At 62.5% G+C, this 54,707-nt stretch carries 60 protein-coding genes and 2 pseudogenes (2 of these 62 only partly in view); 52 read left to right on the forward strand and 10 right to left on the reverse strand.

The annotated features are described in order from the left end of the window. From KNW02_RS06150 to KNW02_RS06175, 6 genes are all read left to right on the forward strand, one after another. On the forward strand, window positions 1-603 hold the 3' portion of the coding sequence (locus KNW02_RS06150; RefSeq protein WP_216032392.1) for a prohead protease/major capsid protein fusion protein. Its footprint begins 1,428 nt before the window's first position; 603 of the gene's 2,031 nt are visible here — the last part of the coding sequence; the start codon falls outside the window, past its left edge; the stop codon is at window positions 601-603. A gap of 56 nt (window positions 604-659) precedes the next feature. Further along, complete coding sequence (locus KNW02_RS06155) at window positions 660-998, forward strand: DUF2190 family protein (RefSeq protein ID WP_216032393.1); 339 nt, start codon at window positions 660-662, stop codon at window positions 996-998. Beyond that, window positions 998-1,312, forward strand: coding sequence for a head-tail joining protein (locus KNW02_RS06160; protein WP_216032394.1), 315 nt, complete (start codon window positions 998-1,000; stop codon window positions 1,310-1,312). Before KNW02_RS06155 ends, KNW02_RS06160 begins: the two co-directional genes overlap by 1 nt. Further along, window positions 1,309-1,929: a DUF6441 family protein gene (locus tag KNW02_RS06165; protein ID WP_216032395.1), complete on the forward strand. Its 621-nt coding sequence runs from the start codon at window positions 1,309-1,311 to the stop codon at window positions 1,927-1,929. The genes KNW02_RS06160 and KNW02_RS06165 overlap by 4 nt, the downstream gene beginning before the upstream one ends. Further along, entirely contained in the window at window positions 1,926-2,354 is a 429-nt protein-coding gene (locus KNW02_RS06170) for an acyl-CoA transferase (RefSeq protein WP_216032396.1), read from the forward strand. The genes KNW02_RS06165 and KNW02_RS06170 overlap by 4 nt, the downstream gene beginning before the upstream one ends. A 132-nt stretch (window positions 2,355-2,486) precedes the next feature. Next, window positions 2,487-3,218 carry a phage antirepressor KilAC domain-containing protein gene (locus KNW02_RS06175; RefSeq protein ID WP_216032397.1) on the forward strand — a complete coding sequence of 244 codons (732 nt, stop codon included), beginning with the start codon at window positions 2,487-2,489 and terminating at the stop codon, window positions 3,216-3,218. Window positions 3,219-3,231: 13 nt separating this feature from the next. Here KNW02_RS06175 and KNW02_RS06180 read toward each other — a convergent pair whose 3' ends face one another. Then, window positions 3,232-3,645: a thermonuclease family protein gene (locus KNW02_RS06180; RefSeq protein ID WP_216032398.1), complete on the reverse strand. Its 414-nt coding sequence runs from the start codon at window positions 3,643-3,645 to the stop codon at window positions 3,232-3,234. 75 nt (window positions 3,646-3,720) lie between these two features. On the opposite strand from KNW02_RS06180, the gene KNW02_RS06185 reads away from it, so the two are divergent. The 14 genes from KNW02_RS06185 (at window position 3,721) to KNW02_RS06255 (ending at window position 18,065) form a co-directional block, all read left to right on the forward strand. Beyond that, window positions 3,721-4,665 carry a phage tail tube protein gene (locus KNW02_RS06185; protein ID WP_216032399.1) on the forward strand — a complete coding sequence of 315 codons (945 nt, stop codon included), beginning with the start codon at window positions 3,721-3,723 and terminating at the stop codon, window positions 4,663-4,665. 3 nt (window positions 4,666-4,668) lie between these two features. Beyond that, entirely contained in the window at window positions 4,669-5,106 is a 438-nt protein-coding gene (locus KNW02_RS06190) for a hypothetical protein (protein WP_216032400.1), read from the forward strand. 83 nt (window positions 5,107-5,189) lie between these two features. Continuing rightward, the gene (locus tag KNW02_RS06195) at window positions 5,190-5,369 is read left to right on the forward strand and encodes a DUF7697 family protein (RefSeq protein ID WP_431356743.1); all 180 of its coding nucleotides are present in this window, start codon (window positions 5,190-5,192) and stop codon (window positions 5,367-5,369) included. Beyond that, complete coding sequence (locus KNW02_RS06200; protein WP_216032401.1) at window positions 5,332-7,743, forward strand: tape measure protein; 2,412 nt, start codon at window positions 5,332-5,334, stop codon at window positions 7,741-7,743. Before KNW02_RS06195 ends, KNW02_RS06200 begins: the two co-directional genes overlap by 38 nt. Beyond that, a complete protein-coding gene (locus KNW02_RS06205) occupies window positions 7,743-8,369 on the forward strand; it encodes a DUF2460 domain-containing protein (protein ID WP_216032402.1) in 627 nt (208 codons plus the stop codon). The genes KNW02_RS06200 and KNW02_RS06205 overlap by 1 nt, the downstream gene beginning before the upstream one ends. Further along, window positions 8,366-9,250, forward strand: coding sequence for a DUF2163 domain-containing protein (locus KNW02_RS06210; protein ID WP_036700353.1), 885 nt, complete (start codon window positions 8,366-8,368; stop codon window positions 9,248-9,250). The genes KNW02_RS06205 and KNW02_RS06210 overlap by 4 nt, the downstream gene beginning before the upstream one ends. 62 nt (window positions 9,251-9,312) lie before the next feature. Beyond that, window positions 9,313-9,750 carry an NlpC/P60 family protein gene (locus tag KNW02_RS06215; protein WP_100526003.1) on the forward strand — a complete coding sequence of 146 codons (438 nt, stop codon included), beginning with the start codon at window positions 9,313-9,315 and terminating at the stop codon, window positions 9,748-9,750. A 3-nt stretch (window positions 9,751-9,753) separates the two neighbouring features. Beyond that, a complete protein-coding gene (locus tag KNW02_RS20830; protein ID WP_252733490.1) occupies window positions 9,754-14,265 on the forward strand; it encodes a baseplate multidomain protein megatron in 4,512 nt (1,503 codons plus the stop codon). Between the two features lie 14 nt (window positions 14,266-14,279). Next, window positions 14,280-15,023, forward strand: a complete 744-nt coding sequence (locus tag KNW02_RS06230; RefSeq protein ID WP_216032404.1) for a DUF2793 domain-containing protein — start codon at window positions 14,280-14,282, stop codon at window positions 15,021-15,023. A gap of 4 nt (window positions 15,024-15,027) precedes the next feature. After that, a complete protein-coding gene (locus KNW02_RS06235) occupies window positions 15,028-15,282 on the forward strand; it encodes a hypothetical protein (protein WP_216032405.1) in 255 nt (84 codons plus the stop codon). 65 nt (window positions 15,283-15,347) lie between these two features. Then, window positions 15,348-16,007: a lysozyme gene (locus tag KNW02_RS06240; protein ID WP_216032406.1), complete on the forward strand. Its 660-nt coding sequence runs from the start codon at window positions 15,348-15,350 to the stop codon at window positions 16,005-16,007. Then, entirely contained in the window at window positions 16,007-16,225 is a 219-nt protein-coding gene (locus KNW02_RS06245) for a hypothetical protein (protein ID WP_043132454.1), read from the forward strand. The genes KNW02_RS06240 and KNW02_RS06245 overlap by 1 nt, the downstream gene beginning before the upstream one ends. 659 nt (window positions 16,226-16,884) lie before the next feature. After that, window positions 16,885-17,313 carry a hypothetical protein gene (locus KNW02_RS06250; RefSeq protein WP_216032407.1) on the forward strand — a complete coding sequence of 143 codons (429 nt, stop codon included), beginning with the start codon at window positions 16,885-16,887 and terminating at the stop codon, window positions 17,311-17,313. Next, on the forward strand, window positions 17,310-18,065 hold the full coding sequence (locus KNW02_RS06255) for a hypothetical protein (protein WP_216032408.1): 756 nt from the start codon (window positions 17,310-17,312) through the stop codon (window positions 18,063-18,065). The genes KNW02_RS06250 and KNW02_RS06255 overlap by 4 nt, the downstream gene beginning before the upstream one ends. Before the next feature lie 598 nt (window positions 18,066-18,663). Here the strand turns inward: KNW02_RS06255 and KNW02_RS06260 are convergent. From KNW02_RS06260 to KNW02_RS06275, 4 genes are all read right to left on the reverse strand, one after another. Next, window positions 18,664-19,110 carry a hypothetical protein gene (locus tag KNW02_RS06260; protein WP_216032409.1) on the reverse strand — a complete coding sequence of 149 codons (447 nt, stop codon included), beginning with the start codon at window positions 19,108-19,110 and terminating at the stop codon, window positions 18,664-18,666. A 30-nt stretch (window positions 19,111-19,140) separates the two neighbouring features. Then, window positions 19,141-19,875, reverse strand: coding sequence for a hypothetical protein (locus tag KNW02_RS06265; RefSeq protein ID WP_216032410.1), 735 nt, complete (start codon window positions 19,873-19,875; stop codon window positions 19,141-19,143). 99 nt (window positions 19,876-19,974) lie between these two features. After that, window positions 19,975-20,691 (reverse strand): hypothetical protein, encoded by a 717-nt coding sequence (locus tag KNW02_RS06270; protein WP_216032411.1) that lies wholly within the window; start codon window positions 20,689-20,691, stop codon window positions 19,975-19,977. A gap of 41 nt (window positions 20,692-20,732) precedes the next feature. After that, window positions 20,733-21,056, reverse strand: a complete 324-nt coding sequence (locus tag KNW02_RS06275; RefSeq protein WP_216032412.1) for a hypothetical protein — start codon at window positions 21,054-21,056, stop codon at window positions 20,733-20,735. A 191-nt stretch (window positions 21,057-21,247) separates the two neighbouring features. Between KNW02_RS06275 and KNW02_RS06280 the strand changes: the two are divergent. Both KNW02_RS06280 and KNW02_RS06285 read left to right on the forward strand, forming a co-directional pair. Next, a pseudogene (locus KNW02_RS06280) lies at window positions 21,248-21,787 on the forward strand (transposase); the annotation flags it as partial. 403 nt (window positions 21,788-22,190) lie between these two features. After that, a complete protein-coding gene (locus tag KNW02_RS06285; protein WP_216032413.1) occupies window positions 22,191-22,790 on the forward strand; it encodes a hypothetical protein in 600 nt (199 codons plus the stop codon). A 20-nt stretch (window positions 22,791-22,810) separates the two neighbouring features. Here the strand turns inward: KNW02_RS06285 and KNW02_RS06290 are convergent, their stop codons facing one another. Beyond that, window positions 22,811-24,079, reverse strand: coding sequence for a tyrosine-type recombinase/integrase (locus KNW02_RS06290; protein ID WP_216032414.1), 1,269 nt, complete (start codon window positions 24,077-24,079; stop codon window positions 22,811-22,813). Between the two features lie 567 nt (window positions 24,080-24,646). Here KNW02_RS06290 and KNW02_RS06295 point away from each other — a divergent pair. The 14 genes and pseudogenes from KNW02_RS06295 to KNW02_RS06355 all read left to right on the forward strand — a co-directional run bounded on the left by KNW02_RS06295 (window position 24,647) and on the right by KNW02_RS06355 (window position 39,603). Continuing rightward, a complete protein-coding gene (locus tag KNW02_RS06295) occupies window positions 24,647-24,892 on the forward strand; it encodes a helix-turn-helix domain-containing protein (protein WP_216032415.1) in 246 nt (81 codons plus the stop codon). Further along, window positions 24,889-25,155 (forward strand): hypothetical protein, encoded by a 267-nt coding sequence (locus KNW02_RS06300; RefSeq protein WP_216032416.1) that lies wholly within the window; start codon window positions 24,889-24,891, stop codon window positions 25,153-25,155. The genes KNW02_RS06295 and KNW02_RS06300 overlap by 4 nt, the downstream gene beginning before the upstream one ends. Then, entirely contained in the window at window positions 25,152-25,547 is a 396-nt protein-coding gene (locus tag KNW02_RS06305; protein WP_216032417.1) for a VRR-NUC domain-containing protein, read from the forward strand. Before KNW02_RS06300 ends, KNW02_RS06305 begins: the two co-directional genes overlap by 4 nt. Next, a complete protein-coding gene (locus tag KNW02_RS06310) occupies window positions 25,544-26,569 on the forward strand; it encodes a helix-turn-helix domain-containing protein (RefSeq protein WP_216032418.1) in 1,026 nt (341 codons plus the stop codon). Before KNW02_RS06305 ends, KNW02_RS06310 begins: the two co-directional genes overlap by 4 nt. Window positions 26,570-26,640: 71 nt before the next feature. Further along, window positions 26,641-27,033, forward strand: a pseudogene (locus tag KNW02_RS20835) (DNA cytosine methyltransferase); the annotation flags it as partial. A gap of 52 nt (window positions 27,034-27,085) precedes the next feature. Continuing rightward, window positions 27,086-27,649: a DNA methyltransferase gene (locus KNW02_RS20840; protein WP_252733492.1), complete on the forward strand. Its 564-nt coding sequence runs from the start codon at window positions 27,086-27,088 to the stop codon at window positions 27,647-27,649. Then, the gene (locus KNW02_RS06320; protein WP_198917560.1) at window positions 27,646-28,326 is read left to right on the forward strand and encodes a hypothetical protein; all 681 of its coding nucleotides are present in this window, start codon (window positions 27,646-27,648) and stop codon (window positions 28,324-28,326) included. The genes KNW02_RS20840 and KNW02_RS06320 overlap by 4 nt, the downstream gene beginning before the upstream one ends. Before the next feature lie 58 nt (window positions 28,327-28,384). Further along, window positions 28,385-28,594, forward strand: a complete 210-nt coding sequence (mads1, locus tag KNW02_RS06325; protein ID WP_198917561.1) for a methylation-associated defense system helix-turn-helix domain-containing protein MAD1 — start codon at window positions 28,385-28,387, stop codon at window positions 28,592-28,594. Continuing rightward, window positions 28,587-31,652 carry a BPTD_3080 family restriction endonuclease gene (locus tag KNW02_RS06330; protein WP_216032419.1) on the forward strand — a complete coding sequence of 1,022 codons (3,066 nt, stop codon included), beginning with the start codon at window positions 28,587-28,589 and terminating at the stop codon, window positions 31,650-31,652. The genes mads1 and KNW02_RS06330 overlap by 8 nt, the downstream gene beginning before the upstream one ends. A 1-nt stretch (window position 31,653) precedes the next feature. Next, window positions 31,654-32,562 (forward strand): hypothetical protein, encoded by a 909-nt coding sequence (locus KNW02_RS06335; RefSeq protein WP_216032420.1) that lies wholly within the window; start codon window positions 31,654-31,656, stop codon window positions 32,560-32,562. A gap of 3 nt (window positions 32,563-32,565) precedes the next feature. Next, window positions 32,566-35,490 carry a site-specific DNA-methyltransferase gene (locus tag KNW02_RS06340; RefSeq protein WP_216032421.1) on the forward strand — a complete coding sequence of 975 codons (2,925 nt, stop codon included), beginning with the start codon at window positions 32,566-32,568 and terminating at the stop codon, window positions 35,488-35,490. A 4-nt stretch (window positions 35,491-35,494) separates the two neighbouring features. Further along, the gene (locus KNW02_RS06345; RefSeq protein ID WP_198917565.1) at window positions 35,495-35,719 is read left to right on the forward strand and encodes an HTH-like domain-containing protein; all 225 of its coding nucleotides are present in this window, start codon (window positions 35,495-35,497) and stop codon (window positions 35,717-35,719) included. Then, window positions 35,719-37,809, forward strand: coding sequence for a 3'-5' exonuclease (locus tag KNW02_RS06350; RefSeq protein WP_216032422.1), 2,091 nt, complete (start codon window positions 35,719-35,721; stop codon window positions 37,807-37,809). Before KNW02_RS06345 ends, KNW02_RS06350 begins: the two co-directional genes overlap by 1 nt. Before the next feature lie 534 nt (window positions 37,810-38,343). Continuing rightward, the gene (locus KNW02_RS06355) at window positions 38,344-39,603 is read left to right on the forward strand and encodes a site-specific DNA-methyltransferase (RefSeq protein ID WP_216032423.1); all 1,260 of its coding nucleotides are present in this window, start codon (window positions 38,344-38,346) and stop codon (window positions 39,601-39,603) included. Window positions 39,604-39,656: 53 nt separating this feature from the next. On the opposite strand, the gene KNW02_RS06360 is transcribed toward KNW02_RS06355, so the two are convergent. From KNW02_RS06360 to KNW02_RS06370, 3 genes are all read right to left on the reverse strand, one after another. Beyond that, window positions 39,657-40,196 carry a DUF3489 domain-containing protein gene (locus KNW02_RS06360; protein WP_216032424.1) on the reverse strand — a complete coding sequence of 180 codons (540 nt, stop codon included), beginning with the start codon at window positions 40,194-40,196 and terminating at the stop codon, window positions 39,657-39,659. A gap of 97 nt (window positions 40,197-40,293) precedes the next feature. Then, window positions 40,294-40,563 carry a hypothetical protein gene (locus KNW02_RS06365; RefSeq protein WP_216032425.1) on the reverse strand — a complete coding sequence of 90 codons (270 nt, stop codon included), beginning with the start codon at window positions 40,561-40,563 and terminating at the stop codon, window positions 40,294-40,296. Between the two features lie 116 nt (window positions 40,564-40,679). Then, window positions 40,680-40,898, reverse strand: coding sequence for a hypothetical protein (locus KNW02_RS06370; protein WP_216032426.1), 219 nt, complete (start codon window positions 40,896-40,898; stop codon window positions 40,680-40,682). Window positions 40,899-41,022: 124 nt separating this feature from the next. On the opposite strand from KNW02_RS06370, the gene KNW02_RS06375 reads away from it, so the two are divergent. From KNW02_RS06375 to KNW02_RS06410, 8 genes are read left to right on the forward strand one after another with little or no spacing between them, the layout of a single operon-like run. Continuing rightward, window positions 41,023-41,562 (forward strand): hypothetical protein, encoded by a 540-nt coding sequence (locus KNW02_RS06375; RefSeq protein ID WP_216032427.1) that lies wholly within the window; start codon window positions 41,023-41,025, stop codon window positions 41,560-41,562. Beyond that, complete coding sequence (locus KNW02_RS06380) at window positions 41,507-43,561, forward strand: phage terminase large subunit family protein (RefSeq protein WP_252733494.1); 2,055 nt, start codon at window positions 41,507-41,509, stop codon at window positions 43,559-43,561. The genes KNW02_RS06375 and KNW02_RS06380 overlap by 56 nt, the downstream gene beginning before the upstream one ends. Window position 43,562: 1 nt before the next feature. Continuing rightward, a complete protein-coding gene (locus KNW02_RS06385) occupies window positions 43,563-43,778 on the forward strand; it encodes a phage head-tail joining protein (RefSeq protein WP_216032428.1) in 216 nt (71 codons plus the stop codon). Between the two features lie 3 nt (window positions 43,779-43,781). Continuing rightward, on the forward strand, window positions 43,782-45,275 hold the full coding sequence (locus KNW02_RS06390) for a phage portal protein (RefSeq protein WP_216032429.1): 1,494 nt from the start codon (window positions 43,782-43,784) through the stop codon (window positions 45,273-45,275). Then, complete coding sequence (locus KNW02_RS06395) at window positions 45,275-46,633, forward strand: S49 family peptidase (protein ID WP_216032460.1); 1,359 nt, start codon at window positions 45,275-45,277, stop codon at window positions 46,631-46,633. The genes KNW02_RS06390 and KNW02_RS06395 overlap by 1 nt, the downstream gene beginning before the upstream one ends. A gap of 35 nt (window positions 46,634-46,668) precedes the next feature. Then, the gene (locus KNW02_RS06400) at window positions 46,669-47,049 is read left to right on the forward strand and encodes a head decoration protein (RefSeq protein ID WP_216032430.1); all 381 of its coding nucleotides are present in this window, start codon (window positions 46,669-46,671) and stop codon (window positions 47,047-47,049) included. Between the two features lie 33 nt (window positions 47,050-47,082). Beyond that, complete coding sequence (locus KNW02_RS06405; RefSeq protein WP_216032431.1) at window positions 47,083-48,105, forward strand: major capsid protein; 1,023 nt, start codon at window positions 47,083-47,085, stop codon at window positions 48,103-48,105. Between the two features lie 10 nt (window positions 48,106-48,115). Next, entirely contained in the window at window positions 48,116-48,430 is a 315-nt protein-coding gene (locus tag KNW02_RS06410) for a head-tail joining protein (RefSeq protein ID WP_216032432.1), read from the forward strand. A gap of 66 nt (window positions 48,431-48,496) precedes the next feature. Here the strand turns inward: KNW02_RS06410 and KNW02_RS06415 are convergent, their stop codons facing one another. After that, window positions 48,497-48,784: a sll1863 family stress response protein gene (locus KNW02_RS06415; protein WP_216032433.1), complete on the reverse strand. Its 288-nt coding sequence runs from the start codon at window positions 48,782-48,784 to the stop codon at window positions 48,497-48,499. Between the two features lie 69 nt (window positions 48,785-48,853). Between KNW02_RS06415 and KNW02_RS06420 the strand changes: the two genes are divergently transcribed. The 8 genes from KNW02_RS06420 to KNW02_RS06455 all read left to right on the forward strand — a co-directional run. After that, window positions 48,854-49,486, forward strand: a complete 633-nt coding sequence (locus KNW02_RS06420; protein ID WP_216032434.1) for a DUF6441 family protein — start codon at window positions 48,854-48,856, stop codon at window positions 49,484-49,486. Between the two features lie 131 nt (window positions 49,487-49,617). Beyond that, a complete protein-coding gene (locus KNW02_RS06425) occupies window positions 49,618-50,043 on the forward strand; it encodes a Panacea domain-containing protein (RefSeq protein ID WP_216032435.1) in 426 nt (141 codons plus the stop codon). Continuing rightward, window positions 50,027-50,548: a hypothetical protein gene (locus KNW02_RS06430; protein ID WP_216032436.1), complete on the forward strand. Its 522-nt coding sequence runs from the start codon at window positions 50,027-50,029 to the stop codon at window positions 50,546-50,548. The genes KNW02_RS06425 and KNW02_RS06430 overlap by 17 nt, the downstream gene beginning before the upstream one ends. A 256-nt stretch (window positions 50,549-50,804) precedes the next feature. Continuing rightward, a complete protein-coding gene (locus tag KNW02_RS06435; protein ID WP_216032437.1) occupies window positions 50,805-51,227 on the forward strand; it encodes an acyl-CoA transferase in 423 nt (140 codons plus the stop codon). A 25-nt stretch (window positions 51,228-51,252) separates the two neighbouring features. Continuing rightward, window positions 51,253-52,194 (forward strand): phage tail tube protein, encoded by a 942-nt coding sequence (locus KNW02_RS06440; protein ID WP_216032438.1) that lies wholly within the window; start codon window positions 51,253-51,255, stop codon window positions 52,192-52,194. Next, the gene (locus KNW02_RS06445; RefSeq protein ID WP_216032439.1) at window positions 52,194-52,649 is read left to right on the forward strand and encodes a hypothetical protein; all 456 of its coding nucleotides are present in this window, start codon (window positions 52,194-52,196) and stop codon (window positions 52,647-52,649) included. The genes KNW02_RS06440 and KNW02_RS06445 overlap by 1 nt, the downstream gene beginning before the upstream one ends. Window positions 52,650-52,732: 83 nt before the next feature. Beyond that, the gene (locus KNW02_RS21105; protein WP_431356744.1) at window positions 52,733-52,879 is read left to right on the forward strand and encodes a DUF7697 family protein; all 147 of its coding nucleotides are present in this window, start codon (window positions 52,733-52,735) and stop codon (window positions 52,877-52,879) included. Beyond that, window positions 52,872-54,707, forward strand: the 5' portion of a protein-coding gene (locus KNW02_RS06455; protein ID WP_216032440.1) for a phage tail tape measure C-terminal domain-containing protein. 612 nt of this gene lie beyond the right edge of the window; the window shows 1,836 of its 2,448 coding nt (coding positions 1-1,836); the start codon lies at window positions 52,872-52,874; the stop codon falls past the right edge of the window. Before KNW02_RS21105 ends, KNW02_RS06455 begins: the two co-directional genes overlap by 8 nt.

A 54,707-nucleotide genomic window follows, 5' to 3' on the forward strand; every position in this document is an offset into this window, starting at 1 on the left:
CAGATGCTGATCAACGATGATCTGCGCGCCTTCGACCGGGTCGTCCAGTCCTTCGGTGCCTCGGCCGCGAACCTTGAATCGGATATCCTCTACTCGATCCTGCTCTCGAATCCCGCCATGGGTGACGGCACCGCGCTTTTCCATGCCAATCACGGCAACCTCGGAACGGCGGCGGCGATCACCGAGGAGTCCCTGACCGCGATGCTGCGCGCTTTCGCGGTGCAGAAGGATCTGGACGGCCGGGCGATCACGGTTCTGCCGCGCAACATCATCGTTCCGCCCGGAAAGCGCATGGTCGAAATCCACAAGCAACTGGCCGCAACCACGCCGGGCAGCACGGCCGAGGTGAATCCCTATTCAAACCGCTTCTCGGTGGTCGAGGAAATCCGGCTGGTGAATACCGCCGGTCCCGATCCGTGGTTCGCCGCGACCGACCCGGCCTTCGGCGCCGTTGAATACGCCTATCTGGCGGGTCAGGAGGGTCTCTACACCGAGCATCGGGTGGGCTTCGAGGTCGATGGCATCGAGTTCAAGGCCCGTCACGATTTCGGCGCCAAGGCCATCGACTGGCGCGGTCTCTACAAGAATCCCGGCCTCGCGTGATCTGACCCTCGACCCCGCGCGGGTCAGGGCAACAACACTTCATCTGGAGAAAGCCCATGAAAAACTTCATCGCAACGGGCAACACGCTCACAATTACCGCCGAGGCGGATATCGCCTCGGGCGCAGGCGTTCTGATCGGCTCGATCTTGGGCGTTGCCACCGGTCCCATCGCCAATGGCGCGGAAGGCGTGATCAATCTCACCGGCGTCTATGATCTGCCGAAGACCGCGTCCCAGGCGTGGACGGTCGGGGCGAAGGTCTATTGGGACAACACCGCCAAGGCCTGCACGACCACGGTCGGCTCGAACACGCTGATCGGCATTGCGGTGCTCGCGGTCGGAGGCAGCGCTGGGGAAACCACCGGCCGCGTCCGTCTGAACGGGGCGGCCGTCTGATGAGCGCCTTTGCCACCGCTGCGACCCGGATCTTCGCGGACCCGAACATGGCGGTGGACGCGACATGGTTGCCGGGCGGGGTTCCGCCCGGCAGCACCATTCGCGCCATCCGCAAGGCCCCTGACGAGTTGACCAGCTATGGTGGCGCGCGGGTGTGGTCGGAGACCGTGCGCATCGACGTCCTGGCGGCTGCAACGCCATCCATCCAGTCGGGCGACCGCATCGTGATCGGCGGCGAGGCTTTCGAAGTCCAGGGCGAGCCGATCCGCGACCGCGAACGGCTGGTCGTGATCCTCGATCTGAGGCCCATATGAAGCTGCGCGCCGAGATCGCGGATATCGCCAGGCTGATGGCCGATGAGGTCAAGGCCGGCGAGAAGGCGGTGCATTTCGGGATCCGCGATGCCGGGATCGCGCTCAAGGATGCATGGCGGGGGCAGGTCACCAGCGCAGGCCTTGGCCAGCGGCTGGCCCGCACCATCCGCTCGGAGACCTGGCCCAAGGGGCGGCACAGCATGAATGCCGCGTCGATGGTCTGGACCCGCGCCCCGGTGATCGTGAACGCCCATGACACCGGGCCGTTGATCCGGTCGCGCAACGGCTTCTGGCTGGCCATCCCGCTTGAGGCGGCCGGAAAAAGCCGCAGCGGCAAGCGCCCGACACCCGGCGAATGGGAAGCGCGCACCGGGCTGCGGCTGATCTTCGTCTATCGACGCACCGGCCCCAGCCTGTTGATCGCTGAGGCGCGGCTGACGAAGCACGGTCGGGCGGCCGTGTCCCGGTCAAAGACGGGGCGCGGCCTCGCCTCGGTGCCGATCTTCCTGCTGGTGCCGCAGGTCAGGCTGAAGAAGCGGCTGGATCTTGAACGCCCGTCACGCGCCGCCCTCAATGCCCTGCCGGGCGCAATCGTCTCTCGCTGGGAACGCATATGACCACGAAACGCGAAGAAGTCCTGTCGGCCCTGTTCACCCTCCTGCAGGGCATCGGCGGCGGCACCATCGTCCAGCGCAATGAGGCCCTGCCCGAGCGCATCCCCGCCGCCGGGCTGCTGATCCTGCGCGACGGCACGCCGGGCGAGGCGGAGGTGACGCTGTCGCCCCTGCGCTATCACTGGCAGCACCGGGCCGAGGTCGAGGTCTTCGTGCGCGGCTCCTCCGGCCTCGAACTGGCCTTCGACGCGCTGGCTGAACGGATCGGGCACGCGATCGCCGCCGACCGGACGCTGGGCGGGCTTTGCGACTGGATCGAGACCGACGCGCCCGAACCTGCCGATCTGGCGGTCGAGGGCGCCCCGACCATCAGGGCGGCGGTGCTGATCCTCACCCTGCATTACACCAGCAACGATCCGCTGGGCTGAGATGCGAACAAAGCAGGACCGGCGCGGAATCCGGCCTTGCCACGCCGGTCCGCGCCGCGCCGCCGGTCGGGCGGATGTGCCTGTCTGATTCAGGCCGAATCCCCGGTCCGCATCGAACATCAGGAGAAAGAAATGAGCACCATGATCTCGCATCTGCCAGCCGGCCCGCAGGAAGCCAGCCCGCTCACCATGTCCTCGCGCGAAATCGCCGAGCTTCTCGAAAGCCGCCATGACAAAGTAAAGCAATCCATCGAGCGGCTGGCCGCACGCGGTGTCATCGTCCAACCCCCAATGGGGGATGAACAGGATATGGATGCATTGGGCCGTCTGCGCACGACTTCCGTCTACCGGCTCGAGAAACGCGACAGCATCATTGTCGTGGCGCAGCTCTCGCCCGAGTTCACCGCAAGGCTGGTCGACCGCTGGCAGGAACTGGAAGAGCAAGTGGCCCGCGCCCCGGCCACCGACCTCAACGACCCGGCGCAGCTGCGGGCGCTGCTACTCAGCTACAGCGAACAGCATGTGGCCCTGCAAGAGAAAGTGCAGGCGCTGCTGCCCGCACAGGAGAAGCTGGACCGGATCGCGCAGGCGGATGGGTCATTCTGCATCACCAACACCGCCAAGCTTTTGCAGATGCGCCCGAAAGACCTGTTTCTCTGGCTGCAGGAAAATGGCTGGATCTACAAGCGCCCGGGCAGCGCGAGCTTTCTCGGCTACCACAGCAAGACCGCGACCAGCCTGCTCGAGCACAGGATCACCACGGTCTTGCGCGCCGATGGCTCGGAAAAGGTCACCGAACAGGTGCGGGTGACCGCCAAGGGCCTCACCAGGCTGGCCGCGCTGGTCAAGCCGCCATTGCAATAGCAGCGGGCTGCGATCAGCAACTTCCGTAATGGTTGCGCGAGAAACGGCAATATTCGCGGGCGACGCCCATCTGGATCATCTCGGTGGTGATATCGCGGCCATCGGGCAGGAAACACTGCCCGACATAGCGACCATAGCGGTCGATATCGCGGACCTGGCAACGCAGGGTCTTGCCCGAAATAAGCCCGCGCAATGCAGCCGTGGCGTCCGATCCACCGGGGCGATTCCATTCCGGTGCATCCAAACCCCAGACGCGGATGCGCCGCGAATGGCCGCTGAGCGTGAATGTATCGCCATCGATGATCTTGCTGACCCGCGCCTCGAGAATGGCCGGGCGCGTCGCATCGGCGACCAGCGGCGGCGCCAGTGAGACAAACCCGATCAGGGTGGCAATGGCGATGAACAGGAATTGGCGACGCGTACTCATGGCCAGCCCATGCCCCGAGTTGAGGCCTGATGGCAAGTCCGTCGCCAGAAATCAGTTAATAGAGAGGAGTCCATCATGGCACGCGCCCAAGGTGCGCGGTCGCAACTCGCGGTCGCGTTCGAGACGGTTTACGGCACCGCCCCCGTCAGCGGCTTCACCCGCCTGCCCTTCGCATCCTCGACGCTGAGCGCCGAACAGCCGCTGCTCTCGTCCGAGCTGCTGGGCTATGGCCGCGACCCGCTGGCGCCGGTCAAGGACGCGATCACCGCGGATGGCGATCTGACCATCCCCATTGATGCCGAGGGTTTCGGCTTCTGGCTGAAGGCCGCGTTCGGGGCGCCGGTCACGACCGGAACTGCGCCGGGGCCTTACACGCATGAATTCCGCTCCGGCAACTGGACGCTGCCCAGCATGTCGATCGAGACCGGCATGCCCGAGGTGCCGCGCTTCGCCATGTATTCGGGCGTGATGGTCAACCAGCTCAGCTGGACCATGCAGCGTTCCGGCCTGCTGACCGCCAGCGTCCAGCTTGTGGCGCAGGGCGAGACCGTGGCCACCACCTCGCAGGCCGGTACGCCCACCGATCTCGACCTGCTACGCTTCGGGCATTTCAACGGCGCCATCACCCGCAATGGCGCGGCGCTGGGCAATGTGATCTCGGCCCAGATCACCTATGCCAACAATCTCGACCGGATCGAGACCATTCGTGCCGACGGCATGATCGACGGTGCGGACCCGTCCATCGCCGCGCTGACCGGCCAGATAGAGGTCCGCTTCGCCGATATGGTACTGATGAACCAGGCCATCGCGGGCGGGCCGTGCGAATTGGAATTCGCCTACACGCTGGCATCCGGCGAAAGCCTGACCGTCACCGCCCATGCCGTCTATCTGCCCCGCCCACGCGTCGAGATCAGCGGGCCGCAAGGCATTCAGGCCAGCTTCGACTGGCAGGCGGCGCGCGGGTCCAGCCCGGCGCGCATGGCGACCATCACCCTTGTCAACAACACCGAGGAGTATTGAACCATGATCCGACTGAACCTCACGACCGAGCCGCGCTGGATCGACCTCCTCCCCGGCCTGATGATCCGGGTCGCCCCGATCACCACATCCATCATGGCCGCCGCGCGCTCCGATGTCTCCCTCGATACCCTCGACATCGACGCGCCGAAGGAGGTGCTGGCCGTGGCCATGGCGCAGGCCGTCGCCAGAATGGTGATTACCGAATGGTCGGGCGTCGGCGATGCCGAGGGCATCGACCTGCCGGTCACGCCCGAAGGCATCGACGCGCTCTTGAACATCTGGCCGGTGTTCGAGGCGTTCCAGGAGAAGGCCCTTGGTCCGCATCTGGTGCTGGATGCGGAAAAAAACGCCTCCGCGCCCTCGCCGAATGGCACTACGGCGGGGGCGACCGATATTGCGCAGCCTGCCCCGGACGCTGCCTCGCCTGCCCTGCCCGGCTGAATTCACCGCAAAGCCATGAGGGCTGGCAGGTCTGGGATCTGGCAGCCCGCCTCAGCGGCCAGCTGCGGGCGATCCCCGGCGCGGTGCTGGGCTGGGACATGGGCGCGGCGCTGGCAATGGGCCGTGCGCTGGGCATTCCGGCGCTGGCAGTCGTGGAACTGCTGCCGGTGATCGAGGCGGAAATGATCCGCAAGACCAACGAAAAGATCGAGGAAGGCAGAGGCGATGGCCGAGAAGAAAGTCTCCGTTCGTCTCGTCGCTGAGAACGGACGCCAGGTCCGGGCGGAGCTGGAAGGCGTCGGCAACGCCGGCGCCGACAGCTTCAAGCGCATGTCGCGTGAGGTCGACACTGCCGGCGTCATGCTGCAGCGTTTGGCCGGGATCGCGGCCGGCGCGCTCTCGATCCGCCAGGTCGCGCAATATGCCGATACCTGGACCGATCTGCGCTCGCGGGTCGATCTGGCGACCGGGTCGCAGGAGAAGGGCGCCGCCGTCATGGACCGGCTCGCGCAGATGGCGCGGCGCACCTATTCGGGAATCGAGCAGACGACCGAAAGCTGGCTCTCGAACGCCACCGCCCTGCGCGAACTCGGACTTTCCACCGCCGAGAGCCTCGATTTCACCGAGGCGCTGAACAACGCCATGGTGGTCTCGGGCGCAAAGGCCGAGCGCGCGGCCTCGGTCCAGAACGCGCTCTCGAAGGCGATGGCGCTGGGCAGCCTGTCTGGCGATAACCTGAACACGGTGATCCAGACCGGCGGCCGGGTGGCCGAACTGCTGGCTGCGGAACTCGGCACCACAGTTTCCGGCCTGCGGGTGATGGGAACGCAGGGCGCGATCACCGGCGAGGTGATCCGCACCGCGCTGGTCGGCAATCTGGAGCTGCTGCGCGAGGAAGCGGACTCCATGCCGGCCACCATCGGCGACGCGTTCACGCTGATCGGCAATGCGGCGCTGCAACTGGTTGGCAGCTGGGATCAGCTTCTGGGTGCCTCCTCCACCGTCGCCTCTGTGCTGATCCTTGTCGCGGACAATATCGAACGCCTCGCCTCGCTCGCGATTGCCTTCGCCGGCTTCATGGCCGGGCGCTGGGTGGCGGCTTTTGTCGCCGCCCGTGTCGCGACCTTCTCGCTGTCCACGGCGCTGACCGTGCTGCGGGGGGCGCTGATCCGCACCGGCATCGGCGCGCTGATCGTCGCGGCGGGCGAGCTGATCTACCAGTTTTCCTCGCTGGTCAAATCAGTCGGCGGCATCGGCACGGCGTTCAAGCTGCTAGGCGATGTCGCAAAGGAGGTCGGCCAGCGCATCGTCCTGGCCTTCCAGGCATCGTTCGCGCTGCTCAATGCGGCCTGGGATGGCTATCGCGCCTATGTGTTCACGGTGCTCGACCTGATCGTGACCGGGGGCGTCACCGCCGTGGACCGATATGTTGCGGTCTGGCACGGCGGGTTTGAGGCGATCAAGGCGATCTGGGCATTGCTGCCGGATGCCATTGGCGATCTGGCGTTCAAGGCGGCGAACGGGTTAATCGCCGGGGTCGAGGCGATGCTGAACGGCGTCGTCACCCGGATCAACAGTTTCATCTCCGGCATCAACGCCGCCCTCGCCATGCTGCCGGAATGGGCTGTCGGCGAAGGCGGGGCGCAGATCGGCCTTCTGGACCCGTTCAGCATCGGGCGCATCGACAACCCGTTCGAGGGATCGGCATCTGATGCAGGTTCCGCCGCCGCCGAGGCGTTCAGCGCGGCCTGGGACCGGACCTATTTTGAGACGCCCGACCTGTTCGGAGATCTTGCCGATCAGGCCGCCACAGCAGCGTCTGCACATCTCGACGCCGCACAGGCACTGGGCGCGGCGGCGGTCGCGCCGCTGGAAAGCTGGCAGGCGCTGAAGGATGCCGTCACCGCCTCAGGCGAGGATGGCGCGAACGCTCTGGACGATGCGGCTGGCGCGGCCGAGCGGGTTGCGGCGGCACTCGACGGCGCTGGCAGCGCAGCAGGTCGGGCTGGCGCGGCGAGTCGCAAGGCTGGCGACGATGGCAAGACGGGGGCAGAGGCCGCGAGCACTGGTTGGGACGCGGTCAGCGCGTCACTCGCCGACTATGCCCAGAAGGCACGCGATATCGGCAGCGATGTCGGCGACGCGCTGGTCGGGGCCTTCCAGAGTGCCGAGAATGCGCTCGGCGAGTTCGTCAAAACCGGCAAGCTGAACTTCCGCGACCTCGTGACCTCGATGCTGGCCGACATGGCGAAGCTCGGCGCGCGGAGGTTCCTGCTCGGGCCGCTGGCGAATGCTCTCTCCGGGGCGCTGGGCGGCATGGGCGGCGGTGTGCTGGCCAGCGTCCTGCACTCGGGCGGCATGGTCGGCGCGGGCGGCACCAGCCGCATGGCCCCGGCCATGGCCTTTGCCAATGCCCCCCGCATGCATTCCGGCGGCTGGGCGGGTCTGCGCTCGGACGAGGTGCCGGCGATCCTGCAGCGCGGCGAGCGGGTGCTCTCGCGCCGGGAGGTCGCCAGCGGCGCAGGTGGGGTCACCATCAACATCAACGCCCGCGATGCCGAAAGCTTCCGGCAATCGCGGGCGCAGATCAGCGCGGACATTGCCCGCGCCGTCGCGATGGGAAGGAGGGGGATGTAATGGCGTTTCACGAGGTCCGCTTCCCGGACAATATCAGCCGGGGCGCGCGCGGCGGCCCGGAACGGCGCACCCAGATCGTGGAACTGGCCTCGGGCGACGAGGAAAGGAACGCCAGCTGGGCCAACTCGCGCCGCCGCTATGACATCTCCTATGGCATCCGCCGTGCCGATGATCTGGCGGCGGTGGTGGCCTTCTTCGAGGCGCGCAACGGCCGGCTGCACGGGTTCCGCTTCAAGGACTGGTCGGATTACAAGTCCTGCACCCCGTCCGCGGTGCCGGCGCACCAGGATCAGTTGATCGGGACCGGCAACGGAATCGCGACTGCGTTCCAGCTGGTGAAGCGATATGCCTCCGGGGCGCAGTCCTGGACTCGCTCGATCACCAGGCCGGTCGCGGACAGCGTCAGTCTGGCGCTGGGAAGCGTCGAGCAGCTTTCGGGTTGGTCCGTCGATCCGGCGACCGGCGTCATCACCTTCGCCACAGCGCCCGCCGCCGGCGTGGCCGTGCGCGCCGGCTTCGAATTCGATGTGCCGGTGCGATTCGACAGTGACGCGCTCGACGTCACCCTCGATATCGAGCGGCTCGGCTCGATCACCTCCATCCCGCTCGTGGAAATCCGCCGATGAAATCCCTCTCCCCTGCCCTGCAGGCGCATCTGGACGATGGCACCACCACCTTGGCGTGGTGCTGGAAGATCACCCGCGCCGATGGCCAGAGCTTCGGTTTTACCGATCATGATTGCCCGCTTGCCTTCGGCGGTACAGACTATGAGCCGGAAAGCGGCCTGTCGGCATCGGAAATCCGGTCCGGTTCGGATCTGGCCGTGGATTCGCAGGATGCCGAAGGAGCGCTGACCTCCGACCGGATCACCGAGACCGACATTCTGGACGGGCGCTGGGACAACGCACTGGTCGAGGTCTGGCGGGTGAACTGGGCCGCCCCCGGCCAGCGGGTTCTGATCCGGCGCGGTGCCATCGGCGAGTTGCGCCGCGGGCGCATGTCCTTCGTCGCCGAGGTGCGCAGCATGGCGCATGTGCTGGGTCAGACGGTCGGCCGGGTCTATCAGGGCACCTGCGATGCGGCACTGGGCGACAGCCGCTGCGGGGTGAACATTGCCGCCGCCGCTTATCGCGGCACCGGCGCGGTGGTCGATCCGATCCGCGACGGCGCCTTCACCGCCTCCGGCCTCGGTGGCTTCGCCAGCGGCTGGTTCAGCTTCGGTCATCTGGAATGGACGAGCGGCCCGAACAGCGGTCGGCTGGCCGAAGTGATGCTGCACGAGATCGCCTCCGGCGTGGTCACCATCACGCTGCTGGAAGCGCCTGTGCGCGCGGTCGCGGGCGGCAATGCGTTCACCATCCGCGCCGGCTGCGACAAGCGCAGCGCGACCTGCGCGGCCAAGTTCAGCAACATCGCCAACTTCCGCGGCTTCCCGCATATCCCCGGCCAGGACGCGGTTGTCCGCTACGCCACGGCGGATGGCGGGCACGAGGGGGCGGTGCTGTGAGAGGCGCGGCAGTTGCTTCACCGCATGCAGCATCTGATGCCCGGCCCGCCGATCCCCGATCCGTGATCGCCGCCGCGCGCGGCTGGCTCGGCACGCCCTATCACGATCAGGCCAGCGTCAAGGGCGTCGGCTGCGACTGCCTCGGGCTGGCGCGCGGCATCTGGCGCGAAGTGGTCGGAAGCGAGACGCTGCCGGTGCCGCCCTACAGCCGCGACTGGGGCGAGATCGGCAGCCGCGAGGTGCTGGCCGAGAATGCCGGCCGGGTGATGATCCGCATCGACCCGGCCGAGGCCGGGCCGGGCGCGGTGGTGCTGTTCCGCATGCGCGCGGGCGCCATCGTCAAGCATGTCGGGATCCTGACCGGCGAGGGCACATTCGTCCATTCCTATGAGCGGCTCGGGGTGATCGAAGAACCGCTCACCATCGCATGGCGGCGGCGCATTGCCTTCGCCTTCCTGTTCCCGCGCCCGGCGCCCGGCCTGCACAAGAAGAAGACCTGACTCATGGCAACCATCCTTCTCGGCGCGGTCGGCACCGCCATCGGCGGCGGCTTCGGCGGCACGATCCTCGGCCTCTCCGGCGCTGCCATCGGCGGCATGATCGGCTCCGGCATCGGCTCGATGGTCGACAGCTGGATCGTCTCGTCGCTGTTGCCCCGCCAGCGCATCGAGGGCCAGCGCATGGACAGCCTGCGCATAACCTCGGCGACCGAGGGCGTGGTGATCCCGCGCCTCTATGGCCGCATGCGCATCGGCGGCAATATCATCTGGGCGACCGACTTCCGCGAGGAAACCAATGTTCACCGCCAGGGGGGCGGCAAAGGCGGCGGGCAGAAGGTCACCACGACCGAGTACCTCTACTATGCCAGTTTCGCGGTCGCGCTCTGCGAAGGCACGATCACCGGCATTGGCCGCATCTGGGCTGATGGCGAGATCGTGGACCTCAGTGAGGCGACGTGGCGCTGTTATCCGGGCAGCGAGGCACAGGCCCCCGACCCCTTCATCGCGGCGAAGATGGGGGTGGGGAACACGCCTGCCTATCGCGGCACCGCCTATGTGGTGTTCGAGGAACTGCCGCTTGCGCGCTTCGGCAACCGCCTGCCGCAACTGTCCTTCGAGGTCTTCCGGCCTCTGGACGATGCCGACACCGCCGAGGGGCTGGTGCCCGCGGTCACCATTATCCCGGCGTCGGGCGAATGGTCCTACGCAACCCAGATCGTGCGCAAGGCCGAGGGCGGCGACAGCGCGGCCGAGAATGTCAACGCCATGGCCGGGACCACCGACATGGTGGTTTCGCTGGACCGGCTGGAAGCCATGGTGCCAAGGGTCGAAAGCGCCTCGCTGGTGGTGTCCTTGTTCGGCGACGATCTGCGCGCCGGAAGCTGCACGATCCGCCCGAAGGTCGAAATGGCGCAGAAGAACACCACGCCTGCCTGGAGCGTCAACGGCGTGAGCCGCGGCGATGCGCTGGTGGTCAGCCAGGACGATCAGGGGCGGCCGATCTATGGTGGCACGCCAGCGGATTTCTCGGTGCTGCAGGCCATCCGCGAGATGAAGGCGCGCGGGCTCAAGGTGACCTTCTATCCGTTCCTGATGATGGATGTCCCGGCCGGCAACACCCTGCCGGATCCCTGGTCCGACTATGCCGCAACCATCGGCCAGTCGGTGCTGCCGTGGCGCGGGCGGATCACCTGCTCACCTGCCGCCGGTTTCGCCGGAACCGTGGACAAGACCGCCGCCGCCGCGGCGCAGGTCGATGCCTTCTTCGGCAATGCCCAGCCCTCGGATTTCGCAGTCAACGGCGACAGCGTGACGTGGACCGGCGGCACGGATTGGGGCTTCCGGCGCATGATCCTGCATTACGCCCACCTCTGCGCGGCGGCGGGCGGGGTTGCTGCCTTCCTGATCGGATCCGAGATGCGCGGGCTGACCTCGATCAGATCCGGGGCATCGACCTATCCGGCGGTTGCCGCGTTGCAATCTCTGGCCGCTGCCGTCCGCTCGATCCTCGGGCCGGGCACTAAGATCAGCTATGCCGCCGATTGGTCGGAGTATTTCGGGCACCACCCGGGCGATGGCTCGGGCGACGTGTTCTTCCACCTCGACCCGCTCTGGGCGGATGCCAATGTCGATTTCATCGGTATCGACAATTACATGCCGCTTTCCGACTGGCGCGATGGCTGGGAGCATCTCGATGCGCTGGCATGGCCGTCGATCTACGACCGCGCCTATCTGCAATCGAACATTGCCGGCGGCGAGGGCTTCGACTGGTACTATGCCAGCGAGGGCGACCGGATCGCGCAGAACCGCACGCCAATCGAGGACAGCATCACACCGGGCGCCGGCGGCAAGGTCATCACCGCGATGCCTGTTGCAGCACCCGGCATCAGCCAAAGTCCCGGCACCAGCTTCACCACCACGGTGCCATATCGGAGTGCCAGCATCACCCTATCCTGCCGGGTTCAGTTCCCGGCCCTGATCGCGGACGGCATTGTTTTCGAGATCGGCAACCAGAGCAGCGGCATGTTCTTTGGCCTGGCCGGCGGGCAGTTGATCCTGCACGAGATCTTCTCGGCCATCGGACAGACCAGGACAGCCGCGATCCCTGCCGCCTCACTTGCTGGCAGGACCGCCGATCTGGTCGCATGGTTCGACATGGCAAGCGGCGAGATCGGCTTTGCAGTCGACGGGAATGTCTCTGCCACGGCAAGCTTCGGCGGGTCCGTATCCGGCACATGGGCCGCCAACAACGGCGCAGGATATGGCCTTGCCAACGGCCCGGTGTCGGGGTCCAGCACCGTCACGACAGCACTCCCCTGGCCGGGAGCGCTGGTCAGCAATCTCAGCATATGGTCGGGCGCGGTCCCGAGTTTCGCGACCTTGCCCGCGGTGGTGCCCGAGCCGTGGATCTTCCGCTACAAGGACATCCGCGGCTGGTGGTCAAACCCGCATCGCAACCGTCCAGGCGGGATCCCCGCAGCGTCCCCGACCGCATGGCTGCCGCAGTCGAAGCCGATCCGGTTTACCGAACTCGGTTGCCCGGCCGTGGATCGCGGCCCCAACCAGCCGAACGTGTTTCATGACCCGAAATCCTCGGAATCCTTCGTGCCCTGGTTCTCGCGCGGCTGGCGCGACGATGCCGTCCAGCGAGCCTATCTGGAAGCGACCTACCTGTTCTGGGGTGACGCCGCAAACAACCCGGTCTCCACCGAATATGGCGGGCGCATGGTCGATATCGCGGGCAGCGCCGCATGGACCTGGGATGCCCGACCCTATCCGTTCTTCCCCGAGCTTTCCGATGTGTGGTCGGACGGCGGCAACTGGCGCCTCGGGCACTGGCTGACCGGGCGGCTGGGCGCGGTGTCGCTGGCGGCGCTGGTGCGCCACCTCTGCTTGAGCGCCGGCACGCCCTCGGCGTGGATCGATGTCTCGGGCCTGACCGGCGCTGTCGACGGCTATGTGATCTCGGCGCTGGAATCGCCCCGCACCTCGATCACCATGCTCGCGCGTCACTTCGGCTTCGATGCGGTCGAGAGCGAGGGGCGCATTCGCTTCGTCATGCGCGGGCGCGCCCCTGTGGCGGCCGTCGCCCCGGACGACATGGCAGCGGGCCAGAGCGACGTGATGGAACTGTCGCGCGGGCAGGAGACGGAACTGCCGCAGGCCCTGAAATGGCAAGTGGCGCGCGCCGACGAGGATTATGACGGCATCACCGTCGAGGCGCGGCGCATTGCCGTGAGCGCCAGCCGGGTATCCTCGGACAGCTTTCCGATGGCGGTGCCGCCCGAGGAAGCCGACCGGCGCTGCCGCCGGGCGCTGATGGAGGCATGGATCGGCCGCGAGACCGGAGCCTTCAGCCTGCCGCCCTCGATGCTGGCGCTGGATCCCGGCGATGTCATCGCGCTGGATCACGACGGACGGCTGGCCGAGATGCGCATCCTCACGGTCTCCGATGCCGAGGCCCGCAGCATCGAGACCATCCGCCAGGACCGGGATGCCTATGACCTGCCGCCCGGAAGCCCTCGCCCGGCTGCGCTTGCCCGGCCGGTCGTGTTCGGTGCGCCGCTGGTCGAGCTTCTTAACCTGCCGCAACTGCGCGAGGATCTCGCGCCGCATCACCCGCTGATCGCCGCCCATGCCCGACCATGGCCCGGCCAGATGGCGGTGTTCCGCAGCCCGGACACGTCGGGCTTCGATCTGCTGGCCACCTTCTCGGGTCGGGCGCGCATGGGAGTGCTGACCTCGGCCCTTCATTCCGGCCCGGTCTCGCGCTTCGATTATGGCAATTCGGTCTATCTGGAGGTGCTGACCGGCACGCTGGAAAGTGTGACCGATCTGCGCCTGTTCGGCGGCGAGAACACGATCGCCATCGAGCAGCCCGGCGGCGGCTGGGAGATCCTGCAATTCTCGCAGGCCGAACTGATCGCGCCCGGCCGCTATCGGCTCTCCCGCCTGCTGCGCGGTCAGCGCGGCACGGATGTCGACATGGCACCGATGGTGTCCGAGGGCGCGCGGGTGGTGGTGCTGGATACGGCGCTGGCAGAGCTTCCTGTCGCCGAGGCCGATCTGGGCCTGCCGTGGAACTGGCGCATCGGCCCGGCAAGCCGTCCGGTCAGCGATGACAGCTTCGCCGCACTGGCCTTCTCCCCGCGCGGCATCGGGCTGCGGCCCTTCGCGCCCGTGCATGTCGAGCAGCCCTGGCGGCGCGCGCGCAGCCCCGGCGATCTGACCATAAGCTGGGTGAGGCGTGACCGTTCGCTGGCGGCCGATAGCTGGAACGCCGCCGAGATCCCCATGTCGGAGGCCGGCGAGTCCTGGCAGGTCGAGATCCTCGACGGGGCAACCGTCAAGAGATCCTTGACCACTGCCACCAGCAGCGCGCTCTACACCGCCGCCCAGCAGATCGCCGATTGGGGCGCCCCGCTCGGGCCGGGCGCGTCGCTCACCATCCGCATTGCCCAGATCGGGCAGGCCTATGGGGCGGGCGCCGGCGCCATCACCACCCTCTGGTTCTGATCAGGAGACCACCCATGTCCGAGACCACAGCGCATCTGGCGCTGCCTTTCATCATGGCAGCGCAGGCGCAAAAGCACGTCACCATGAACGAGGCGCTGCGCATGCTCGACGGCATCGTGCAGCTGGCGATCCTTGATCGCGACCTGACCACGCCACCGGCCAGTCCGGCCGAAGGCGACCGCTATATCGCAGCCAGTGGCGCGACGGGCGCGTGGGCTGGCTGGGACCGCAGCATCGCCTACTGGATCGACGGCGCCTGGATGCGGATCCTGCCGAGCGCCGGCTGGATGGCCTGGATCGAGGACGAGGCGCAGGCGATCGTCTGGACCGGATCGGCGTGGATCCCGGTTGTGGATGCCATGGGCTTCATCGCGCAGGCAGCCTCGGTCGCCGTGGCGCGGGAGGCAAATGGCGCGACCACCGGCATGGCGGTGCGGGAAGAAACCCTCTCCGGCCTTTCCGGGGCCAGCCGGGACTCGACCATCGTGATCCCCAACCGTGCCATCGTTCTCGGTGTATCCGTGCGGACCGTGACCGCGGTGTTGGGGGCCAGCTCCTTCGACTGCGGCATCAACGGCGAGCCCTCGAAATTCGGCGGTTCGCTCGGTGTGGCCGTGGGCAGCAGCAATATCGGCGTCATCGGCCCGACGGCGTTCTATGCCGACACGCCCGTGCGCCTCACCGCCAATGGCGGCAGCTTTGCCGGAGGCGCGGTGCGCATTGCCATCCATTACCTGACCTGCGCCGCGCCGGACTGAACCCATGGAAGAGAACCTCATGGACAGCATCCGCGAATGGTGGGGCGCGATCATGGCGGCAACCGGCCTTGGCATCTGGCTCGTGCGGCTTGAGGGCAGCAGCAAAACCGCGCTGCGCGAGGTCGCAAGGCTGGAAAAGCAGCTCGACGCCGACCGCCAGGCGATCTCGGAAACCCGCAAGGAACAGAACGAGATGCTGCGCGAGATGCGCGCCGACATCAAACGCCTGCTGGAACGCAGCGGGCCCGCCCGCGACTGACCGACGCCCAACCCGACCATCCACCCACCCCGCCAGCGCGCGGGGTTTTTGCATTGGAGAACAGCATGTCTGTGGCGAAAGAAACCATCGAACACGTCAAGCGCTGGGAGGGCCTGCGGCTGGAGGCCTATCCCGATCCCGGCAGCAAGGACGGCACCCCTTGGAGCATCGGTTACGGGCATATCTCGGACCGCTTCATGACAGTCCACAAGGGCCTGAAGATCACCGAGGCACAGGCCGAGGCCGCGCTGGAGCACGATCTGGGCGAGGCCGAGGATATCCTGCGCCGGCTGGTCAAGGTGCCGCTCACCGATGGGCAAAGGGCGGCGCTGACCAGCTTCGTCTTCAACATCGGCGAGAGGCAGTTCGCCGGTTCCACCCTGCTCAGAAAGCTGAATGCCGGCGATCATGATGCCGTGCCCGATCAGCTTGCGCGTTGGGTCTATAATGACGGCAAGAAGATGACCGGGCTGGTCAACCGCCGCGCGGCCGAGATCGGCCTGTGGTCGAAGGGCAGTTTTGTCTCGTCGCGCACAGTCGAGGCAGCAGTCCCGCCCCTGGTCGAAAAGCTGGTCACGCCGGAAGTGCTGACAGCGGCGGGCGGCGCGCTGGCCGGGCTGACCGGGACGCTGCAGGGCGACGGGCCGGTCTCCTTCGCGCTGGCAGCGCTGATCGTCATGGCCGGGGCCTGGGTGCTGTTCCGGCTGATCAGGCGGGCCTCGTGATGCTGGCCCGCTTCAAGTCCTGGCTGGCCATCGCCGCCGCCGCCATCCTGTTCATCCTCGGCGCGCGGCGCAGCGGCGAGAAGGCCGGGCGCGCCAACGAACGCCTCGAAAATCTAGAAAGGACCAATGATGCGCGTCAAAGGATGCTCGATGCCGCCAGCCGCCGCCCTCATGATCGCGATGCTCTGGCTGAGCGGCTGCGCGACGGCAAGTTCTGACAGCGCCCCCTGCCCGCCCGTGGTGGTCTACAGCACCGCCGAGCAAACCCGCGCGGCGGGCGAGGTCGAGGCCATGCCCGAAGGCGCGGTGCTGATGCGAATGATGAGCGATTACGCCGTACTGCGTGATCAGGCACGGTCCTGCAGGTGATAGCCGGGCCGGGCAAAGCCCCGCGGGAAGCGCCAGACGCCTCGACCGCAGCGCCATGCCCGGCCCGGTTCACGGATTCATGGTTTCAAAAAGTGGCAGGGATTCGCTGCGCTGGAATGGTGGCACGGATGCTCCGCCCTGTCCCCTGCCGAGAGGGGCACAATTGCGCACCTTAGAAGAACGGCGCTAGTCGCCAGGACGGAGCGTCCTCGTAAACGTGACAATCCTGTCGAGCGGTTGCGCGAGGGCGGTTTCTGACCACCAGGCTTGCCCGCCAGTGGCCGAGTATCCCGCCGGGCTCCAGCAGAGCCCAGTAATAGAAGTTGATGTACTGCCGCCGAAATCCGTTATCTAGGGCATCCTCGTTGACTGCCAAATCATGCAGCAGCAAGCGCTGGCGTGTCGCTAAGTTCTCATAGTTCAGTGAAAGTAGAGGCGATGAGTCAAACGTTTATGGCTCGTCAAGACTTGACATGTAAGATAGAATCGGTCTGAACCGGAGGACGCTATGGACCGAGACGACATCCTGTTGGCTGCCCTTGCGGCTGGCGGTGCAGGCGCAACCTTCTCACCAGTGCAGGTGCAGAAGCTGTTTTTCTTGATTGACCGCGAAGCTCATCACCTTGTGGGTGGGCCGCACTTCAACTTCCGTGCCTATGATTATGGCCCGTTCGATAAGGCCGTCTATGATGGGTTGGACGCACTTGCCTGTCAGGGCTTTACGCGTGTTCAGAGCTCCGGAAAGTATCGAAATTACAGCCTTACTCCTGAGGGCTTAACGCGCGGCCAAGCCAGCCTTGCGGAAATGCCAAAAAACGCGCGCACCTTCATTAGTGAAATTTCAACATGGGTGCGCACGCTATCTTTTGAACAGCTCGTAGCTTCGATCTATAAGGCTTACCCGGACATGAAGGTTAATAGCGTTTTTCGGGGATGACGGTTGTCGTAGCCTTTCATTGCACAGATGGCGTCGTAATTGCCGCTGACAGCATGATCACTCCAAGTATGGGCGGCATGCCGGTGGGCCATCATCATGGGCAGAAGCTGTCCGTACTCGATGGGCCACAACTCTTCGCGTTTGCTGGTGATCAGGGGCAGGCTGATCGCTTCAAAACAATGACGAATGGCTCGCACGGGCTCATCGCACAAGTTCAGCACCCGCTCGATTATGCGGTGACGCTATCCGGAAGCATCATTCAACAGCTTCAGCAAACAGGCATTGGAATGGGCCAAATCGGTGCCAATGCGATTGTTTCATTCCAAATGCATGGCACTCACCACTGCTGCGTATTTGAAGGCCCCCTACAGCCACGATTTCTTGACCAGCATCATTTCTATGTGGCTCTCGGCTCCGGCAAGCTATCAGCTGATCCCTTTTTACGTTTCCTCGCAGACACATTTTGCGCGAACAACGCACAACCGACGACCCGAGAAGGCGTGTTCATGGCAACTTGGGTTGTTCAGCACGTCATCGATACAAACCCAGGCGGAGTCGCTGGGCCGATCCGTGTTGCCACATACACGTTTGATGCTGGCGTAGCAGTAGCCAGGCACCTACCAGATGCAGAAATCTCTGAGCACCAACAAGCGATCGAGAGTGCGCGGGCGGCGCTAAAGAGTTGGCGGGACGAGCTACTTTCTGGGGCCGCAGCTGGCGACGCCCCTGCACTTCCGCGGCTTAGCGTCTAAGCGCCTTATCGCATCAGACCCCTCGGAATACCGTACCAGATGCTGGAAAACCCATGGGGCCAGCACCCGTGGCCCTTGGGCCCTTGCCCCGCTCCGCGCGTCTCACCGACGGGTGTTTTGTTGAGTTGGTGTTGAGTCGTCGTGGGAACGCAAAAAGCCCCGCTTGGTGGCGGGGCGTAACATGTTGATATTACGCGATTTTCTGGTTGCGGGGGTAGGATTTGAACCTACGACCTTCAGGTTATGAGCCGAAACCCTAGCGATTCCAATAGCTTAGGAAAACCAATGACTTAGGCGACAAGCCTTTGATTTCACGCATTTCCCGTTCCGGCACCGTCCGTCATTGACCGGCTTTCAACATCCCAAACCGTGCCAAACAGGCGCATGCGGGTTGACGTCGCGTTGACATGAATTGCCCGATCATCAATCGCGCCGCGGAACAGCGTGGCGGAAATCAGCTTCGGAAAGGGCTATCCACATGATAAATCGAGTGGATTGCTTAGGTGTCCATTTTCTATGGCGGGGCAGTGCTGGGCTTGTGGTTGGACGATATTGAATAAAGAAGGGATCCAGAGCGCATAAAACATGCACAATTAGTTCACTCCCAAGGCGGAGGCGTTTCAACAACCCAATCTGGAACAACACCTCTTACCGCAATTGGAATCTTCGTTGTCTCCGTGACTTCTGGTAAGGACGCGGCATCATTAAAATCTGCGTTATTTCCCTCAGCTATAGTGGAGCAATTGAAACCACCTTTTCTTACTAAGTTATTTTGAACCCCCTGGAGCTTTGCAATACAGATACCGGTTGTGGACTTTGCCCACCCAATTAACTGAACGCCCCCCTCCTTGAAATATAATGCATTACATGGCAGCCCATTTTTCGAATAGAAACGCGCCTCTAGTCTTCGAGCGGCAAGCGAAGGATGCGTGCAATTCGTAATTACATATGAGTACAGCGATGCATTTTCATCTACTTCGCCAAACGCTTCCACCGAAAATGCTAAAAAAAACGAACCAACAAGTATTTCGAGTAAGTTCCTCATGGCCTAGCCTCCAAGTCTGGCAAGTTTCTCTCAACATAAGGACCCACAGGGGTTGTTAAAAACGCTGTTGTCCCCGCCTAGCGGCTTTTTAATGAAGTCATCAACGGCGTCCTTTACCTTATTTGCTTCAGAGTTCTCACCTCCGAGCGGGTTGTTCCATGCATCTTTGATGCTTATTCCTGTTGTGATGCGTAGGACCTTAGCTCCAATGCCGCTTTCGCGTTTAGCCCCTTCAAAATTGCCAACCACTATTTCGCCGGGCGCTTTAGCACCTTCAATTACTTTTGCGACAACCGTCTCCGAAAATCGAACGATCTGGCTTCCAACATCCTCCTTACAAGTGTTGGACAGCTCTTGTTGACGTCTGCGTAGTTCTTCCGCGAGTTCACTATCAACTTTCGCACGCTCTTCTAGAAATATTCTCTCAAAGCTTTTCTCCATAGACGCTTTGAGACCCTCCGGACCACCATACTGCGTTAGCCCATAGTCATTCCACCATGTAAGGAAGCCTTTCGATACGTCGCCGCCAGATTGGGTTATCTGGTCTCCCCAATTACGGTCAAAGGTAAGATACAAATTTGAGAATGTCCGACGCCACCACGCATGACCGAACTCCGATGACGGACCCTCGTCAAGACCAGCTTTAGAAGCTGCTGCGGCTTCTGTGCGCATAATGTGACTGTCTTGGTTGAAATCACGTCTGGCATCTATGCAATAATCCAAATCATCTAGAAGTCCTTTAGCTGAGACGGCACGCGTCTCCATGAATATGAACAGCACTATAAAGCAGCACGCTAAAGCAAGGTACGTAGCTCTCATCTGCATTACCCCCGATAGGCCATAGGTCCAGAAATTAAGTTGCCGTTAACAGAGAGAACCAAACAATTTTCTAAACTCACTGTTAGGACCACCACAAAGTCCATATTTTTCAATGTCCCTCCAACTAATTCCTGTAGTTGCGCGAATGATTTTCGCCAGCTCTCCCGACTCTCGCTTGGCGCCCTCCCAATTCCCTTCAATAATATTTATTGGCGCCATAGCCATCGTCATAGCGCCCCTGAGTGTCTGGTTCAAAACATCCTCTTTGCATTCCCCGTACAACTGCTCCTTCTGTTTTTCAAATTCGGCTTCTGTCAAATTCTTCTTTCGATCAAGCTCAAGCTGTGTCATCTTTTGGAAATCGGAATCGATTACAGCGTCGATCTTCTCCACACCTCCCGCTGCTTCAATTTGCTCTGCCAGCCAAAGAACAAATGCTTTATCGAGGGAACCACCGGAAGCCTTAATAATTGAGGCAAACTGCGATTTGTCGAAATACTCCCTCATTTGCTTTCTCTTTTCCTCCCACCAGAGGTCTCTATATTCTTCTGTGGGCTTTGCCGTACTTGCGGCATCCATTTTCGCCTGGATGATCGCACGCATTTGGTTGCGACCTTCGTTGAATCCATCTTTAGCTGCAATACAACGGTCCAGATCATCGAAGAACCCTTGCGCATGAGCTGGCGACAATGCTGGTACAGTTCCGAGAGCAACAAGGGCAACAACAATCGCTCTTGCAAGAAAGGGGGACCGGTTTCGCATTTGCATACCTTCTTTGATCGCTCTTCAATGAAAATTTGGGTTTATTCAGCCTTTCCTCCGCAAGCGCTGTCCCCAAGAATTTTTCTCAACTCACTGTTAGGCCCTCCGCAGATACCAAACCGTTCAATATCGAGAACACTGATTCCTGTTAACGCCCGAACAAGTTTGGCCAATTCCCCGCTTTCACGCTCAGCGGCACTAATGTTGCCCTCAATATTATCAGCTAGACTTTCTAAAAGAAGTTGGAGGACTACCGGATCAATTGCAGAAGATTCTGAGCTGTCTTCTGTCTCCTGCGCATTTGTAAGAGTGCTCATTATGACAAGAGATCCAGTAAAAATTGCTATCGCCAGGTATTTCGTCATAGAATTAGTCCTTTCGATTTTATTGAGCAGTCTAGCGGCCATGCTTCGAAAAATTATGCTGACACCAGAGAGCAGAAGCCGTGGTTATGTGTGCGGACGTCGGCCGTTACTGACGTCATGTTAGCAATAAAAATTATAAATTTCACCAAAAAATTGTATCCGACCTAGTGCGGCCAACCGTAAGCAATTACCGCGAACTGGTCGCAGGCGCGCGCCTGGCGGCAGGACGCGAGGTGCAGCCAACTGCAGGAGTGATCTACAGTCAAAGCGTGGAAACATCTGAAAATACGTGACTTTCTGGTCGTGATCCGGGTAAGCGAATCAGAGGACGCAAGGGTCACATTATTAATGACACCTGCGGAAACCTGATCGCGTGCGAGCTTCATACGGCCAACATTTAGGATCGTGACGATGCGCCCGGGGTCTTCATCAAGCTCCGCCGCGAAGCGCTGAAACTGCGCCACATATTCGCGGATGGCGGCTATGCCGGACCGAAGTTGCGGGGCGCACTCGTGAGCCTCGGGCGTTGGACGCTACAGATCGTCAAGCGCTCCGACACCGCAAGGGGCTTCGAGGTGCTGCCACGCAGATGGGTCTTGGAACGCGCCTTCGCATGGCTCGGTCGTTTTCTTAGTTTGGCGAAGGAATGGGAGAATTCCGTCAAGAGCGCAGCGGCTTGGTTAATGATCGCCCATATCAGACGCGTGACCCGTCTCCTTGCAACAGACTGAAATCATTCGATCCATTTTGAATCGGACACTAAGAAGGGCTCTATTCCAACCATTCGCCGCGCCTTGCGTCGAGGTGCGGTAGACCAGCTTGGGGTCAGTTCATTACATGAAGATCAAGTTTACCTGACGTTCCACACCGACGGCCATTCCTGCCGCCGCGTTACCCACAGATTCCTGCTCTGCCCCTATTGCTCCCGTTTCTGTCGAATGCGAAATACACGTATGAGGTGAGCAGGCCTCGATCAGAATCACGACAGGACGACCCATTTCGCGCAGAAGTGTTGAAGAAGGCGATCGCACGCCCTGACCTTTTGCGCCCGGATTTTCCTGTCTTGCCATAAAAACATGGTCAGCAGGGCACAGGCATGGTCTCTCCTCTGGCCCAATTGAGGAGGGGGTCGCCGTGGCATTACCACCGCGCGTGTTTTTTTCGCTTTATGAAGTCTCATTTCGCTGGGAGTGCTCCGTCGCAGACATCGCGGGATGGGCGTCCCAGGGCAAGCTGAAGATCATGACGGGGATTGGCCTTGTCCGTTGTGGCGATGCCATGGTGGCGGGCCCGGTGACCCTGTCACCGATGGACCTGCTGCCCCTGTTTCGCCGCAGCGGACCCAGCCCGACCGAAGGTGCCATGCAACGCATCCTGCCACCCGATGCCTCGAACTGGCTGATCATCACAGACCCGCCGGATGGCGTGCCGGTGGCGGTGGCGGATATGCTCATCCGCGCTGAGGAGGTTTTCGGCTTCGAGGACGAGCACGACCTGGTTCGCAAGGCGACTGCGGGTGCGAATGGCGGACAGCCCTATGATTGGGCGGGCATGAACATCGCCCTGATCCGGCGCATCCACGATCAGGGCCTGCCCGCCACACAGGCCGAACTCATCGCGGAGATGCAGGACTGGTTCGCCGACCAGACCGGTGGTGCGAGGATCCCCGACAGCCGCAGCATCCGCAGGCGGATCACCCCGATCTGGCATGAGCTGCGCCGTGAAGACGCCTGACCGGCACGAGGCGGTGCGGGTCAAGCGGACTTTTCATCTTCGAGTACGGCATCGGCATCATGCACGATCTTCGGGCGGGGCCGGAGCATGCTGGCCACGGCATCGACACCGGCGCGCAGGGGCGAATCCATCAGGTGCGCATAGCGCTGGGTCGTCTGCATCTGGCTGTGGCCCAGCAATTTGCCGATCATCTCCAGCGAGGAACCACCGCTGACCAGCAAGGACGCGAAGGTGTGGCGCAGGTCGTGGATCCGCACACCGGGAAGCCCGGCCTCTTTCTGCATGTGGATCCAGAAGCGGCGGATTTCCTTGACCGGCTGGCCGAGCACATCGCCCGGAAACACCCACGGGTTGCCCCTTGGCACCACCAACTGGCGCTGACGCACAATCGCGGCCACCTCGGCCGAAATCGGGATGCGGTGGATCTTGCGCTGCTTGGTGGTGGTGGCGGGCTTTGACCAGCTGCCCAGCTCCAGATTGAACTGTTCAAACCGCGCCTGCCGCACCTCGCCCACCCGGCTGCCGGTCAGCAGGCACATCCGGATGATCCCTGCGGCACGCTGATCCTCGGCCGCGTCCAGTGCCTCGGCCAGCCGCGCGATCTCGTCCTGCGACAGGAACCGCTCGCGGGCGTTCTCTACTCTTTTCCTGAAGCCCGACGCCGGATTGTCCGTGCGCCAGCCCCAGCTGATGGCAAGCGTGAACATCTTGCGCAGCACCTCACCCGTCCGGTTGGCGCGGATCGGGGTCGGTTTTGACCCTTGCAGCTTGCGCGCCCGGTTGTTGGGTTTGTCCTTGCAGGGCCGCGCCCGGCCCTTGGCGATGATGTTCAGCAGTTTCGCCACATCATGCGGCGTGATCTCACTGACCAGCTTGTTGCCCCAGTGAGGTGCCACGAGTTTTGTCAACATCGATCGCTGGTCGGATGCGTTGGTCTTGGCCAGATGCGGCACATGCTCGGCCAGATAGCGATCTATCATGTCGTTGATCCTTGGGGCCTCGCGCAATTCACCCCGCGCGCCAAGGGGATCGTGGCCCTCGTCAATCTCGCGGCGCAATTCCTTTGCGCGTTCACGCGCGGCTGTCACCGTCCATTCCGGCCAGCGCCCGATGGCCATGCGGCGCTGAGCCCCGGCATAGCGATAATCGAGTGCAAACGACCGGTTGCCCGACCGCAGGATGCGGATCGAGAACCCCCGCACCTCGGTGTCGAAGATCTGGTAGTCACGCCCTTTGGCGGGCACCGCCTCCCGCACAGATTTATCGTTCAATCGCAATCTGTTGACCAACTCAGCACGTCCTTTCACCTGTGACACAGGCGTAGATTCGCCCGACAATCAAGCCAAGCACACACACCAGGGTGGCGGGGAGGCGCAGGGTGGCACCGGATCGCCGCACCCGTGCCACCCCTTGTTTTGTTAGGTTTTGCGAAAAATCTGGCAAGCGCGGCCCACGCGGTGGTGGCGTGCAACGGGTCGCGCAGCGCGCATTGCCATCAGATTCACCAGCGCGTTTTGTAAATTTCCAATGAAATCAGGGGGTGGCGCGGTTCTGGCAGAGCGATGCCACCCTGCCACCCACCTGAAACCCCGCCTGTGCCGCCGAACGTCGCCCGATGCGGGCCTGTGCGGTGTGAACGGGCACAACCACCCCCGGCGCGGCGCTGGCGGGCACACCTGTCCGTCCTGCGCATGAGCTCTCCGACATCGCGCCAGACGCGCAAAGCCCAATGAAACAAGGGGTGGCGCGCAATGCCAATTCCAGTGCCACCCTGCGCCTTCCCGCCACCCCTTTGCGTCTGCGTCTTTTGGATCCGGAAATCGGCCCGCTTCGGGCGATCAACGGGAGACTAGAACATGCGAGATACCGGAACCTCTGAGCGATCCGCGCCAGGTGGCGTGTTGACCGGCTGGATCAGCCGCCTCGACCTGGCGCTTGAGCTGGATCTGACGGTGGACACGCTGCGCCGCTGGGAGGCGCGACGCTTCGGGCCGCCCTGCGTGCGCGCGGGCCGCAAGGTCTATTACCGCCGTGACGCGGTGCAGGACTGGCTGCAACAGCAGGAACTGCCCAGCCCTCGGCGCGGGGGAGGTCGGCGATGAAGCCGCACCTTTCCATTTCCAAGAACTATGCGCGGGACGCGGCGCGCACGGACTGGATCGACGAGCGGCGGCGCGAGGCCCGCGCCGTCCTGGCTGATGTGGTCCACCATTCCGATCATCTGATCAGGCTGGCCTGCACTGTGCTCGTTCAACATGGCGAGACGATTGAGGAACACGAGGACGCCCGCATCCTGCTGGTGGTGGTCGATGCAAGGCACCCCACGCGGGGCAACCACCGGCCGGATCCGGAGGTGGGATCATGAAGCGGCGCGGCACCCCCGAAGCTGATCTGCAACGCGCGGTGGTGCAGACGCTGCGCGTTGCCCTGCCGCGCACGGCCATTATCCATCACTGCGCCAACGAGGTGACCGAGGCTGGCCCCCGCGGCGCAAAGCGCCAGGCGATCCTGGTCGGCATGGGCGTCCATGCGGGCTTTGCCGACCTGATGGTGCTCTGCGACGGGCGCGTCCTGTTTCTGGAGTTGAAGGCCCCCAAAGGCCGACTGCGCCCGACGCAGGAGGCCTTCCGCGATGCCGTTCTGGCGCAGGGCTTTGGCTGGGCACTGGCACGCAGCCTCGACGATGCGCTGGGCGCACTGGCGGATCACGGGTTCACGACACGCATTGCGCTCCCTCTGCGGAGGCCCACGCCATGAGCCATGACGCCACCAACTGGGCCATCAAGCAGCGCGGGTTGAAACCCACAGCCAAGATTGTGCTCTGGCATCTCTGCGACCGGTTCAACCCGGACCACGGCTGCTTCCCCTCACAGGCGCGGCTGGCGCATGATTGCGAGATCAGCCGCTCGACGCTGAACGATCACCTGCGCCAGTTGGAGGCTGGCGGTCTGCTCCGCCGGGTGCCGCGCATTCACCCCGTCACCAAGCGGCAGATGCCAACCCGCTACATTCTGGGGTTCGAGCCGGGCTTTACACCAGATGATCCGACCCCGTGTCCGGAAACCGGACATGGGCTGAACGATGCCGAAGCTCCCTTCGCAGAGACACACGATCCGGCAGACAAAACCCCTGCCGCGTCCGAGCCGTGTCTGAATTCCGGACATGGAAAGGACGCGGGAGCCGTGTCCGATTTTGACCCCGACCCGTGTCCGAAAAATGACCAGAGCCGTGTCCAAAATCCGGACACTAACCTTGTAAGGGAACCTTTAAGTAAACCAGTAAAGGAGGAGGAGGACGCGGCTGCGCGCGATGCCGATTTTAATCGGTTCTTTGACGCGCTGCTCTCAGCACTGGGCTTTGCCGCCAATGCCAGCCTCCCCGCCTGGTGGCAGGGCGCGCCGACCAGAAGCCATGTTCGCCGCTGGATCGATGACCTCGGGCTCTCCGAGGATCGGATCATTGAGGTCGCCACCGAGACTCGGCGCGATCATCCCAACCCGCCCGATGGGCCCAAGGCTCTCGATCGGTTCATGGAACGCGCAGCCCAGCGCGATGCGCAGGACGCTGCCGCAAATTGCCGGGCCCGGAAAAACAAGCGCAGCAGCAAGGCCCAAGGCACGCCACCGCCCAGCCCGGATGAGCTGGCGGCCTTCTACGCGGCCAAGGTCAACTCCGACGAATACCTGCCCCCCAGCATGATCAGTAACGCCATGTGTGAGGCAATGCTGGCCCGCAGCCTGGTGACGGCGGACAGGCTGCGTCAGCGGGGGGTGCGGTGAATGCCATGGTGTCACGTCCCAGGCACGGATTGTCCCTCTGCGCAGGCGGCGGAGGCCTGGATATGGGCCTCATGCTCGCCGAACCCGGTTTTCACACCCGCGCCTTCGTCGAATGGGAGGAGTGGCCAAGAGCTGTCCTCGTTGCCGCCCAGCGCGCGGGATATTTCGCCCCGGCCCCGATCTGGGACGATCTGCGCAGCTTCGATTCCCGCCCATTTCGCGGAGCCTTCGACATCGTCCTCGCCGGATATCCCTGCCAGCCCTTCAGCGCCGCTGGCAGGCGCGGCGGTGCCAAAGATCCCCGCCACCTTTGGCCAGAGGTCGCCCGGATCATCCGTGAATGTGTCCCTGAATGGGTTTTCCTCGAAAACGTACCCGGTCACGTCTCCCTCGGCCTTGAGACTGTGCTGCGAGAGCTTTGGGACATGGGCTACACGCCTGCGGCGGGCCTGTTCAGCGCGGCAGAAGTCGGTGCGCCGCACCAGCGGCTCCGCATCTTCATCCTGGCCCACAACGATGAGCCTGCATCCCGGCGCGGCCAGCTACAATCCAGCCGGGCACAGCGACATCGCGCGGAAGGCCAAAGCATTGGCGCTGGGCATTACACAGCTGCATGCGGCGCAATGGCCGACCCCGGCAGCGCAGAACTGGAAGGGCAGCAGCCCGGACAGCATCACGCGGGCCGATGGCAAGTCCCGGATGGATCTCCTGCATTACCGGGTCGAGCAGGGCTTCATCCGCCCAGACCCGGCAACCATGCCGCATGGGCAGCGATCCTCGCCGCACGCCCCGATCTCGCGCCCGCTCTGGGCTTCGATGATTGCCTCGCATGGGCGTGCCGCGTGTCGGCGGATCCTGAAAGCCCGGGCACGGCGGCGGCTCAATCCGCTCTTCGTCGGATGGCTGATGGGCTGGCCCATAGGGCACGCGCTCTGCGCCTGCTCGGCAACGGAGTTCATCCATTGGCAGCGGCGCATGCGTGGCGCTCTCTCGCAGCTGCCCATGGCCTCGGGCCCGTGGATCTGGCGACCGAGCGAGGGCCCGGCTCAGATGAACCTCTTTGAAGGATTGCTGCCATGAGCATGCAGGGACGGATTGGTCGGGCTGGCGGGACAAGGGTGAAACGTGCGCTGGGCGTCCAAGCGGCGCTGGAATGGGCGTTCCGTGTCGAGAAGGCTCAGCTGGAACTACCCCTGCCGAAGGATGTGACCGAGGAGGGTTTTGGCTTCGGCCTCGAATACGTTCTCATGCAGCGCGCCACGCTGGGCTGCAAGGTCGATGGCGGGCAGCACAAAATGGGCAGTTACACCCATGTGGACGCCGAGGTGATCGCGGCCACAGTTGCCGGAATGCCCGACAGCCTCGGCGGCATCCGCATGGCTATCCGCGTCGCGGAACTGGCCCGGGCCGGACTGACACCCGACTGGATGCCCAGTGTTGTGCCCCGCTGCGTCCCGGTGGAAACGCGACAAAACCAGCATGGCGTTCGGGCCGTGACGGAAGTCGTGGGCACCGAACGTATACTCTCGCGCGGACGGTGGCGAACAGTGGAGGTATTAGCCTGCCCAGTAACCTGGCGACCTCACCCCGAACAGATCGCATCAGCTCGGCGCGGTTATCACGATTGGTGGCTGGCATTGGATTGGGTGTTGGATGGGCTGATATCGGGCGGCATGCTGCGGGACATTGAGGTGACGGACGCAATGCCAAAGGTGCAACCTTGGCACTCGAAACAACTCAGAGCAATCAAACCCTAGTAAAGTCTAGCAAAGTCTGGCAGCTTCTCTCTAAGTTTTTTCCAGAAGGAGCAGGTCCATGAAGGACCCTATTCTCACTTTGCCAGAGGTTGCGGTTTTGTTGAAGGTTGCCGAGAAAACTGTCTACACAATGGCGCAGAGCGGCCAGATACCGGCTTTCAAGGTGCGCGGGCAATGGCGGTTCAAACATGACGACATTGACGCATGGATAGACGATCAAAAGGCCGCCGCGAAAGCGAACATCGGAAAAGGTGTTGCGGATGTCTGAGCAGTTCTTTGAAAAGCCGATTCTGAATTCTCCATACTTTTATCCTGGCAGACATTGGGAACTTGATCCCGAAGGTCAGCCAACGAACCGCATTCTCGATTCGAGACGACGTTCCGACCTGATAACGCCGGTTCCAAAGACTAAGAAACAGCGGCAGAATACTAAACAGGGTGCGCTATTACTTGGTGCTGATGATGAGCTTTCGAGCGAGGATCAGGAATACAATCCGACCCCAATCATCAACGAAATCCGGGGATATGTCGAAACCTGGCGCAAACTGCCGAACCCCGATCAATGGCTGGTGACGCCAGAGACGGCCCGTCTGTTGCAGCACTGGCGGCACCACAAGTTCGAGGGCATCCGTCCGTTCTTCTGCCAAATCGAAGCCGTTGAAACCGCCATCTGGCTAACCGAAGTCGCGCCGAAGATGGGACCAAGGGTTGCCAAGTTCTGGGCCCACATCAAGGGGGCCAATGAGCAGGCAAACCCTGAACTGATGCGACTTGCACTGAAACTTGCAACTGGGGCGGGCAAGACCACAGTGATGGCGATGCTGATTGCCTGGCAGACGGTCAATGCCGTGCGCCACCCTAACAGCAAGCAGTTCTCCAGCCGGTTCTTGATTGTTTCTCCCGGCATCACCATTCGTGACCGGCTGCGCGTTTTGCTACCCAACGATCCCGAAAGCTATTATCGCGGTCGCGAGATCACGCCACCAGATATGCTGCGCGATATTCAGAGCGCAAAGATTGTCATCACCAACTACCACGCCTTCAAGCTGCGTGAAAAGCTGGCGATCGCCAAAGGCACACGTCAGGCGCTCGAGGGGTGGCGCGGCGACAAGATCCAGACTATCGAGACTGAGGGCGAGATGATCCAGCGGGTCATGGGCGACCTGATGGGTCAGAAGAACATCGTGGTACTCAACGACGAAGCGCACCATTGCTATCGTGAGCGAGTGAAGGACGCCGATGGCGAGACCGAAGACGATCTGAAGGGCGACGACAAAAGCGAGGCCAAGGAGAACAACGAAGCCGCCCGGATGTGGATTTCTGGGCTGGAAGCAGTCAAGCGCAAGCTGGGCATCAGCCTAGTCTATGACTTGTCGGCCACTCCATTCTTCCTCCGCGGCTCGGGCTACATCGAAGGCACGCTGTTTCCGTGGACAATGTCAGACTTTTCTTTGATGGACGCCATCGAATGTGGGATCGTCAAGCTGCCGCGCGTTCCTGTGGCCCAGAACGCTCCCGGCGACAGTTTGGTCTATCGAAACCTCTGGGAACACATCGGTAAGTTGCTTCCAAAAAAAGGGCGCGGCACATCGGCGAAAGCTGCTGATCCCCTATCTCTTCCCGCCAAGCTGCTCGGCGCTCTTGATGCACTGTATGGACACTACACGAAGACTTTCGAGCTTTGGCAAGAAGAAGGGATCGGCGTCCCTCCGGTGTTCATCGTCGTCTGCAACAACACAGCGACTTCGGAACTGATCTACAAGTACATCTCCGGTTTCGACCGGGTCAGCGATGATGGCACCGAAACCACGCTGGAAAACGGCCGCCTCGCTCTGTTCCGGAATTATGACGACTTCGGCAACCGGATGCCGCGCCCGAACTCGATCCTGATCGACTCTGCACAACTCGAATCCGGCGAGGCGCTGGACAAGGATTTCCGCGAGATGGCAGCAACGGAAATCGAGCAATTCAAACGTGAAATGGTTGAACGCACCGGCGATATCACCGCCGGCGACAAGATCGACGAGTCCACCCTGCTTCGTGAGGTGATGAACACCGTCGGCAAGAAGGACAAGCTGGGTGAACAGATCCGCTGCGTCGTGTCCGTCTCTATGCTGACCGAAGGCTGGGACGCAAACACCGTCACCCACGTTCTTGGGGTGCGTGCGTTCGGCACGCAGCTTTTGTGCGAACAGGTCGTCGGCCGGGCGCTACGCCGCCAGTCATACGAGTTGAATGACGAAGGCTTGTTCAACGTCGAATATGCAGACGTCCTCGGCATCCCGTTCGACTTTGCGGCCAAACCTGTCGTGTCGCCTCCGGCCAAGCCCCGCGAAACCGTCCGCGTCCAGGCCGTGAAACCCGGCCGTGATGCACTGGAAATCACCTTCCCCCGTGTCGAGGGTTACCGTGTCGAGTTGCCCGACGAACGGTTGGAGGCCAACTTTGGTCCCGATCATGTGCTGGAACTGACGCCGGAACTGCTAGGACCTACAATCAACACCAATCAGGGCATCATTGGAGAGAGCGTTGACCTTACCCTCGCGCACCTGGAGGACATGCGCTCGTCCACCATTCTGTTCCACCTGGCACGGCACCTGCTTTATACCAAATACCGCGACCCGGGCGAGGAACCCAAGCTACACCTGTTTGGCCAGTTGAAACGCGTGACGCGCCAGTGGCTCGATGGCGGTTACCTGAAATGCACCGGCGGCACCTACCCCGCCCAGCTGGTCTACAAGGAAATCGCCGACATGGCGGCCGAGCGGATCAAGGCCGCCATCACAGAAACACTGCAAGGTGAGCGTCCGGTCAAGGCAATCCTTGATGCCTACAACCCCACCGGAACCACAGCCTTCGTCAATTTTACCACCTCCAAGGAACTGCGCTACCAAACCGCTCCGAACAAATCCCACGTCAACTGGGTAGTCTGCGATAGCGAGTGGGAGGCCGAGTTCGCCCGCGTCGCCGAGGCTCACCCCAGCGTGCTGTCTTACGTCAAGAACCAGGGACTCGGGCTGGAGGTCCCTTACCTGACCGGCGCGACCCCGCATAAATACATTCCCGACTTCATCGTGCAGATTGATGACGGTCAATTGTCCGAAAACGGCGAACCCGATCCGCTGAACCTCATCGTAGAAATCAAGGGCTACCGTGGCGAAGATGCGAAAGACAAAGCCAACACCATGCGCAGCTATTGGGTGCCGGGAGTGAATAACCTCGAGAAATTCGGGCGCTGGGCCTTCGCCGAGTTCACAGCGGTTTATGAAATGGAGGCAGAGTTTTCCAAATTGATTGATGATCTCCTTGCCAAGGAGATCGCCTGACATGCCAAACGCATTGATCAAGCCGACGAATGCGAATCTGGATAAGCATGCAGAGCCAGTCTTGGCGAAGTTGCTGATAGAAGCCGCACTGAACAGAGGCGACCTGACCTATGGAGAGGCGATGTTGCGCCTTGAAAAACAAGTTGGTTTTTCAAGCATCGGTCGCGCGACACGGCTTGGATATTGTGCCGGTCAGATCATGCACAACATCCATGCAGAATTTCCCGACGCGCCACTCTTGAACACTCTTCTCGTCCTGCAGAATGACCACATGCCAAGCACTGGCGCAGGTGGCTTCATGGCATCCCATTTCGGAAAACCAAAACTCGCCCGAGAAGGTATTCGGGATGATAAACCAGACCTTTGGCGAAAATACTTCGAAACCGCTGCTGAGGAAGTTTACGACTTCGCGGGTTGGCCCAATGTCTACCAAAAGGTCTATGGAAAACCTTACAAAGCCGATGCAAGCACCATGTCTGCTTCAAACCCCGAGGGCGGAACAGAAAAGGATGGCCTGCCCAGAGGGCGCGGCGGCGAAGGCCCCAATCACAAAGCTCTCCGCCTTTGGGTCAAGGCCAACCCGCAGGCACTCTTTCCTAAACTGACGATCTCACGTTCTGAAACCGAGGTGGATCTTCTGTCAGGTGACCGCGTCGACGTCGTCTACTACGCGTCGGAAAGCACCATCGCTTTGGAAGTGAAATCGAAAGACTCGAACGAGGCCGACCTAACGCGCGGCATCTATCAATGCTTAAAGTATCGCGCAGTTATGCACGCGATGGACCCGCGCGACGACGCTGACATCATGGCGATTTTGGTTACCGAGCAAAAGCTGCCTGGCTACCTGAAAGAATTGGCAAAACGGCTGGAAGTCCCGCACAAGCTGGTCTCGCCGAAGAAGGATACCTGACCCATGGCGAAAAAACCCATCGAGGTCGAAACCCTCACCCATGACGCCACCCGCCGCAATATTCCGACGGCGGAGTTCGAAAGCATCATGCGCGAGCAGGACAAGACGCCGATCCAGTTGGCGTATGAGCGGCGCAACAAGGATCTGGATCCGCAGTTGGTCTGGCGCGGCAAGGATATGGCGGATTGGTCCGATCTGATCGTGCAGGCGCCTCCGCTTTATATTCAGGAAAAGGTGCATCCCAAGGCGATCATCGACGATCTGAAACGCGAAAGCAGCGCACGGGCGACAGCAGCCGATGATGCGCCGCAATTCGACATGTTCTCCGATTTCAACGGGTTGCCCGATGCCGAGGCGGCGACCGAGTTCTACCAGCACGATCAGCACTGGTCGAACCGGATGATTTCCGGCGACAGCCTGTCGGTCATGGCGTCACTGGCCGAGCGTGAGGGACTGCGCGGTCAGGTGCAGTGCATCTATTTCGACCCGCCCTATGGCATCAAGTTCAACTCCAACTTCCAGTGGTCCACCACCTCGCGCGATGTCAAGGACGGGTCAAAGGACCATGTGACCCGCGAGCCTGAACAGGTCCGGGCTTTTCGCGACACCTGGCGCGACGGCATCCATTCCTACCTGACCTACCTGCGCGACCGGCTGACCGTGGCGCGGGACTTGTTGCACGACAGCGGCAGCATCTTCGTGCAGATCGGCGACGAGAACGTACATCGGGTGCGGGCGTTGATGGATGAGGTTTTTGGAGATGAGAATTTTGTCAGTCAACTTGTACTGAAAACAACAAGTGGTGCAGGAAGCCCCAGCGGCGGGACATTAACTATTGCAGGAGTTTACGACACTGTCCTTTGGTTCTCAAAAGTTAAAGGCCGTGTAAAATATCGCCAGCTCTACTTCGAAAAGGCTGAAATGAGTTCGGCAAATCTCTACCGCAGAGTAATTGAGCTGGATGGTTCTGATCGCGCTGCGGATTCGGATGAGTTGTCCGGGACAAAAGACCTCCCAGAAGGGGCGGGATTGTTTCGTCCTGACAACCTCACGAGTCAAAGCTCGCCGGAAAGCGCGACGTTCAAAATATCTCATCATGGGCATCTGGCCGGTCCCGGAAAGGGCGGCTGGAAAACAAACACTACAGGAATGGACCGCCTAAAAGCCGCTTCGCGTCTATATACGACTAAGAATGTATCGTTCCAATATTTGCGTCGCTTTGATGATTTTAACGTAGCGCCAATTAATAACGTCTGGACTGATGTTGGGACAGGCTCTTTCACTGCCGACAAACTGTATATCGTCCAAACTAATTCGAAGATTGCCCAACGTTGCATTCTGATGACCACCGATCCCGGTGATCTCGTGCTCGATCCGACCTGCGGCTCTGGCACCACGGCCTATGTCGCCGAGCAATGGGGCCGCCGCTGGATCACCATTGATACCTCCCGCGTCGCCGTGGCGCTCGCCCGATCGCGCCTGATGGGCGCGCGCTATCCCTATTACCTGCTCGCCGACAGCGTCGAGGGGCAGCAGAAGGAAGGCGAAATAACCCGCACTCCTCCCAAAACAATCCCCACTCATGGCAGCATTCGTCAAGGCTTTGTCTATGACCGTGTGCCACACATTATGCTCAAGGACATCGCCAACAACGCCGAAATCGACGTGATCTGGGACAAGCTGCAACCGGCGGTCGAGGATGCGCTCGCCACCCTCAACAACGCCCTTGCAGGCCACGCCACCCCGTTCAAGGTGGAGGTCGGCGGCCGCAAAGGCACGAAAGTCAGCTTTACCGCAAGCGGAGAGGTCAAGCTCCCCTCCGGCGAAATGGCCCCGGCAGGCGGATTGATGGAATGGGAAGTCCCGCGCGAGGCCCCCTCCGGTTGGCCCGCTCTGGCGCAAAAGGCGCTGGCCGCGTTCTGGGAGGCCCGCATCGCACGGCAGCGCGAAATCGACGCCAGCATCGCGGCCAAGGCCGATTTCGAATACCTCTATGACAAGCCCTTTCCCGACACCTCGAAAACCCGCGTCGCGGGGCCCTTCACTGTGGAAAGCCTGTCACCCCACCGGACCCTCGCCGTTGATTGGAACGACGAGCTGGTAGACTTGCACGAGGCCGCCGAGGGTAAACGCCGCGCCGCCGAACGCGACGACGGCTTTACCGATTTCGCCCATATGATCCTGGAAAACCTGAAAGCCGCTGGCGTCCAGCAGGCCCACAAGGAGGACCGGATCATTTTCACTGCCCTGAAAGGCTGGCCCGGCAAGCATGTCAGCGCCGAAGGCACGTTCATGGAGGGCGACGTACAACGCCGCGCAGGCGTGTTCATCGGCCCCGAGTTCGGCACAGTCTCGCGCCCCGATCTGGTCGCCGCCGCGCGCGAGGCAGGCGATGCCGGTTTCGATGTGCTGATCGCCTGCGCCTTCAACTACGACGCCCATTCGTCAGAGTTCGACAAGCTGGGCCGCATCAACGTGCTGAAGGCCCGGATGAACCCCGACATGCACATGGCCAAGGATCTGAAAACGACCGGCGCTGGCAATCTGTTCGTGATCTTCGGCGAGCCGGATATTCGCATCACCGATGTGGGCGACGGCATGGTGACGGTGCAGGTCTACGGCGTGGATGTGTTCAAGCCGCAGACCGGCGAAGTGCAAAGCGAAGGCACGGAAGGCATCGCCTTGTGGATGCTGGACACCGATTACAACGAGGAGTCGTTCTTCGTCCGCCACGCCTATTTCCTAGGTGCCAACGACCCCTACAAGGCACTGAAGACGACGCTGAAGGCCGAGATCGACGAGGAAGCCTGGGACAGCCTGTATTCCGACACCTCCCGGCCGTTTGCCAAGCCAAAGTCAGGCCGGATCGCGGTGAAGGTCATCAACCACCTCGGCGACGAGGTGATGAAAGTGTTCGCGGTGGAGTAGAAACATGACGATAGACGAAGCAGCACGTAAACTTGCAGATATGTATCAAAAGGGTGCCGCCCAGAAAGAACAGGTGACCCATATTCATCTGTTCGCGATCACCTATGCGGACGAGATCACCGGTATGTCTTTGCCAGAAATCCTCGCGCGGGCCGGATTGCCTGACTCCTACAAGACGGAACTTCGCAAGGGCATCAATCTTGCCAAGTATGTTCGGCCGAAAGACTGATGGAATTCCGGATCGCCGACACTTTCACTGATAGCCTCGCCCGACTAACTACACAGGAGCAGAAGGCTGCCAAAATGACGGCTTTCGATCTGCAACTGGACCCGACCTCGAACGGCCTGTCATTCCACAAACTCGACCGTGCGAAGGATACGAACTTCTGGTCGGTGCGGGTGAATTCCGATATCCGTCTGATCGTACATCGCACCGCAGCCAGTATCCTGCTGGTCTATGTCGACCATCACGACGACGCGTACAAATGGGCCGAGCGCCGCAAGATCGAACGTCACCCGACGACCGGCGCGATGCAATTGGTCGAGGTGCGCGAGCGGGTTGAAGAGATTGAAATCTTCAAACCCAAAGAAGTGCCTGTTGCGCCTGCGCCCGCGGTCAAACCGGCAGCCCGGTTGTTCGACAACCTGCGCAAGTTCGAACTGATGGCTTTTGGCGTGCCCGAGGAATGGGTGAACGATGTCCGCGCGGCCGACGAGGACACCCTATTCGATATTATCGAACACCTGCCGCAAGAAGCACAGGAAGCACTGCTCAAACTGGCCGTGGGCGAGAAGCCGCAACCGCCCGAACCTGCGCCTGTCGAAGCCGATCCGTTCGCTCATCCCGATGCCCAGCGCCGTTTCCGCGTTCTGACAAACGCCGAGGAACTGAAGCAGGCGCTCGACTATCCTTGGGACAAATGGGCTGTATTCCTTCATCCGGCCCAAGCAGAACTGGTCGAGCGGTCCTTTACCGGTCCGACCCGCGTGTCAGGATCGGCAGGAACCGGCAAAACAATCGTGGCGCTACATCGCGCTGTTCATCTGGCACGTGTCAACCCAGGCTCGAACGTTCTGTTGACCACTTTCTCCAAAGCTCTGGCAAATTCCCTGCGGGTCAAGTTGGCAAGTCTGGTGGGGGGCGAGCCGGGGGTAGCCGACCGGATCACCGTCAAATCGATCTCCGCAGTAGGATATGATCTCTACTCCCAGCTGTTCGGCCAACCCCAGATTGCCGCACCCGCGTTGATCCGTACGCTGATCACCAAGGCGGCATCAGAGGTAGAAGGGCACCGCTTTTCGAACCATTTCCTGGTTGGTGAGTGGGGGGACGTTGTTGACGCGTGGCAGCTGCGATCATGGGACGAGTATCGAGACGTGTCCCGCCTGGGTCGCAAAACTAGGATCGGCGGCAAACAGCGCGAAACCCTGTGGGCAATCTTTGAACGCGTGAGGGCCGAGCTCGTGGAACGGCGCATTGTCACTTGGTCTGATGTATTCGAAAAACTGACAGAAAGCCTATCGGGAAAGATTGACCGACCTTATGATTTCGCAGTCATCGACGAGGCTCAGGATCTGGGCGTCGCCGAGGCGCGGTTTTTCGCCGCGATGGCTGCTGGCCGGAGCGACGGGCTTTTCTTCGCGGGCGATCTCGGCCAGCGAATTTTCCAGCAGCCATTTTCGTGGAAAGCGCTGGGCCTAGATGTCCGCGGCCGTTCCCATACGCTGCGCATCAACTATCGCACATCACATCAGATCCGACTTCATGCCGACAGACTGCTTCCGGCGACAGTCTCTGACGTGGATGGAAACACAGAGGGACGGCGTGGCACGGTATCGATGTTCAACGGACCTTCGCCGATGGTTGAGGCTTGCAAAGATCCCGAACACGAATGCCACATCGTGGGCAAATGGATCAAGGACCGGCTGCAGGAGGGGTGCGCACCAAGTGAGGTGGGCGTTTTCGTACGTTCCGATGCTGAACTGAAACGTGCACGGACTGCAGTCAAGGCTGCAGGTGCGCGCGCAGTTGAGTTGAACGACAAGGTTGAGGTCGAGGATGGTGCTGTCGCCATCAGCACGATGCACTTCGCCAAGGGGCTGGAGTTCCGCTCGGTCGTGGTAATGGCCTGCGACGATGACGTCATACCACAATCGGATCGCATTGAATCGGTGGCCGACGATGCTGATCTGGAGGAGGTCTACAATACGGAACGGCATTTGCTCTATGTCGCGTGCACCCGCGCCCGCGATCATCTTCTGGTAACGGGCATCGCGCCGGTGTCCGAGTTTGTCGATGACTTTCTGAAAGGAACTTGATCAGACTTTTTGGATGGCTGGTCGCAACGCACCGACTGGCGCACAAGGAACGATCCTCTTCGGCGGTTTCACGGCGGCCTCCCCCTTGGCATGGTTCCTCCGCGGCCCTGGACGTATACGGGGGGGCGCAGCGCGGCATTTTTCTAGCGACTGACACTTTCACCGGGGAATCCACTTGGAATCCACCTCAGTGATTGCCAAAAATTAAGTCACGCGATTACAGATACTTACACTGGATCATTCGCGCTCAGGGTGGATTCTTGACAAAAACAGTAAAATCCACCCGACGGAAGCCAGGGAAGCCACCCTGACCAGAAGCCAGCCACCGGAAGCCACCCGCTGGGAAGGCCTTGAATCGACGCAAGATTTTCTGTTGACAGACCTGCCCCCCTTGACTCATACCTTGATCATCGAAGCAGTTCGCCCGGAGAAACCCTCGCGGGCGATTTTGATTTCCCCAACATCGCCGACCCCGATCTGATCGCTGGCCATTCGCCCGCGCGCATCGGCGTGTCCGCATGTCAGAGAGCCCCCATGGACCTCGTTTTTGCGCCAAGCCAGATCGAAACCTGGTCGCTTGACCGGCTGCGCCCCTATGCCCGCAATGCCAAGATCCACGGCACCGATCAGGTGGCGAAGATCGCTGCCAGCATGGCTAAGTTCGGCTGGACTGTGCCTTGCATGGTCGCCGACGATGGTGAGCTGATCGCGGGCCACGGCCGGGTGCTGGCCGCCACCATGCTGGGGCTGAAAGATGTGCCGGTAATTCGGCTTGGCCACCTGGATGAAGCCGAGCGCCGAGCCTACCGCATCGCCGACAACAAACTGACCGAGCTGGGCGAATGGGACGAGGCAATGCTGCGCGATGAAATCGCCGGGTTACTGGCTGAGGATTTCGACCTGTCACTGCTGGGGATCACCGACGAGGATCTGGACGCGCTGCTGCAGGATCCGGATCAACCTGAAGGTGGTGCTGTCGAGGGTGAGGATGACATTCCCGAACCGCCGGTCACGCCGGTTTCGGTTGCGGGCGATCTCTGGCAGCTCGGACCACACCGGCTGATCTGCGGCGACAGCACATCCGCCGATGTGGTCGGCCGACTTCTTGGCGATGTGAAGCCGCTGCTTATGGTCACCGATCCACCCTATGGCGTGGAATATGATCCGTCTTGGCGCAACCAGGCGGGTGCGGCCAAGACCAAACGCACCGGAAAGGTCCTGAATGATGACCGTGCCGACTGGCGCGAAGTTTGGGCGCTCTTTCCGGGCGACGTGGCCTATGTCTGGCATGGTGCGCTACATGCGGCGACGGTAGCCGACAGCTTGATGGCGGCTGGCTTCGCAGTCCGGTCACAGATCATCTGGGCCAAGGACCGCCTCGTTCTCAGCCGGGGCGACTATCACTGGCAACATGAACCCTGCTGGTATGCGGTCAAGAAGACCGGCAAAGGCCACTGGGCGGGCGACCGCAAACAGACCACCCTCTGGCACATATCCGGCAAGGATCAGGATGCGGCCACCGTCCACGGCACCCAGAAGCCGGTCGAGTGCATGCGCCGCCCGATCCTTAACAATTCGAGCCCGGGTCAGGCCGTGTTTGAACCGTTCATGGGATCCGGCACCACGCTGATCGCGGCCGAAACGACCGGGCGCGTGTGCTTCGGGATCGAGTTGAACCCGGCCTACATCGATGTCGCCATCGAGCGCTGGCAGCAATTCACCGGTGCCAATGCCGTGCTGGCCGACACGGGTGAGACCTTCGCCGACTTGAAGGCAAAGAGGCTGGCAGCATGAATGTACCTACCGTGCCGCAACGGATCGAGTATTGGCCGCTGAAGTTCGGACGGTCAGGAGGCGTTCAAACGATGTACCGTGCCGCGTCCGTCGACCTTTTCAGAGGTGATCGGCAGGCCCAGCTTCTTCTTCAGCGCCCCCGAGATCAAGCCCCTCGCGCTATGAGCTTGCCAACCGGTTACCGCGACAATCTCGGCGATAGTAGCGCCTTCGTGACGTTGCAGAAGGGTGATGATCTGCGCCTGTTTGGTCCCGGCGCGCGGTGTCGGCGGTTTGGACGCAGGCGGTTGTGCAGCGTGGGTGCGGATCGCAGCCATGGTCTTGACCACGACGGGCTCAACCCCGATGGCCAGCAGGCCCGCGTCGGTGGCGACCAGCGTAGTGCCGTGGCCATCGCCGGTCTCGCGCCAGAACGGCTCGCCATTGCGCAGGTCGGCGTCGACCTCCTCGAGCCAGCCGCGTCCGATCATCATGGTGATGACCTTTTTCGCAGCGGCACCATGCAACCCCTTCGGCAGCGGCATTGCGAGATTGTCTGCGCGCTGGGCAGCAGTCCTGAGAATGATGGTTTGCGTGTCGGTAAGTTTGGGCATTGTGTCTCCGGTCCTGATCGGGTGGCGCGGGATTGCGCGGCCTTCCACCGGGGCAAGCCCGCCGCATTGGCGGGCCGCGTCATAGCGCTTATTCCGTTTATTCGGCGTGCTCACCCTCGCCAAAGGCGCTGTCCGTGATGCGCTTGAGCAGGCCCGCATAGTGCTCAAGGGTGCCGACATTGCCCCAGTTGACCTCGTCGGGATTGCAGTTGAAATGATCGTCACTCAGCGCCTGCAGACGGGCGAGCATCTCGTCGATCTCGACCTTCTTGCCGATGAAGGCGTTCAGGGCGGCTTCGCGGTTGCGCCGGGCCTTTTCGGCGCGCAGCTGGTGGCGCGGTGTGGTGATCGGGTTGAGGCGTGTCATGGCGTGGCTCCGTTGGGTGAGTTGCATCGTTTTCATGTCATCACAATCGCTCTGTCGCGCCGATCATCGTAGGTAATTCCAAGCAATATCAGTGCTTTCTGATTACACTGGGGGCTTCAAATCAACTGCAGGTCGGCCAGCACGGCGCTGGCAGCAGCCAGCTGCGTGGTCGGCAATTCAATCTTGATGTGCGAGATCACATCGGAGGTTTCGGCGGCGATCCCGTCCTCACGCAGCGCGGCCTCGATGGCCTCGGCGACGGCGTCGGGGCGCGAGCGGTCGAACTGGTGGGGTAGAGCGTCGTGATCGATGCGGATTGTGGTGATGGCGGTCATGGTCTGGTCTCCGATCCGGGGGTGATTTCCTGATCCGAGAGTCGCTCGACGAGTGAGTGCAATCAACTGAATAAGATCACTATTTTCGTTTAATCCCAATATCTTGAGGTCACGTCCCATCGCCATGGAAGGTATGTCCGAACGCGAGTATTCCGCCCATTCAGGCCTGTCGCGCGGGGCAATCCAGAAGGCGCGCAAGGCCGGTCGGCTGGTGGTTTATAGCGATGGCTCGATCAACGCCGCCGCGTCGGACGTGCGCCGGGCCGACATGACCAACCCTGACCAGCAGCGGCGCAGCACCGGCGGCGATGCCAGCTTCTCGGGCCCCGCGGATAGCGCGTCCTACCTGAAAGCCCGCACCGCGCTGACGGTCTACCAGGCGCAGGAACGCCAGCTGGCGATCCAGAAGAAGAAAGGCACACTTGTGGACCGGGCGCGCGCGGAAACGCTGGTGTTTAGGCTCGCGCGGCAAGAGCGGGACGTCTGGGTCACATGGCCCAGCAGGGTCGCAGCGCTTATGGCGGCCGAGGTCGCAGCAGAGGTGGAAAAACAATCGGCCCAGCCAGTGACAATCGAGGCCGCGATCCTGCAGAGGGTGCTGGAAACCCATGTCAGAGCGCAACTCGACGCCCTCGCCGATCTCCGGGTCAGCATCGGACAGTGACGGCACGGCAAGCAACGACCTGACGGCAGACCTTGATCTCGCCTTTGAAGGGGCCGAGGATATGCTGCGGGCCTGGCGTCGCGGGATGCGGCCTGATCCGGACCTCACCGTGTCGGAATGGGCGGATCAGCACCGCAAACTGTCCTCGCGGGCCTCGGCCGAGCCGGGGCAATACCGCACCACGCGCACGCCTTACTTGCGCGAGATAATGGATGCGCTGTCGCCGCGGCACCCGGCGCAGCGCGTCAGCTTCATGAAGGCAGCACAGGTTGGCGCGACGGAGGCTGGCAACAACTGGATCGGGTTTGTGATCCACCATGCGCCAGGGCCGATGCTGGCGGTGCTGCCGACGGTGGAGATGGCGAAACGCACCTCACGCGGGCGGATCGACCCTTTGATCGCCGAAAGCCCGGCCCTACGCGAACGGGTCAACCCGGCCCGGTCGCGCGACGCGGGCAACTCAATGCTGTCAAAGGAATTCCCCGGCGGCATCCTGGTGCTGACAGGCGCGAACTCGGCCACCGGCCTGCGGTCGATGCCTGCGCGGTATATCTTCCTCGACGAGGTCGACGCCTATCCGGCCTCGGCCGACGAGGAAGGCGATCCCGTCACACTGGCCGAGGCGCGGACCACCACCTTCTCGCACCGGCGCAAGGTGTTCATGGTCTCGACCCCGACGATCAGGGGTCTGAGCCGGATCGAGCGCGAGTTTGATGCATCGGACCAGCGCCGCTATTTCGTGCCCTGCCCACATTGCGGCCACATGCAATGGCTGCAGTTTGAACGGCTGCGCTGGGACAAGGGCCGTCCTGACACCGCAGTCTATCATTGCGAGGGCTGCGAACGCGCCATCGCCGAGCATCACAAGACGCAGATGTTGGAGCGCGGTGAGTGGCGGGCGACGGCCGTTTCCGCCGATCCGCATTCCATCGGCTTCCACCTCTCGGCGCTCTATTCGCCGCTGGGCTGGAAAAGCTGGCAGCAGATCGCGCGGGACTGGCTGGCGGCGCAAGGCTCGGAAGAGATGCTGCGCGCCGCGCGCAACACCCTGCTGGGCGAGACATGGGTTGAGTCTGGCGATGCGCCGGAATGGCAGCGGCTGGCAGAACGGCGCGAGGCTTACGCAGGCGCGCACATCCCGGCTGGAGGTCTGTTCCTCACCGCGGGCGTCGATGTGCAGAAGGACCGGATCGAGGTCGACGTCTGGGCCTGGGGGCGTGGGCTGGAAAGCTGGCTGGTCGACCACATCGTCATTGCCGGTGGCCCCGACGATCCGTCCTGCTGGGACAAGCTGACCGCCCTGCTGGGTCGGACGTGGGTCTGCGCGAACGGCGCTGTAATGGTGATCGGCAAGCTGGCTATCGACACCGGCTATGAGGCCCCGGCAGTCTACACTTGGGCGCGGGCGCAGGGGTTCGATCAGGTCGCACCCGTCAAGGGCCTCGAGGGCTTCAACCGCGCGACGCCGGTGTCGGGCCCGACCTTCGTCGACGCCACCATCGGCGGCAAACGTCTGCGCCGGGGCGCGCGGCTGTGGTCCGTCGCCACAGCGACCTTCAAGACCGAAACCTACCGCTTCCTGCGGCTGGAGCGGCCGAGCGACGAGGACCGGGCGCTGGGCATTCTGGACGCGCCGGGCACAGTCCATCTGCCAGACTGGATCGACACCGAATGGCTAAAGCAGCTGGTGGCCGAACAGCTGGTCACCGTTCGCAACAAGCGCGGCTATGCCCACCCCGAATGGCAGAAGATGCGGGAACGCAACGAAGCGCTGGACTGTCGGGTCTATGCGCGGGCGGCGGCTTGGATCATGGGCGCGGATCGCTGGGACGAGGCGACATGGCGACGGCTTGAAGAACAGGCCGGGGTGGAAACCCGCCCGGCACCTCAGCAGGCGGCAGAGACCGAACAGGCCGCGCCCGCCCCGCCCAAGGCGGGAACACCAACGACGCCACGGCGCAAACGCCGGGCCTACACACCGAACTTCATGAGGGACTGAGATGGATCTGGAACGGATGCGCGCGCTGTTGGCCGCGTTGCAGGAGGCCCGCTACGCGGGCGTCCGCTCGGTCAGCTACGACGGCAAGACCATCACCTATGGCTCAGATGCGGAGCTGGCCACCGCGATCAGTGATCTGGAAACGCGGATCGTTACCGCCACCTCCGGCACTCCGCGTCGCAGACGCTGGGGTACCGTGGCCTCGAAAGGCCTCTGATCCATGGCTTTCGAGGCTTTCCGGCAGCGCATCGGCTCGATCATCGGCGGCTTTGACGCGGCCCAAGCCCATCGCCGTCTACGCGGATTCCGCGCATCCCGCGCCCATGTGAACACGCTGATCGCGGCCTCGGGCGACACCATCACCGCCCGGGCCCGCTGGCTGGTCAGGAACAACGGCTATGCCGCCAATGCCGTGGAGAGCTTCGCCAGCAATGTCGTCGGCGATGGCATCAAGCCGTCCAGCTCCATTGCGGATGCCGATCAGAAAGAACAGCTTCAGGCGCTGTGGCTTGCCTGGACCGATGACGCCGACGCCGAGGGTCTGACTGACTTCTATGGGCTGCAGCGCCGGGCGGCGCGCGAGGTGTTCCTGTCGGGCGAGGTCTTCATTCGTATCCGGCCACGCCGGGCAGAAGACGGTCTGACGGTGCCTTTGCAGTTGCAGATGCTGCCCGCCGAAATGCTGCCCCTCGATATGAACCGAACCCTTCCCGGTGCGGGGATGATCCGCCAGGGCATCGAATTTGACGGCATCGGCCGCCGTGTGGCTTATCACTTCCTGCGCCGCCATCCGGGCGATCTGACCGATCCGGGCCTTGCGGGCGAAACTGTCCGTGTCCCCGCCGCCGACGTGATCCACGTTCTCGACCCGGTGGAAGCTGGCCAGCTGCGCGGCGTATCGCGGTTCGCGGCGGCCATCGTCAAGCTGTTCACGCTGGACCTCTACGACGACGCCGAACTGGAGCGGAAGAAAATTGCGGCGATGTTTGCGATGTTCATCACTTCGCCAGCCCCGGAAACCCCGCTGGAACCGACCGAGGAGGATCTGGAGGTGGAACCCGGCCAGGTGGTGCGGCTCGATCCCGGCGAAGATGTCTCGACACCGGCGACCCCTGACTCCGGCGGCACCTATGAGCCGTTCCAGTATCGCACGCTCCTGCAAATCGCGGCGGCGCTGGGCATCCCATATGGCTATCTGACCGGCGACACCGCCAAGGGTAACTTCTCCAACACCCGCATCTCGCTGATCGAATTCCGCCGCCGCATCTCAGCCTGGCAGCACGGGGTGCTGGTGTTTCAGCTCTGCCGGGCGGTCTGGGTGCGCTGGATGGACACCGCCGTGCTGTCGGGAGCCTTGGATCTGCCCGGCTATGACAGCAAGCGCCGCCAATATCAGGCCTGCGCCTGGCTGCCGACCAAATGGGACTGGATCGATCCGATGAAGGACGCCTCGGCCGAGATCTTGCAGATCGAAGCGGGCCTGAAATCCCGCACCCAGGCGCTGTCCGAGCGTGGCTACGACGCCGAACAGGTGGATCGGGAAATCGCCGCGGAGCGTAAACGCGAGTTGGCGCTGGGCCTCGACTTCAGGCGTCCGGGATCCCCGGCGCAGGGGCCGGGCGAAGGTGGGGTGAAAGACGATCAGGACAGTGCCAGGGACGACGAGACGGACGACAGCGCCGATGAAAAACCCGACGTCAAGGAAGGCGCATGATGCACCACGCCCAGATCGCCCAGCGCGCCTTCAACACCCCATTGATGGTCGACCCGGCCAAAGCGCTGGCGTTCCTGTCGGGGTTAGGGCCGCGCATCACCGGGCAGGACATCACCTTCCAGGGCCTTGATGTGGAAGCTTTGGATCAAGCCGCGGCATCTCTTCCCGCTCGGGCTTCCCTCTTTGGGAACGACCTCGCCCAGCGCCACCAGCAGGGCGGCAGCCAGCCCTTCGCCATGATTGATGGCATTGCCGTTATCGAAATCGCGGGCACACTTGTGCACCGTGGCTCCTGGATTGGCCAATCCTCCGGCCTGACGTCTTACGAAGGGATTGCCGCGCAGCTGCAGGCTGCGCTGGCCGACCCGGCCGTTCAAGGCATTGCGCTCGACATCGACAGCTTTGGTGGGGAGGTCGCGGGGGCCTTCGATCTGGCAGATCGCATCCGGGCAGCGCGGGCGCAGAAACCCATCCATGCCTTTGTCACGGAACATGCCCTGTCCGCAGGTTACGTTCTGGCATCGCAGGCTGACCGGATCATCCTGCCCCGGACGGGTGCTGTCGGCAGCATCGGTGTGGTGGCGCTGCACACTGATATGAGCGGGGCGCTCGATCAGAAAGGCATCGCCGTCACGCTGATCCACGCAGGATCGCACAAGGTCGATGGCAATCCATATCAACCTCTGCCCGAGGCCATACACGACCAGATGCAGCGTCAGCTGGAGGTGGACCGTTTCCTCTTCGCCGAAACCGTCGCGGCTGGTCGTGGAGATCGCCTGTCCGATGCCGCAGCTCTGGCCACCGAAGCCGCCGTGTTCCGCGGGGCCGATGCCATCGCGGCAGGTCTGGCTGACGAAATCGCCGATCCCGTCACCGCCTTCCACGCCTTCGCCGCCGCATCCCGCGGCATCCCGCTCCCCACCAGAAAGGGTCCACAGATGATGACCACGCCCAGCGACACTCCCAACCTAGCCGCAACTGCCATTCCCCCCGATGAAGCCGCCGCCCCCACCACGACCGAACCGTCGGTCGCTGCCGCCACGCCTGCAACGGACGCTCCGGCACCTGCTGTGCCGAAACCAGCAGCAGCAGCCATGAACCCCGAGGCCATTCGTGCTGAGGCCGCCGAAGTGGCGCAGGTCTGTGCTCAAGCAGCCCGGCTCGGTGTGACCATCGATGCGGCCGACGCCGTCACGCGTGGCATCAAACCCGAGGCTCTGCGCGCCCGCGTGCTGGCCGACCTTGCTGCCCGCGGCGATGCTGCTGGCATCGTCGCCACCGCTCCAGCGGCGGCCGCCGCAAAAGACAGCCCGATCATCGCTGCCGCGAAGAAAACCGCGACCGACGCCAAGCGCTGATCTCGCACCCACCCCCAAATCATGGAGACTGACCAATGCCCGTCCTGACGGAACCGCCCAGCATGGGCGATGTCCTCAAATATGAGGTCAACCCGAACTACACCCGCGAAGTGATCACTCTGCTGCAAGGCATGCCTTATCCGGTCGGCTCGGTGCTCGGCCAAATTACCGCCAGTGGCAAGTACAAGCTGGCGACCGCGACCGGCTCGGATGGCGCGCAGACCGCAACCGCCGTGCTGCTCTATGCCGTCGATGCCACACTGGCGGATGCCACCGGCATCGTGGTCGTCCGTGGCCCCTCGATCGTCTCGCGAGCGGGCCTCGCCTATGACGCCACCGTCGATGACGGCACCAAGATCACCGCCAAGATCGCCCAACTTGCTGCCGTCGGCATCATCGCCCGCGACGGCGTCTGACGCCCTTTCCCCCTTCAGCCCCCGGAGCACCCTATGACCCTTGTCCGCAATCCCTTTGACGCTGGCGGCTATTCGCTGGCCGAGATGACGCAGGCCATCAACATCCTGCCCAACCTCTACACCCGCCTCGGCCAGATCGGCCTTTTCCGCTTTGAAGGCGTCAGCCAGCGGTCGGTGATCATCGAGCAATATGAGGGCGTGCTGAACCTGCTGCCCTCCGTGCCGTTGGGCGGTCCCGCCACCGTCGGCACCCGCGAGGGGCGGTCGATGCGCAGCTTCGCCCTGCCGTGGATCCCGCATGATGACGTGATCCTGCCCGGCGACATTCAGGGCCAACCCGCGCTGGGCGTCTTCGATGGGGCCGACCCTCTGGTCGAGGTGATGAACCGCAAGCTGCAGCTGATGCGCCGCAAGCATGCCCAGACGCGGGAATACATGGAGATGAACGCGCTGCGGGGCATCGTGAAGGATGGGGCCGGGACCACGCTCTACAATTACTTCACCGAATTCGGGCTGGCGCAAATCTCGGTCGACTTCGTCCTCGGCACGGCGGGCACCAATGTGCAGGGCAAGGTGCGGGAGGTGCTGCGCGCCATTGAGGACAATCTGCTGGGTGAAAGCATGTCGGACGTGCATGCCCTCGTCAGCCGGGAATTCTTCGACAAACTGATCGCGCATCCGAAGACCGAGGAAGCCTACAAGTTCTACGCCGCGACTGGAGCGCAACCCCTGCGCCAGGACGTGCGCCGCAACTTTCCCTTCGCGGGCATCGTGTTCGAGGAGTATTCCGGCACCGTCACCCTCTCGACCAAAGCGACCGAACGGCTGGTCCCGGCGAACGAAGGCATCGCCTTCCCGCTGGGCACGATGGACACCTTCACCACCTATGGCGGTCCGGCCAACCTTCTCGAGGCGGCGAACACCCTCGGCCTGCCGCTCTACGCCCGCCAGCATCTCGACGAGAAAGGCCGCTGGATCGACCTGATGACCGAGGCCTCGATCCTGCCGGTGAACAAGCGGCCACGCATCGCGATCCGCCTGCACACTTCGAACTGACAGGCTCGCCATGACCGTTTTCACTGCCGCCATGGACCGGATTTATACCAACCCGTCCATGGCCGTGGCCGCGCTCTGGATGTCGGCTACCACATCCGAGGAAAGAACTATCCGGGTGATCCGCCGCGCACCGGATCGTATCACCGAATTCGGGGCCGGGCGATTTGTCAGCGACACAGTGATGGTGGACGTGCGCGTGTACGATCTGCCAGACCCTCGCCCCAGCGATCTGATCGTGATCGGTGCCGACAGTTTCACCATCCAAGGCGAACCGATCCGCGACCGCGAACGCCTGATCTGGGCGCTGGATCTGCGCCCATCATGAAGCTAACGCCCAATATCGATCCTGATCTCGTTGCATTGATGGCCGCCAAGGTGCCAGCGTGATCAGCTATTTGAACCGCTTCATAGCACTCTGGAACGACTCCGAGAGGCTGTCCCATGCCTGCTCAAAGCCTTTGCGCATATCGTCCCAGGCGGCGTCGGACGCCTGCTGCGCCTCCTTCATCTTCGCCTCGGCCTCGTCGCGCTGCTTGCGCATTTCCGCGAGCTGCTTCTCGTATTTGATCTTCGCGTCGGCCTGCGCTTCCTTGGCGTTTGCCTGCATCTTGTCGATCTCTGCGTTCCACTTGTCGATATTCGCCTTGGCCTTCTCCACATACGCGTCACGATCAATCATCGTCTTCCTCCCCGGTTCTGAAGTTGAAATGAATGCGCATCATAGCCGGAAAATGAGGTCTGTGGAAATTTGAAGCTGAAACTCAACATCGATCCGGACCTCGTGGCCATGATGGCCGCCGAGATCAAGGCCGGGGAAAAGGCCGTCAGCGCCGCGATGCGAGAGGCGGGCAGCGGCTTGAAATCCGACTGGCGGGCGCAGATCACCGGCGCTGGTCTGGGTCGACGACTAGCAAATTCGATCCGCAGTCAGACCTTTCCGAAATCCAGCAACAGCCTGAATGCAGCGGCACTCGTCTGGTCCAAGGCCCCAGTCATAATCGGTGCGCATGATACCGGCCCGCTGATCCGGTCCAGGGATGGGTTCTGGCTGGCCATCCCCACGCCCGCTGCGGGCAAAAGCACCAAGGATGGCCGCATTACCCCCGGTGAATGGGAACGCCGCACGGGGTTGCGCCTGCGGTTCATTTATCGCCGTCGCGGGCCGAGCCTGCTGGTGGCCGAGGGACGGCTGAATACCAACGGTCGCGCTGTGGCCTCCAGATCAAAGACAGGGCGCGGGCTGACCACCGTGCCGATCTTCCTGCTGGTCCCCCAGGTCAAGCTGCGAAAGCGGCTGGATCTGGCGCGGGATGCGGCGCGCGCGGTGGATGGCGTGCCGGGGCTGATCGTTGCGAATTGGGTTGACGGAAAACTGGGCTGACGTCTGGAGTTCAGGACAGGACCTGCCGGTTGCTGCGAGCAGAGCAATAACAGCTACTAGCCCATTGGTGAGCACAAGGGATTCACATTCTGTAAGAAAGTTCCTATATGCTGTGCATGTGAGGGAGAAGCATGGCCAACGTTTTCGACGCAGCAACCTATATCTTGGAGCAATGTGGTCCAATGACTACGATGAAGCTCCAAAAGCTCATTTACTACTCGCAGGCATGGTCAACCGTCTGGGATGACGACGTTATTTTCCCTGAAGCAATAGAAGCATGGCAAAACGGACCCGTAGTCCGCGAACTCTGGCAGGAGACGAAAGGGCGCTTTCGAATCGATGCTGTTTCCAAGGGTACCAGCGCGAATCTGACCGATACGCAAAAAGAGACTATCGACCGCGTTCTTGGCTTCTATAGCAACAAAGACGCGCAATGGCTAAGCGATCTTACCCACATGGAAGATCCTTGGAAAATGGCTTACGCAGAGGGGCAGAACACCGAGATCTTTCCCGCATGGCTCGTCGAGTACTACTCTAGCATTGCCCCAGAACAGTAAACGTGAGGCAAGAATCGCCCGCAAGTCTCAAGCGCGGTTAGCGGCTCTCGAAAAGAGTGCCCGTCTTGTTGCCGTTGTGGCGGAAGAAATTTCCGAAAAGCAGCCCAGAGCGTCGGAAAATCCTGCCTCTATCTTTACGTTACCAGTACGCTGGTCTTGCGATGACCCGGACACCGAAGGCGCTTGGACTTGGGGGGTCGCGCGTCAGTGGGCTCAAGAAGAATGGGACGCTCAGATTGCGCCGCGCCTGATGGAGTTTTCTCAACTCACATGGGCGGAAATCGACACGTTCAGCTCCGATAGCGGACACAAGATGCACCATAACATGGACATCGAAAGCATCTGTGATGAAGCTCAGCTTCGACTAATTGAGATCGAAAAGTACCAAGACACAATTTTCCGATTTCGCCTCGGAAATTTGCAGCGCCTTTGGGGCTTTCGCATCTTGGATGAGTTCACAGTGATCTGGTACGATCCAACTCACAAGATTTACCCGGTGGGATGAAACACTCACCCTGAGTTTAGCAGCGTTTTCAAGCGGTATGCAATCACGCAGACCCTAAAGCACGTTTGCATGACAACCTGCTTCCCAGAAGGGTCCGAAAGTTTGACGGTTCGCCTTGGCAGCTGTCCCCTTCCTGCGCGAGTGCAGCGCGATGACCAGTTTCAACCTGTGCCAAGCTGCCAGATGAGTCCTCGCAACCTCGACAAAACAGGGCTCGTAACCGCTGTTGGCAAAATCGTTAGCCTTGGAATAACAAATGCCCACCACCCGCGAAACCGTCCTCGCCGCGCTGCACGCGCGGCTGAATCCGCTTGCCGCCGTTGTTCTGCGCGATGAGGTGCTGCCCGAACGGATCCCGGCGGCAGGACTGATTATCCTGCGCGATGGCCAGCCCGGTGAGCCGGAGGTCACGCTGTCGCCGCTCCGCTACCACTTCCAGCATCGCGCAGAGCTGGAGGTTGTCGTCCAGGCCGGAACCGGCCGGGCCAGCGCCTTCGATGACCTGATCGCCGCCATCGGGGCAGCTCTGGAGGCCGACCGCACGCTGGGCGGGCGCTGCGATTGGGTTGAACCCGAGGCCCCGGCCTCGGTCGATCTCCCCATTGAGGGCGCGGCAGCCCTCAAGGCCGCAGTGATCACCGTCGTCCTGCACTACACCACCACCGGCCCCCTGGCCTGACACCCCCAACATCAAGGAGACCCCCATGGCACGTGCGCAAGGCGCGCGGGCGCAGATGGCGCTTGCGTTCGAGACCACCTATGGAACGCCGCCCGTCAGCGGTTTCACCAAAATGCCCTTTGCCAGCACCTCGCTGGGATCGGAACAGCCGCTGCTGAACAGCGAACTGCTGGGCTATGGCCGGGATCCCCTGGCCCCGATAAAGGACGCGGTGACGGCGGACGGCGATGTCGTTGTGCCGATCGATGCTGAGGCTTTCGGGTTCTGGCTCAAGGCTGCCTTCGGTGATCCCACAACCACTGGTGCTGCGGCACCCTGGACCCATGAGTACCAGTCCGGATCGTGGACGCTGCCATCGATGTCGATCGAGACCGGCATGCCCGAAGTGCCGCGCTTTGCGATGTATTCCGGCTGCGTGTTGGATCAGCTGTCCTGGCAGGTGCAACGCTCGGGCCTGCTGACCGCCACCGCACGGCTGGTGGCACAGGGCGAGACCATTGCCACAACGACCAGTGCAGGCACGCCTGCCGATCTGGCCCTGCAGCGGTTCGGTCACTTCAACGGCGCGATCAGCCGGAATGGCTCTGCGCTTGGCAATGTGGTCTCGGCCGAAATCACCTATGCCAACAACCTCGACCGGATCGAGACCATCCGCAGCGACGGCAAGATCGACGGAGCGGACCCGTCCATCGCAGCACTCACCGGCCGGATCGAGGTCCGCTTTGCCGACAGCACGCTGGTGGCCCAGGCGATCAACGGCGATCCCTGCGAGATCACGTTCGCCTATGTGCTGCCATCCGGCGAGAGCTTCACCTTCACCGTGCACGCCGTCTACCTGCCGCGCCCCCGGATCGAGATTTCCGGGCCGCAGGGCGTGCAGGCGACATTCGACTGGCAAGCCGCCAAAGCCGCCAGCCCGGCCCGCATGTGCACTGCAACCCTGATCAACGATATCGAGGCTTACTGATGATCCGACTGAACCTGACCGCCGCCCCTGAATGGCTGGAGCTTGCCCCCGGCCTGCGCCTGCAGGTCGCCCCTCTGACCACCGCACTGATGGTGTCGGCCCGCGCCGATGCTGCGATCAACGCCTTGCCCGAAGATGCCAGCCAGGAAGAGCTGGCGCTGGTCATGGCCAAGTCCGTGGCCCGCCGCGCCGTTCTCGATTGGGAGGGTGTGGGGGATGCCATGGGCACAAATGTGCAGGTGTCACCAGACGGCATCGACGCCCTTTTGGAAATCTGGCCGGTTTTCGAGGCGTTCCAGACCCAGTATGTCGCGCGCGGTCTGCTGCTGGATCAGGAAAAAAACGCCTCCGCGCCCTTGCCGAGTGGTCCTTCGGCGGGGGCGACAGCTATTGCACGGCCTGCGAACCCTACGAGGGCCGCGAGCGCAACTGCGCCGACTGCCCGGCCAGACTGAACCAACCCCAAACGCAGGACGGCTGGCAGGTCTGGGACCTGGTCGGCCGCCTTGGCGGTCAGCTGCGAGTCACCCACGGTGCAGTGCTGGGCTGGGACATGGGTGCTGCCATCGCTTTGGCCCAAGCGCTGGGCATCGACACCCTGATCGCCGCGGAACTGCTGCCCGAGATCGAGGCGGTGATGGTGCGTAAACTCAACGAACAGATGGAAGGAAGCCGCGATGGCTGAGAAACGGGTCTCCGTCCGCCTCGTGGCGGAAGGCGGTCGCCAGGTGCGCGCCGAGTTGGAAGGCGTCGGTGAGGCCGGGGTGCGCGGGTTCGGGCGGCTGTCGCGCGAAATGGACCTGGCCAATGCACGCGTTGCCGCCTTCGCCCGCCGCGCCACGCTGGCTGCCGCTGCCGCCACGGCTGCACTGGCCGCAGCCGGTGCCGCGATGATCAGGTCCGGGCTACAGACCGTCGATGCGCAGGCCAAGCTGGCGCAATCGCTCGAGACGACCGTCGCCTCGATTCAGACGCTGGAGCGCGCGGGCGAGTTGGCGGGCGTGTCGATGTCCGGCATCGAACAGGCGACCAAGGATCTGACGCGAAGGCTGAGCCAGGCGGCCGCCGGGACTGGCCCCGCTGCGGATGCGTTGGACCGGCTCGGGTTGTCGGCCTCCAACCTGATGGCCTTGCCGCTGGATCAGCGCGTCGGCGCGATCAACGCGGCCATCGCGGATTTCGTGCCTGCGGCTGAGCGCGCCGCCGTTGCGGGGCAGCTTTTCGGCGAGGAAGGCTCCATCGCCATGTCGCGCATCGACACTGCTACGCTGCGCCAGGCGACCGAGGACGTGCTTGCCTTCGGGGTGGTGGTTTCCGAGCAGGATGCTGACCAGATCGAACGCACCAATGATGCGATTTCGCGGCTGGGGTTGATCTGGCGCGGCGTCTCGAACCAGCTGGCGGTTGCGGCCGCTCCGGCGCTGGAGGCCGTGGCCACTGCGCTGGCCAGCGTCGCGCGCACCACCGGGCCGGTGGGCATCGCGATCAAGGCACTCTTTGACAACATCGGGCGGCTGACCACTTATGCCGCGACCTTCGCGGGCATCATGTTCGGGCGCTGGGTGGCGGGCATGGCGGCAGCCGCCCTGTCGGTACGCGGGGTCGCCACGGCACTGGTTGTTCTGCGCGGTGCGCTGATCCGAACCGGCATTGGGGCATTGATCGTTGGCGCTGGCGAGTTGGTCTATCAATTCTCGCAGCTGGTTTCCCGGGTTGGCGGCGTCGGTGAGGCGTTCCAGCTGCTGGGCGATCTGGCAAAGGAGGTGTGGTCCCGAATGGGGCTGGGGCTGGATGCCGCCTTTGCCAACATGGCGGCCGGTTGGGAGAGCCTGAAGGCGTCCGGGCTTTCGGCGCTGGAAGGCACCATCGCGGGCGTGGTCAGCTTCGGCGACCGGACAGCGGCGATTTTCCAGGGGGCCTATGATGCCGCCGTGGCGATCTGGGGCAGTCTGCCCGGTGCCATCGGTGACTTCGCATTCCAGGCGGCGAACGGGCTGATCTCCGGCGTCGAAGCGATGCTGAACGGCGTCGTCACCCGCATCAACACTTTCATCACAGGGTTGAACGCGGCGCTGGCGCTGCTGCCGGAATGGGCAACTGGTGAAGGCGGCGTTCAGATCGGCGCGCTTGATCCTGTGGGCCTGGCGCGGATCGGCAACCCCTTCGAAGGTGCGGCAACAGCAGCGGGTGCCGCCGCAGCCGATGCTTTCTCTGCCGCCCTGTCCCGCACCTATCTCAAACCGCCCGACCTCGGTCTTGGCACAATGGCTGAAGATGCACGCGGCCGCGCCGACGGATATCGCGAGGCAGCGGGCATGCTCGCAGATGCCGCAGGTCGGCCGCTCGCCAGTTGGCAGACGCTGCGCGACGCGGTGACTGGGACCGGATCAGAGGCGGAAGCCATATTGGCCGATGCTGCCAGTTCTGCCGATGCGCTGGCGGCCGGGCTGAATGACACGGCTACAGCTGCAGGTGGCGCGGGCGGTGCCGCACGTAATGCCGGTGCGGCAGCG

Source organism: Paracoccus marinaquae (assembly GCF_018860165.1).
In the GTDB taxonomy this organism is placed as follows: Bacteria; Pseudomonadota; Alphaproteobacteria; order Rhodobacterales; family Rhodobacteraceae; genus Paracoccus; species Paracoccus marinaquae.

Bases quoted from the DNA above. Each gene is read 5' to 3' on its own strand.
- KNW02_RS06155 (WP_216032393.1), top strand. From the start codon at position 660: ATGAAAAACTTCATCGCAACGGGCAACACGCTCACAATTACCGCCGAG.
- KNW02_RS06160 (WP_216032394.1), top strand. From the start codon at position 998: ATGAGCGCCTTTGCCACCGCTGCGACCCGGATCTTCGCGGACCCGAAC.
- KNW02_RS06165 (WP_216032395.1), top strand. From the start codon at position 1,309: ATGAAGCTGCGCGCCGAGATCGCGGATATCGCCAGGCTGATGGCCGAT.
- KNW02_RS06170 (WP_216032396.1), top strand. From the start codon at position 1,926: ATGACCACGAAACGCGAAGAAGTCCTGTCGGCCCTGTTCACCCTCCTG.
- KNW02_RS06175 (WP_216032397.1), top strand. From the start codon at position 2,487: ATGAGCACCATGATCTCGCATCTGCCAGCCGGCCCGCAGGAAGCCAGC.
- KNW02_RS06180 (WP_216032398.1), bottom strand. From the start codon at position 3,645: ATGAGTACGCGTCGCCAATTCCTGTTCATCGCCATTGCCACCCTGATC.
- KNW02_RS06185 (WP_216032399.1), top strand. From the start codon at position 3,721: ATGGCACGCGCCCAAGGTGCGCGGTCGCAACTCGCGGTCGCGTTCGAG.
- KNW02_RS06190 (WP_216032400.1), top strand. From the start codon at position 4,669: ATGATCCGACTGAACCTCACGACCGAGCCGCGCTGGATCGACCTCCTC.
- KNW02_RS06200 (WP_216032401.1), top strand. From the start codon at position 5,332: ATGGCCGAGAAGAAAGTCTCCGTTCGTCTCGTCGCTGAGAACGGACGC.
- KNW02_RS06205 (WP_216032402.1), top strand. From the start codon at position 7,743: ATGGCGTTTCACGAGGTCCGCTTCCCGGACAATATCAGCCGGGGCGCG.
- KNW02_RS06210 (WP_036700353.1), top strand. From the start codon at position 8,366: ATGAAATCCCTCTCCCCTGCCCTGCAGGCGCATCTGGACGATGGCACC.
- KNW02_RS20830 (WP_252733490.1), top strand. From the start codon at position 9,754: ATGGCAACCATCCTTCTCGGCGCGGTCGGCACCGCCATCGGCGGCGGC.
- KNW02_RS06230 (WP_216032404.1), top strand. From the start codon at position 14,280: ATGTCCGAGACCACAGCGCATCTGGCGCTGCCTTTCATCATGGCAGCG.
- KNW02_RS06235 (WP_216032405.1), top strand. From the start codon at position 15,028: ATGGAAGAGAACCTCATGGACAGCATCCGCGAATGGTGGGGCGCGATC.
- KNW02_RS06240 (WP_216032406.1), top strand. From the start codon at position 15,348: ATGTCTGTGGCGAAAGAAACCATCGAACACGTCAAGCGCTGGGAGGGC.
- KNW02_RS06245 (WP_043132454.1), top strand. From the start codon at position 16,007: ATGCTGGCCCGCTTCAAGTCCTGGCTGGCCATCGCCGCCGCCGCCATC.
- KNW02_RS06250 (WP_216032407.1), top strand. From the start codon at position 16,885: ATGGACCGAGACGACATCCTGTTGGCTGCCCTTGCGGCTGGCGGTGCA.
- KNW02_RS06255 (WP_216032408.1), top strand. From the start codon at position 17,310: ATGACGGTTGTCGTAGCCTTTCATTGCACAGATGGCGTCGTAATTGCC.
- KNW02_RS06260 (WP_216032409.1), bottom strand. From the start codon at position 19,110: ATGAGGAACTTACTCGAAATACTTGTTGGTTCGTTTTTTTTAGCATTT.
- KNW02_RS06265 (WP_216032410.1), bottom strand. From the start codon at position 19,875: ATGGAGACGCGTGCCGTCTCAGCTAAAGGACTTCTAGATGATTTGGAT.
- KNW02_RS06270 (WP_216032411.1), bottom strand. From the start codon at position 20,691: ATGCGAAACCGGTCCCCCTTTCTTGCAAGAGCGATTGTTGTTGCCCTT.
- KNW02_RS06275 (WP_216032412.1), bottom strand. From the start codon at position 21,056: ATGACGAAATACCTGGCGATAGCAATTTTTACTGGATCTCTTGTCATA.
- KNW02_RS06295 (WP_216032415.1), top strand. From the start codon at position 24,647: ATGCGAGATACCGGAACCTCTGAGCGATCCGCGCCAGGTGGCGTGTTG.
- KNW02_RS06300 (WP_216032416.1), top strand. From the start codon at position 24,889: ATGAAGCCGCACCTTTCCATTTCCAAGAACTATGCGCGGGACGCGGCG.
- KNW02_RS06305 (WP_216032417.1), top strand. From the start codon at position 25,152: ATGAAGCGGCGCGGCACCCCCGAAGCTGATCTGCAACGCGCGGTGGTG.
- KNW02_RS06310 (WP_216032418.1), top strand. From the start codon at position 25,544: ATGAGCCATGACGCCACCAACTGGGCCATCAAGCAGCGCGGGTTGAAA.
- KNW02_RS20840 (WP_252733492.1), top strand. From the start codon at position 27,086: ATGAGCCTGCATCCCGGCGCGGCCAGCTACAATCCAGCCGGGCACAGC.
- KNW02_RS06320 (WP_198917560.1), top strand. From the start codon at position 27,646: ATGAGCATGCAGGGACGGATTGGTCGGGCTGGCGGGACAAGGGTGAAA.
- mads1 (WP_198917561.1), top strand. From the start codon at position 28,385: ATGAAGGACCCTATTCTCACTTTGCCAGAGGTTGCGGTTTTGTTGAAG.
- KNW02_RS06330 (WP_216032419.1), top strand. From the start codon at position 28,587: ATGTCTGAGCAGTTCTTTGAAAAGCCGATTCTGAATTCTCCATACTTT.
- KNW02_RS06335 (WP_216032420.1), top strand. From the start codon at position 31,654: ATGCCAAACGCATTGATCAAGCCGACGAATGCGAATCTGGATAAGCAT.
- KNW02_RS06340 (WP_216032421.1), top strand. From the start codon at position 32,566: ATGGCGAAAAAACCCATCGAGGTCGAAACCCTCACCCATGACGCCACC.
- KNW02_RS06345 (WP_198917565.1), top strand. From the start codon at position 35,495: ATGACGATAGACGAAGCAGCACGTAAACTTGCAGATATGTATCAAAAG.
- KNW02_RS06350 (WP_216032422.1), top strand. From the start codon at position 35,719: ATGGAATTCCGGATCGCCGACACTTTCACTGATAGCCTCGCCCGACTA.
- KNW02_RS06355 (WP_216032423.1), top strand. From the start codon at position 38,344: ATGGACCTCGTTTTTGCGCCAAGCCAGATCGAAACCTGGTCGCTTGAC.
- KNW02_RS06360 (WP_216032424.1), bottom strand. From the start codon at position 40,196: ATGCCCAAACTTACCGACACGCAAACCATCATTCTCAGGACTGCTGCC.
- KNW02_RS06365 (WP_216032425.1), bottom strand. From the start codon at position 40,563: ATGACACGCCTCAACCCGATCACCACACCGCGCCACCAGCTGCGCGCC.
- KNW02_RS06370 (WP_216032426.1), bottom strand. From the start codon at position 40,898: ATGACCGCCATCACCACAATCCGCATCGATCACGACGCTCTACCCCAC.
- KNW02_RS06375 (WP_216032427.1), top strand. From the start codon at position 41,023: ATGGAAGGTATGTCCGAACGCGAGTATTCCGCCCATTCAGGCCTGTCG.
- KNW02_RS06380 (WP_252733494.1), top strand. From the start codon at position 41,507: ATGTCAGAGCGCAACTCGACGCCCTCGCCGATCTCCGGGTCAGCATCG.
- KNW02_RS06385 (WP_216032428.1), top strand. From the start codon at position 43,563: ATGGATCTGGAACGGATGCGCGCGCTGTTGGCCGCGTTGCAGGAGGCC.
- KNW02_RS06390 (WP_216032429.1), top strand. From the start codon at position 43,782: ATGGCTTTCGAGGCTTTCCGGCAGCGCATCGGCTCGATCATCGGCGGC.
- KNW02_RS06395 (WP_216032460.1), top strand. From the start codon at position 45,275: ATGCACCACGCCCAGATCGCCCAGCGCGCCTTCAACACCCCATTGATG.
- KNW02_RS06400 (WP_216032430.1), top strand. From the start codon at position 46,669: ATGCCCGTCCTGACGGAACCGCCCAGCATGGGCGATGTCCTCAAATAT.
- KNW02_RS06405 (WP_216032431.1), top strand. From the start codon at position 47,083: ATGACCCTTGTCCGCAATCCCTTTGACGCTGGCGGCTATTCGCTGGCC.
- KNW02_RS06410 (WP_216032432.1), top strand. From the start codon at position 48,116: ATGACCGTTTTCACTGCCGCCATGGACCGGATTTATACCAACCCGTCC.
- KNW02_RS06415 (WP_216032433.1), bottom strand. From the start codon at position 48,784: ATGATTGATCGTGACGCGTATGTGGAGAAGGCCAAGGCGAATATCGAC.
- KNW02_RS06425 (WP_216032435.1), top strand. From the start codon at position 49,618: ATGGCCAACGTTTTCGACGCAGCAACCTATATCTTGGAGCAATGTGGT.
- KNW02_RS06435 (WP_216032437.1), top strand. From the start codon at position 50,805: ATGCCCACCACCCGCGAAACCGTCCTCGCCGCGCTGCACGCGCGGCTG.
- KNW02_RS06440 (WP_216032438.1), top strand. From the start codon at position 51,253: ATGGCACGTGCGCAAGGCGCGCGGGCGCAGATGGCGCTTGCGTTCGAG.
- KNW02_RS06445 (WP_216032439.1), top strand. From the start codon at position 52,194: ATGATCCGACTGAACCTGACCGCCGCCCCTGAATGGCTGGAGCTTGCC.